Below are 56,456 nucleotides of genomic sequence, written 5' to 3' on the forward strand. Positions count from 1 at the left end.
CGGCGGCCAGGCTGACGTGCAGTTCCATGAGGAAGTGCGGGCTCACCGCGACGTTGAACGCCTCGGCGGCGTGGGCGACCTTCAGCCATGGGGTGATCCCGCCGATGCGGGCCACGTCGACCTGCACGATGCCGACCGCGCCCGCGGCCAGGTAGTCGCCGAACCGCTGGACGGAGTAGAGGGATTCGCCGACCGCCACCGGCACCGAGGTGGAGGCCGCCAGTCTCCGGTGTCCGTGCAGGTCGTCGGCCGGCAGCGGCTCCTCGAACCAGGCGATGCCGAGCGGCTCGTAGGTCCGGGCGCGCCGGATCGCCTCCGCGGAGGTGAACGCCTGGTTGGCGTCGACCATGACCTCGAAGCCCGGTCCCACCGCCTCGCGGACGGCCGCGAGGCGATCGGCGTCTTCGGCGAGCGACGGCCTGCCCACCTTGACCTTCACCCCGCGCAGCCCGGCTGTGGCCGCCCGCTTCGCGCCGTCCACCAGTTCCTCGACGGGCAGGTGCAGCCAGCCGCCCTCGGTGTCGTAGACGGGCAGCCGCTCGTGCGCGCCTCCTGCCATCCGCCACAGCGACTCACCGGTACGGCGGCCGCGCAGGTCCCAGAGCGCGGTGTCGACGGCGGCGAACGCCAGTGAGGTGATGGCTCCGACGGTGGTCGCGCGGGTCTGGTCGAGCATGTGCCGCCACAGCGCCTCGACCGGCCGGGCGTCCCGGCCCAGAAGCGCCGGGACCAGGTGCTCGGTGATGAGTGACATCACGGCCCGCCCGCCGGTCCCGATCGTGTAGGAGTACCCGGTGCCGGACAGCCCGTCGGAGGTGTGCACGGTGACCAGCACCGTCTCCTGCTTGACGAAGGACTGCATCGCGTCGACGCGGACGGCCGCCGGTTGCAGGTCGACCAGCTGGACGTCGATTCGTTCGATTCGGGGCATGTCATGTGCTTTCTTCACTTGAGCGCACCCAGGGTGATGCCGCTCGTGACGTAGCGCTGGAAGATCAGGAAGAGGATGACGATCGGGAAGGTCGCGATGACGAGGCCGGCGAAGAAGGCCCCCTGGTCGCTGACGAACTGGCCTTGGAAGGAGAGCAGGCCGACCGACAGCGTGCGGTCCTGCGGGCGGGTCAGCAGGACGACGCCGAACTGGACCTCGCTCCACACGAAGATGAGCCCGAGCAGCGTGACGGAGACGAAACCGCCCTTGCTGATGGGCAGGACCACGCGGAGCAGCGCGGCCAGCTCTCCGTAACCGTCGATCTTGGCCGCTTCGAGCAGTTCCCGCGGCACGGCGGCGAACACCGACCGCATGATGAGGGCGATGGTGGGCGTCATGAACGCCGCGTAGACCAGCGAGATGCCCGCCACGCTGTTGAGCAGCCGATACCTGCCCAGCAGCTCGAACGTCGGGATCAGCGCGACGACCAGCGGGACGCTCAGGGCGAGGACCATGACGCGGCTGACCGCGTTCGACAGGCCCCTGGTCGCGCGGGCCAGGCCGTAGCCGGCGAGGCTGCCGCAGGTCACGCCGATGGCCAGGCTGCACAGTGCCACCAGCACGCTGTTGATGATGTACGTCGACAGCGGCGCGCCACCGACCACGCCCCGCCAGGCGTCGGCGTAGTTCGACAGCACCCACTGGCCGCCCAGCCCCAGCGGGTGGGCGTAGATGTCGCTGGTCGGGTGCAGCGACAGCAGCAGCATCGACACGAACGGCACGACCGTGATCGCCGTCCAGACCAGCAGGAGCGTGTAGCCGACGTACCAGAGCGGGCCGTGTCGCCACACCGATCGACGCCGTACGGCCGGCCGCGTCCGGCTCGGGGTCCGCGGCGCGGTCATCGCGCGTCCAGGGTCTGCTGGCGGAAGATCCGCATGACCATGATCCCGATGGCGGCGACGATGAGCGTCGTGATGACCGCGGTGGCCGAGCCGTAGCCGTAGTCCTGGTCGACGAAGGACTGCTTGTAGACCAGCACCGGCAGGATGCTCGTGGAGTTACCCGGGCCGCCTCGGGTCATCGCGTAGATGATGCCGAAGGCGTTGAACGAGAACACCGAGGTCAGCGTCGTGATCGTGCCCAGCATCGGCACGATGTTCGGCAGGGTGATCCGGAACAGCCGGCCGGCCGCTCCGACGCCGTCGAGCGTGGCCGCCTCGTGCACCTCCTCGGGGATGGCCTCCATCGCGCCCAGCAGGATCAGCATCGCGTACCCGGTCTGCGTCCACACCGCGACGAAGATCGCCGCGTACAGTGCCGTCGAGGACGACGCCAGCCAGGCGTGCTCGTCTCCGAGCCCGATCAGGCCGAGCAGTGAGTTCACCACGCCGGTCGTGGGCTGGAAGGCGTTCGACCAGAAGATGCCCGCGATGCTGACCGGGATGATCACCGGCAGGAACCAGACGACCTTGAAGATCCGGGCGCCGGGGACCTTCCGGCTGATCGCGTTGGCCAGGAGGCAGCCGAGGGTCACCGTGAACACCACGGTCCCGACGAAGAACTGCAGGCTGGTCCCGATGGACTCCCGGACCAGCGAATCGCGCAGCAGCCGCCGGTAGTTGTCCAGGCCGTGGTAGGCGACCGCGCCGATGCCGTCCCAGGAACCGAGGCTGATGCGCACGGATCCGGTGATCGGGTAGGCGACGAGCACGAGCAGCAGTACCAAGGCCGGGATCATCATCGCGATCGGGAAGATCCGTGCCCTCCGGCGAGGCGGCCGCGCCGTGGCGGTCGTCGCCAGGACGACTTTGTCGGCGATCATCAGTCCGACGCTCCCGACACCTTGCCGGACTGCAGGTCCTCCAGCGCCGACTGATACTGCTGGGCCGCCTGTTGCGGGGTCAGTTTGCCGGCCACGAGCTTCTGCAGCACCGGCACGGAGAACGCCTGCCCGAGGGTGGACGGAACGGTGGAATCCCAGATGTTGACCAATCCGACGGACCGCGACAGCTCGAACTGCTGCTGCACCAGGTCGCCGAGGTTCGACAGGCTCGACGCGGGAATCGAGGTGAACACCGGGAGCGAACCGGTGGCCGCGATGACGCTGACCTGGTACTTGTCGGTCATGAAGAACTGAAGGAACTTCTTGGCCAGATCCGGGTTCGCCGCCTTGGCCGGGACCACCAGGGTGTCACCGTTGAAGGCGTCGAAGGGCGTCTTGCGGCCCGGGGTGAGCGGGGGCAGCAGGAACCAGCCCATCTCGAACGACGGCTTGGCCTCCTTCAGACTCGAGTAGGTGTAGTTGCCGCCCTGCAGCATCGCGAGTTTTCCGCTGGTGAACAGCCCTTGCGCCTGGTCGGTGTCCATGCCGAGCATCCCGTTCTGGTAGATGCCCTTCTTCTGCCAGTCCTGGATCGTCTGGAGCACCTTCACGAAGCCGGGGTCGGTGTACTTGATGTCCGTGGGTGATCCGGGCTTGAAGTTGGTGAGCATGGCGTCGTAGTCCTCGGCCGGCACCGCGGTGGGCAGCAGCGCGTCCAGCGTGTGCCCCAGGTCGTACGGGCTCGAACCGCCCACCCCGAACCCCTCGTAGCCGGCGGCCTTGACCTTGCCCACCATGGACTCGAAGTCGGCGACGGAGGCGACCTGATGGTCGGGCGGGTCGGATAGGCCGGCCTTCGCGAAGGCCGCCTTGTTGTAGTAAACGGGGTTGATCAGCAGTTGCTCGTAGAGGACGCCGTAGTGGTGCCCGTCGGTCGTGTAGTAGTCGGCCTGGCTCTTGGAGTACTTGTCCGCCAGGCCCGCGGCCTTCCAGACGTCGTCCAGCGGGGTCAGCTGCTTGTTCTTCAACAGCGCCGACCAGACGCCTGTGCTGCGCTGGAGGTAGCCGATGTCCGGGGTGCCGGTCGAGCTGAGCAGTGCCACGTTGGGGCCGCGGGAGCTGCCGGAGTCGACGCCCTCGAAGGTGACCACCGTGCCCGGGTTGGCCTTCTCGAAGTCCTTGCCGACCTGCTGCATGGCGCTGGCCAGCGGTCCGGTGGGGATCTGGATCCGGAGCGACTTGCCGTCGCCGCCGCCTGGTCCGGTGCCGGTGCCGCACGCGACGACGGCGGCCGCGAGCAGGACGCCCGCGAGGACGGGCCTGGCTACCTTGCGAGTTCTAGACAGTGGCATGGGAGCCGTCCTTCCAGGGAGCCGACAGCTCTATGGCGATGACGTCGATGAGCGCGCCGGTGGGTGGTGGCACGGTGATGAACAGTTCGCCGAGCGGCTCGTCGTCCGCGCCGTTCGCCTTGTGCACTTCCTCGTTGAGGCCGTACTCGAGCGGTTGCTCGGTGCCGAGCAGGCGAACGCCGACGACCGAGCCGATGGGAACGTTCCTGACGACGAGCACGTCCTGTGGCCGCAGCAGCAGGTGGAGGTAGATGGTGTTGCCGCGTTGCGTGGCCGGGCCGTGGAAGTCGAGGCGTTGCGGCGCGGGCGCGGCCCCGACGATGCTCTCGCCGTGGCCGGCGAGCCAGCCGCCGAGCTGCTTGAGCGTGGCGACCTCGGTCGGCACCAGCGACCCGTCACCCCGCGGCCCGATGTTGAGCAGGAGGTTGCCGCCCCGGGAGACGACCTCGCTCAGGTAGGAGGCGAGCAGCCGCGGGCTCTTGTAGTCGAGGTCGTCGGGCCGGTAGGCCCAGCTCTCGCTCATGGTGAGGCACAGCTCCCACGGTCCGCCCGGTGGCCGGCGCGGCATGCCCTGCTCGGGTGTCGCGTAGTCGCCCTGGCCCGGCAGCCGGTCATTGATGATCACGTCCGGCTGCAGGGATTTGATCAGCTCGCGGAGCTCGGCGGCGTGCCACTCCTCCGCGGTGCGTTCCCACTCCCCGTCGAACCACAGCAGGTCGATCGGCCCGTACTCGGTGAGCAGTTCGGTGAGCTGTCCCTTGACGTAGCCGAGGTATCGCGCCCACTGCTCCGGTGCGGGCCGCCGGTAACGGTCGTGCGGGTAGGGACGATCGGCGTCGGTGAACGCCGGGTAGTCGGGATGGTTCCAGTCGAGCAGCGAGTAGTAGACGCCGACCCGCAGGCCCTCGGCGCGCAACGCGTCGAAGAACTCCCGGGTGATGTCACGCCCGTACGGCGAGGCCGCGATGGAGAACTCCGACTGCCTCGTGTGGTACATCGAGTACCCGGCGTGATGGCGGACGGTGAAGACCACGTAGCGGGCACCCGCGTCGCGGGCCAGCCGCGCGACGCCGCGCGGATCCCAGCGCCGCGGGTCGAACGTGGCCGCGCTCGACTGGTACTGCGCGATGGTCATGTCGGTTTCGGGTTCTGTCCGGCCCGGCAGGATCGAGTGGCCGACCAGGGGCCAGCCGATCTCCACGCCTTGCTGACTCGCATGGTCCCAGTGCACGAACAGGCCGAAACCCGCCTCGCCGAACCAGTCGGGAATGGTCACGAGCTCATCCTTCTGCGTTGGGCAGGCTTGCCCAGATCGGATACGATACGATTTGCATGAGGATGCAGGGCGTTTCGGGCATGTGTCAACCACGAATAGGGAAGTTCATTTGGAGGGGAGATGAGCGACTCGACGCCGGTGACGGGCGCGTCCGGCGGCTCGGGTTCCGACGAGCCGGCCAAGGTCAGCGTCCGTGAATCGGTCTTCCAGGCGCTGAAGGCCCGGCTCATGGATCACGATCTGGAGCCTGGGGCGAAGCTGTCGATCGACGGGCTCGCCCGCGAACTCGACGTGTCGCAGACGCCGGTCCGCGAAGCGCTCGCGCGTTGCGAGTCGGAGGGGCTCGTCGTCCGCCGGCCGAACACGGGCTATCTGGTGGCTCCCCTGCTCGACCGGGCCGCCCTTGACGACTTGTACGACGTTCGCCTGCTCCTCGAACCGTCCGCCGCCGCGCGTGCCGCACGGTACGCCACGGCCGCCGAGGTGAGCGCCATGCGGGGGTCGCTGGAGCAGATGATGTCACCGCTGGTCGGCGACACCTACGAGGCGTATCGCGGCTTCGCGGAACTGGACGCCCTGTTTCACAACGCGATCGCCGAGGCCAGTCGCAGCCCGCTCATCGCCGACACGCTGCGCAGGTTCCGCGCGCACACCCATGGTTACCGCCTCTACTTCCGCCACGGGATCGCCACTCACGCCGCCGATGAGCACCGTGCGGTGTTCGACGCCATCTGCCGCAACGATCCGGAGGCGGCGGCGAGCGCCATGACCGCCCACCTGGAGGCGTCGCGGTCACGCCTGACGAGCGCCTATGAAACCTGACCCGGCCAAGTCCGCGATCCCCTACCGTTTCCCGTTATGCGGGCTCCTGCGCTCACCACCGATCCGCTCGTTGGCCGGCACGGCTTAAAGCAACGCGTCGACGAGCTGACCGGCGCCGCGCGCACGGGACAGGGCGGCGCGCTGGTGCTGGAAGGCGAGGCGGGCATCGGCAAGAGTGCTCTGCTGGAGTACGCCCGCAACGCGGCGCCCGGGTTCCGGGTGGTCCGGACGTCCGGGTCGGAGTTCGAGCAGGAACTGCCGTACTCCGCGCTGCACCAGCTGTGCGTGCCGATGCTGAAGCACCTCGACGAGCTGCCGGACCGGCATCGCGACGCTCTGCGGGTGGCCTTCGGGCTGGCCGAGGGCACACCCGACCCGTTCCTCATCGGTCTGGCGGCCCTCGGACTGGTGACAGCGGCGGCCCGGGAGCGGCCCCTGATGTGCCTGATCGATGACGCGCAGTGGGTCGACAACGCGTCCGCGAGGGCGATGGTCTTCCTCACCCGCCGGATCGCCACGCGCTCGACGCGTAGACATCGCGGTACTCCAGCGACGGCATGACGCCCATCAGCTGCAGCCCGGCCAGCTGGTAGAGCCGCAGAGTCACGGCGGCGAACGTGAACGCGTAGTTGCGGACCATCCAGATGCGGTGCAACTGCACCTCGCGGCGGCGGATCGTCCGATACGCCTTGGCTGCCGTGTACAACCACGCCACGATCAGCCCGAAGAACGCGACCTGCAAGGTGGGGCCGCTCGGCGTCACCGCGAAGGAGTAGGCCGCCGCCATCGCGGCGGCCACGACCGAGATCAGGTACACCCGCCCCGTGATCCGATGCGCACGGGGGAAACGGGCCCGCAACCGCGGCACGAACTGCCACGGCCCGACGAGAAGTGCCGTGCCGGCGGGCACCGCGTGGAACACGAGACTCACGTAGTACCCCGGGATGCTCATGTCGAGACCCGGAACGGTCGTGCCGCCGACCAGATACGGCGGCACGAAGTAGGCCGTGATGCCGGTCGCCGGCACGGCGAGAAGACGGAGCAGATTGAGCAGGCCCTGGAGAGCATGCGCAACCAGGGCCGGGTCATCTCGGCGGTGAAGTCGTTCGTCGTCGGCCGGGACTACGGAGGCGATTTCGACTGGGGTGGAGTGTTCGTCATCGAGGACATCGACGGCTACTGGGAGTACCTGACGCATCCGGCGCACGCGCGCACCGACCAGCTCGGTATGCCGCTGGTCGAGAAGTATGACTCGTACGACATCACCGACGACGACCCGCAGATGGGAGCGAAGATCGCCGACCTGCACCGGCAGCGGTACGAAGGCGACCCCGAGCTGGCCGCGCTGGTGGGCATGCTGCCGTAGCCCGCGCGGTCGCCGCGATCAGGTGGCCTCGGCCGTGTCACGGTCGCGCCTACGGTCGCCGCCGTCGAGAAACGGTGACATGCGGCGGACAACTCGCGCACATTCGGCACCGATCGTGGTTCGTCATGGACGACGGATCTGGATTGCTGGGATGGCACCTGCGAGCGGCGCGTGAGAGGGCGTTCGCAGGGCGGGAGGAAGAGCTCGCGGTTTTCCAGGCGGCGTTGTACGGCGGCGGCTGCAGCGTGCTGTTCGTGCACGGTCCCGGCGGGATCGGGAAGTCGGCCTTGCTGCGGCGGTTCGCTCACCAGGCCGCAATGACGGGGCGGCCGGTGTCCATGGTGGACGGGCGCATGTCGGAGCCGTCGGCGGGGGCGTTCGAGGCTGAGGCGGAACCGGTCTTCCGTGATGCGGGGGCGGTGTTGCTGGTCGACTCCTTCGAATGCGTTCAGGGCTTGGAGGGATGGCTGCGTGAGCGGTTCCTGCCGCGGATGCCCGTGGGGGCGCTGGTGGTGATCGCGGGGCGCTACCCGCCGGATCTGCGCTGGCAGGCGGACCCGGGATGGGCGGGCGCGCTGGAGGTGCTGCCGCTGCGCGACCTGCGGGCCGGAGACGCGCAGGCCCTGATGGACTCCTGCGGGGTGCCGGCCGAGTCGCGTGCGCCGCTGTCGGCCTTCGCCGGTGGTCATCCGCTGGCGCTGCTGCTGGGGGCGGCTGTGGCGGTGAAGGACGGCGGGGCCGGCCGGCGGTGGACGCCGAGTCAGGACGTGGTGGCCACGTTGCTGGATCAGCTGGTGGGCGAGGTGCCTTCGGCGGCCCATCGGCATGCTCTGGAGATCTGCGCGCATGCGTACACGACCACGGAGGACCTGCTGCGGGCGGCCCTGCCGCAAGACGCCGGGACGTTGTTCCGGTGGTTGCGGCGGTTGCCGTTCGTGGAGTCGAGCGGTCTCGGGTTGTTTCCGCATGACGTGGTGCGGGAGGTGGTGGAGGCGGACCTGCGATGGCGGGATCCGGAGGGGTACGCGGTGATGCGCGAGCGCGTTCATGCGCATCTGGCGGACAAGGTGCGTACGGCGAGCGACGCGGACGTGCCCGGCGCGGTGGCGGCACTGCTCTACCCGCATCGCGGCAACGGGGCGCCGGCCGATTTCCATGGCCGCCACGACGAGGGCGAGTTCCAGGAAGAGGTGCTGCGCCAGGAGGACGTCGGCACGTTGCTCCGGGTGGCGACGGCGGCGGAGGGCGCGGCGTCCGCGCGCTGCGCCGCCTTCTGGGCGGAACGTCAGCCGGAGGCGTTCCGGCTGTATCGGCGGACCGAAACCGGCGAGCCCGTGGCCTTCTCCGCGTGGTTGCGGCTGGCGCAATTCGATGAGGAGGAGCTGACGGCCGATCCCATCGTGGCCATGGCGTGGGCGCACGCTCGTGCCACCACGCCGTTGCGCGCCGGTGAACATGTGGCGGTCGGCCGGCTGTGGACGCTGCCGACGTATCGCGGAAACTCGTCCCTGATGGAGGTGATCCGGTGGCGAGTGATCGGCGATTGTCTGCGGGCCGAGCGGATGGCCTGGTCGTACATCGCGGCACGGCATCCGGACCAAGCGTGGGCGGAGCGGTTGCGGCATTTCGGGATGCGTGACATCGCCGAGCGGCCGCGGCTGGGGGATGGCGCGTACACCCTGTTCGTCCATGACTGGCGCGCGGTGCCGGCGCGGGCGTGGCTGGAGCGGATGAACCGGCTGCTCGTCGCGGGGCCCGCCGACGGCCCGGATGCCGCGACGGCGGAGCTGGCGGTGCTGTCGCGGGCGGAGTTCGCCGAGGCGGTCCGCGAGGCGTTACGTCAGTTGTCGCGGCCGGACGCGCTGGCCGCTTCCCCACTGACGCGCACCAGGCTGATCGCCGAGCGGGCCGGGCGGGATCCGGCCGCGGCGCTGGGTGACCTGCTGCGCCAGGCGATCGACGACCTGCGTGCGGATCCGCGCTCGGTCAAGTTCCATCAGGCGCTGTCGGTCACGTTCCTGCGCGGCACGCCCACCCGGGAGCTGGCCGCGGAACGGCTCGGTCTGCCGTTCAGCACCTACCGCCGCCATCTGGCGGCCGGCATCGAACGCCTCCGCGCCGACCTGTGGCACCGGGAGCTGTATGGGGCACCGGCGTACCGATCCGCCTAAGAGTCGGCAAGAGCGAAGCCCGCCGCCGCCTCCGCGTGCAGCCGAGCGCTCGGCAGCACCGGGATGGCGCTGTCCTTCTCGCTGATCAGCAACTCGATCTCCGTGCAGCCGAGGACGACGCCTTCAGCGCCGTCGGCCGCGAGATCATCGATGATCCGGGCGTAGGCGTCCCTGGACGATTCCCGGAGCACCCCGCGCACCAGTTCGTCGAATATCACGTGATGGACCAGTTCCCGCTGCTCACGCCGCGGGACGACCACGTCGAAGCCATGGGCGGCCAGCCGATCCCGGTAGAAGGGCTCCTCCATGGTGAATCGCGTGCCCAGCAGGCCGACCTTGCGCATCCCCCTGGCGCGGATCTCGGTGCCCACGGTGTCGGCGATGTGCAGCACCGGAACGCTCACTGCCCGCTCCACGTCGTCGCTCACCCGGCTGAAGGTGTTGCTGCAGATGAGCAGGACCTCGGCGCCCAGATCCGCCAGTTTCCCGCCCGCCCCGGTCAGCAGCGTACTCACCTCGTCCCAGCGGTCGGCGAAGATGAGGTCCTCGACCCGCGTGTAGTCGACCGACCAGATGAGGCTGTCGGCGGAATGGCTGCCGCCGAGTCGCTCGCGTACCCGCTGGTTGATGATCTGGTAGTAGATCACCGTCGATTCCCAGCTCAACCCGCCGATAAGCCCGATAGTGCGCATGGAACTCCGTTTCATCTGAACAGTCACTGGGCCAGCGCACGGGCGCAGGCGCTGAGGCCGATCTCGCTGGAGGCCTTGACGAGCACCACGTCTCCCGGTTCGAGGAGCGAGGTGGCCAGCTTGATGGCCTCGGCCACGTCCTCGACGGTGTGGACGGCCACGCCCTGGTTCGAGGTCTCCGCCGCCCACGCCATCGCGAGCGGATCCCCGGCTCCGACCGTGATCAGCACGTCGAAGCGGAGGTCGGCGACGAGCCGGCCCATCTCCGCGTGGCGGGCGCGGGAGGCGTCGGCCTGCTGGCCCATCGCGCCGAGTATGGCGACGGTACGACGGGTGCCGGCCAGGGCCTTGACCGCCCGTAGCCCGGCCCGCATGGACTCGGGGTTGGCGTTGTAGGCGTCGTTGACGATGGTGATGCCGTCAGGTCGTTCGACGATCTCCAGCCGGCCCCCGGAGCGCCGCCGTGCGGCGGTCAGCCCATCGGCGATCTCGGCGACGCCCAGGCCGAGTGCGGTGGCGACGGCGGCGGCGCCCAGGGCGTTGCTCACCTGGTGCTCGCCTATGAGGTCGAGCTCGACCGGGGCACGGCCGGCGGGCGTCACCAACTCGAACGCGGTTCGCGCCCGGTCGGCCATCCGTACGCCTTCGGCTCGCACCCGCGCCCGCGCCGACCTGCCGTACAACAGGATCTGCGCCTTGGTGCGGCCGGCCATGCCCATGACGTACGGGTCGTCGGCGTTGAGCAGCGCGAACCCGTCCGCCGGAAGCGCCTCGACCAGCTCGCCCTTGGCCTCGGCCACGTCGGCCAGCCCGGCTCCCATACGCTCCAGATGCGCGGTGCCGACATTGAGCACCAGCCCGACCTGCGGAGGCGCGAGCCCGGTCAGGTACGTCAGGTCGCCCTTCCGGCCCGCGCCCATCTCCAGCACCAGGTATCGGGTGGTGGCGTCGGCACGCAGCACGGTGAGCGGCAGCCCGAGCTCGTTGTTGAACGACCTGTCGGTGGCGACCGTCGCGGCGCGCCGTTCGAGCACCTGGGCCAGCAGGTCCTTGGTCGTGGTCTTGCCCACCGAGCCGGTCAGGCCGATCACGATCGGGCTGACGCGTTCGAGCAGGTGCCTGGCCAGCAGGCCGATCGCGAGCTGGACGTCCTCGACCACCAGGGCGGGCACGCCGACGGGCCGTGCGGCCAGCACGGCGACGGCGCCGGCCGCGATGGCACCGGCCGCGTAGTCGTGACCGTCGACGCGGGCGCCGGCCGTCGCGGCGAACAGGCCGCCGGGCACCACCTCGCGGGAGTCGACCGCCGCGGGCGCCGTGACCAGCGCCCGCGGGTCGGGCACGTCATGCGGGCTCGCGCCGACGACCTGCGCGATCTCGTTCAGCGTCATGGCGATCATGAGCCGCTCCTGGCGAACGCGAGGTCGATCAGGCGGCGCAGCAGGTCAGGGTACGGGACACCGCTCGCGGCCCAGGACCTTGCGTAGACGGAACGGGAGGTGAAGCCGGGCATGGTGTTGATCTCCAGTACGTACAGGCGTCCCGTGTCCTCCTCATAGAGGAAGTCGACCCGGGACAGGCCGTAGCCACCGATCGCCCGGAAGGCGCGCAGGGACAGCTCGCGCGCCTCCTCGGCCACCCGTTCCGGCAGCACGGCGGGGATGGTGGCGATCTCGGCCTGGCTGAGGTATTTGGCCTCATAGTCGAGCCAGTCGCCGGGCACGATGAGCTCACCGCACACCGAAGCATCCGGCGTGTCATAGCCGCCGAGCACGCCGCAGATGACCTCGCGCGCGGTCACGCCCTGCTCGACGATGACCACCCGGTCGTAGGTCAGCGCCAGCTCCACGCCCGCGCGCAGCTCCTCCATGGAGGTGACACGTGAGATGCCGATGGAGGAGCCCAAGCTGGCCGGTTTGACGTACATCGGCCAGTCGAGCGACTTCACCAGACCCCAGTAGTCGGTGGCGGTGCGCCATTCGTGCTCGGTGAACCACACATGCGGGGTGATGGGAATGTCCTCCGCCAGGAACACGCGCCGCATCGCGACCTTGTTCATGGCCACGGCGGAGGCCATGACGCCGCAGCCCACGTACGGGATGCCCAGGGTCTCCAGGTGCCCCTGGACGACGCCGTCCTCGCCGAACGGCCCGTGCAGCACGGGGAAGACCACGTCCGCCAGATCGCGTCGCAGCTCCACCGGCCACCTGCCCTGCCGGTCGATGATGACGGCGACGGGCTCGTACAGATCCCTCGGCAGAGCATCGAGCACAGCCTGCGCCGACTGCAGCGACACCTCGTGCTCGGCGGACGGCCCACCCGCCAGCACGGCCACGCGTACGCGTTCGGTCAAGATCACTCAGCCTTTCCTCAGCGGCACGGCGACAGCACGGTGTCCGCCGTCGTAGAACCAGCCCGCCGAGTCTCGGCTCTTCGCCTGATCACTTCCCAGGCCATTCGCTGCCCAGTTCCTGACCAAAGCGCGCCCGCGGTGTGCCGCTACGCCCTCACCGCCTCCGCACCCGCCCAAAGCCATCGGCCGCTCGGCGCAGTCCCCGACCTGCCCGTTACCGCCGGTTGAGCCGAAGGTGCGTGGTTCATCCTCGTTTGTAGGTTGGGCTTAGGATCGGCGGCATGGCGTTGCGACTTGTTCAGGTGAATTTCAAGGCTCGGGATGACTCGGCGCTCGGCCGGTTCTGGGCGGACGCGCTCGGCTGGGGTCTTTCCAGCGAGGGACCCGGCGTGACCAACCTCGAACCCGAGGGCTTCTCCTGGCCGGACCCCGACGCCTTCTACATCGATCTCGTCACCGTCCCGGACCCCGAAACGGTGAAGTACCGCGTACACCTCGACCTCGCCACCACCTCCGCCGCCCATCAGGCGGAGCTGGTCGCGCGCCTGAAGGAGCTCGGCGCGACACCCGCCGACGTGGGCCAGGGCGACGTCCCGTGGACGGTTCTGGCCGACCCGGAAGGCAACGTGTTCTGCGTGCTGGAGCCTCGGGAGATCTACCGGGACACCGGGCCGATCGCCGCGATGGTGGTCGAGTGCGCCGATCCGCGGGCCATGGCCCGGTTCTGGGGCGAGGCGACGGACTGGACCGTGCACGAGGTCACCGACGATCATGCGCGGCTGCGCTCCGCCAAGGGTGTCGGCCCCTATCTTGAGTTCCTCCGCAGGCCCGGCGTGCCGACCGTGTGGAGCCGCATCCATATCGACCTGCTGCCCGACCCCATTGACGAGCAAGCGGCGGAAGTGGCCCGGCTGCGGACCCTCGGCGCGACGCCCGCCGATGTCGGCCAGGGCGACGTCCCATGGAAGGTCCTGGCCGACCCGGAAGGCAACGAGTTCTGCGTCCTCGGCCGGGCCTGACCCTGGCGGTCGCGCCCGCCTGGGTCAGCGAGGTTGGAGGTCCACTCGCGAGGCCAGGCCGGGATAGGGAGGTCATGCCGGTCACGGCCATCTGGGCGCAGCCCAGCCCGATGGGGGTTACCTCGAGTTCAGTTCTGCCGAGCCTGCGTTTGTCGACCATGTCCTTCTCCGAGCCGGCCTCAGTCGGTGATCACGGGGCAGCGGTGGATCCACTCGCCGGTGTGCGCGGCCTGGTGCATGAAAGCGGCCACGTCGGCCCGGCTGATCGTCACGAGCAGCCGGTCATCGCCCTGCGCGACGCCGGCCTGCTGCGCGAGAAGATCCTCTGCGTTCACGGCACGCGCGGGCGAAGCACTGGCCAAGGTCGCCCTGGGCGCCGTCACACCACCGCTAGGGCGTCATGAAGCGCTCGCTTTCCGGCCGCTGGGGGCCTGGAAGCCGGTCAGGCCGGGTGTGTCGTCCGTGGTCAAGACGATCTGGTTGAGCACCAGCCCGGCCTCACGAGGCGCCAGCGAGATCGTGTGCTCACCCGGCCCGAGCGCCAGCGCGGCCGCGGCGACGCTCGTGCTGCCGTACCACGTCTCGAACCCGGTCTCCGGCCCGGACTTGTTCGACTGGTATCTCCATTGCCCGTCGACGAGCACGTGGTAGGAGTCGGCGTCGGCGTTCGGGTTGCTCGTGTTGACGAACAGGTAGTACGTGCCACCGGTCTGGATATCGACGGTGAAGTCGAGCCGCGGTGGTGCTCCCGCCGCGGAGCTCCCGTTGACCTTCTGTGTCGGGCCGGCCTTGAACAACGCTTCGGCCTGGGCCGCCGAGGTCGCCAGCCACTGCGCCTTCGCACTGGCGTCGGCCGGCGGGACGACCTGGAGACCGTTACGGGCCAGCGCCCAGCCGTGCGTGCCGTTGTTGCTGTCGCCCGCATTGGCGGCAGCGCTCTTCTCCAGGGCGTCGGCCGCGTCGAAGACGACCGAACCGTTCCGCTCCAGATAGGCGCCGACCGGCCCGCCCGCGGCTCTGCTCACCGTGACAGGCGCCACCCAGGCCTCACCACCGGCGGCGGTGATGGACAGCTCGGCCTTCCCGGCTCGGTGCCCGGTGACCCGTACCTGACCGTCCTTCACCGCGACCGACGCAGCGGTCTCGTTGTCGGACTCCGCGGCCGCCACATCCCGTACACCCGTGATCGTGCTCGTCTCGCCCACCGACGTCTGGATCGCGGGCAGCCGCCGGAGCTTCGGCATCGCGTCAGGAAGAGGCGCCACGGTGGCCTTCTGGGGTGCGGCGATGTTGTTCGGGCTCTCGGGCGGGCCGACCAGGCCGTCACCGGCGGCGCCGGCGCGGGTCTCGATGATGATCCGGTCGAAGAGGATCGCCGCGTCCGAGCGGTAGACCACGAGGTCGTGCCAGCCCGGTGTGGTCACGTCGATGGTGAAGTTCAGGGGTTCGATTTGACGCATGATGTTGAAGCCCCAGGGGCTGGTGCTCGTACCGGCGACAGAGTTGCCGCGCAGCAGGCCGGGCGCCTGGTCGTCGAGCCCGATCGCCGTACGCGCGGTTCGCGGCGTGCCGTCGTCCTCTGTGCCTTCGTTCAGGGTGGGAATGCGGTAGAAGGTCCCGGCGAACTTCCCGGTGGAGGTGAAGTAGACCCGGTATCTCAGGCGGGCGGTCGTCTCGAAGCCGGAGTCGACCCGGGGCGCGATCTCCGGGAAGCCGCCCATCGACGCCCCGCGCTGACCCACGCCCTCAAGGGGGGCCCACCGGCTCCCGTCGGCGCCGGGCGCGTTCTCGGCGAAGTGCTCGGCCTCGAGGGCCACGTATCCGTTGGCCTCCAGGTGCCCGCGCTCGGCATGGCGCAGGTCCACGGCCGCCCGCGCCGCGTCGACCGTGAACGTCGCGACCGGGTCGCCGACCTTGGCTCTGTTGACGGCGTTGAAGACCCGGATCGTCCCCGTCGCGGCCGGGTGGTTCTTGGTGACCGTCACCGTGACCCGTTGCTCTGTCGCGGTCGTGCCCGAGCGCTGCGAAAGGATGATCCACCGAGCGTCCGCCTCGGCGACCCACTCCTGCGGTCTGGCCACGTCGTCGCGGGAGAACACGTCGAAGAACCGCTTGTCGTCGGGCGCGGCCGAGTTGAACGTCAGCGTGCCACGGCCAGGGTCCTTGCTCCCCTCGGCGGCGGCGCCCACCGCGTCGGCCGGTGTGGCCACCCGGGCATACCGGTCGTTGGTCAGCATGACCGTGCCCTCGTTCGGGAAGCCTTCGGGATGGCTGTGGCCGATGGCGTGGTCCCACTTGCCGCCGCTGATCGTGTTCCAGTAGTCCTCGTCGGTGAAGATGCGCTCACGGGCCTGCTTCGAGAGCAGCTCATAGCTTCCCGCGCTGGCGTAGCGGCCCTGGGCGGCGGCGAGCTGGTTCTTCCAGTAGTAGCCGATCTGCTCGGCCATGTTCCGGTAGGACCGGACCCGGTGGAGCACCTGCTGATAGAACGCCGAGCGATAGCGCGGGTCGAGCTTCGCGGAAACACCTTCGAGAATCGCCACCAGTTTGTTGGACTCGTTGATGTAGCGCTGGAGCTCATCCCCGTCCGAGGTGGCGCTGAACGGGAAGACCTGACCGTTGTGGATCCTTCCCGAGCTCGCGTTGGAGGAGTTGATCTCCCCCCAGAACTCGGCGCGCTTGGTGCTCTCGAGCGCGTCGAACCTTTCCAGCGCGCCGGCGACCGCGGCGGCGTCGTCGCCCTTCAGCCGGAAGTCTTCCCGCCCCTGCTCGGTGAGGAACTTGCTCCCGATGTTCGTGTCGTCATAGCCCTTGACGTCCCACGCGAGCTTGGCGAACAGGTCGAGCTTGATCTCGCCGGGCTTGATGTCCCCGACGTTGAGGATCCAGTAGCGCCCCGCGCCGGAGTTCCACGCCCGGTGCAGCTGCTGCACCATCAAGGACATCGGCGTGGAGTTCAGCCACAGATAGCTCTTCGGCTCGCCCCAGTAGGAGATGTGGTAGTAGACGCCGTTCCCGCCGGACCGGGCGGCTTCGGTACGGGTGGGCACCTGGCGCAGGTAGCCCTGGTTGTCCTCGGCCCACATCAGGGTCACGTCGCCGGGGATGTAGTTCTTCAGCCCGGCGTTGTAGAGATCGTTCATCTCCTTGTAGGGGATGAACACCTGCGGCACGGCGTCGGCGCTGCCGTAGACCGCCGCGATCAGCTTGCGCTGCTCGCTGATGACGTCGGCCAGCATCTCGATCTTGTCCTTGAACCCGTACGGGTTGCCGGGCGTGAACACCGGATCGCTGTCGTGCACACCGCGGATGCCCAGGGCGAGGATGTTCTCGAAGCCGGAGTTGGCGACCACCCGCTGGCGCCAGTACTCCAGGATCGCGGGCTTGTTGATCGAATAGTCGTAGGCCGCCACGGCGTCCGCGCCCTTGATGTCGAGCGCGTCCTTGTTGCGGTCGTACCACTGCCGCCACTCCCCCTCGTTGTTGCGCAGCATCAGCTCCGCGTGAGAGGAGGAGGCGACCACGCCGAACGCCGACGCCTCGCGAGCGTTGATGGGTGTCCCGTTGTCGTACGTCCCGGTGTCGGTGACCGCGTTGAACGCCCTCGATGCCAGGTGCATCGCCGGCCATAACGTGTTCAGCTTGAGCCGCAGCATCAGCTCATAGACGTGCCGGTAGTAGTTGACATCAGGTGTGCCGTTGCCGGTGGGGAACTTCTTCTTCGCCCACGCGACGGTGCGTTCTTCGTCGTTGATGAAGATTCCGCGGTACTTGACGTCCGGCCCGTCGTCGACCCGGACCTTGCCTTTGACCTCGATGTCGTCGCGCCGCTTGACCGGCATGTCGCTGTACCAGTACCAGGGCGAGACGCCGATCTCCTCGGAGATCGAGTAGATCCCGTAGATCGTCCCGCGGGCGTCGCTGCCCGCGATCACCAGTGCGTTGCCGACCCCGGGGAGCGGGTTCTTGATGGTCTTGGTCGCGTACGCCTCCCACTTGCCCTTGATCCCGGCGGCCTCGTCGAACTTGCCGGCTGCGACGATCGCGTCGATCAGCCGGCTCTGACCGAGCTGGCCGACGATGATCGCGGTCTTCTGGCCCGCGGCCTTGGTCTGCAGGGCCGGGAGCTTGCGCTGGTCGGCCTTCGCCAGCCGCGCTTCCCTGGCGGGCGTGTCGTCGACGAACAGGCTCTGCACCTCAACGGGATCGATCGCCCCGCTCACCATGGCGACATCCTGGCGCAGGTCTTGGACCGCGCGGCGCACCTGCGTGTAGTCCCGATCGGCGTGCTCGCCGCCATAGGACGGGTCGATCAGGATCGGAGCGGTCGTACGCCCATCGAAGATGGTGAAATCGGTCGATGACGCCTGCGCCGGCGTCACCCCCACCCACGTCAGCGACGCGGCCAGCAGAGCGCCGATCGTCACAGCCACGGACCATCGCCTGGCCCGACCCGCGATGTGCTGCAGTCTCTGTCCGGGCTGCGACATCCCTCGCTCCTCTCGCCCGACACGGCACGATGTGGCCGGCATGATCGGAACGTAGGTACCCCACGACAATTTCTGCAAGGTGTTGCCAGAATTTCATTCTCGTGACTAGATGCGTCCGTGGAGCCCACGATCTTTGACGTCGCGCGAGCCGCCGGCGTGGCCGCGTCGACGGTGTCCCGGGCGTTCAACAAGCCCGGCCGGGTCAACGAGGCGACGCGACAGCGGATCATCGCCACCGCCGCGCAGCTCGGCTACCAGCACAGACCGCAGAACCGCGCTCTCGCGGGGGTCCGCCACCGCACCGTCGCCATGGTGCTCTCCGACATCACCAATCCCCACTTCTTCGAGCTCATCCGCGGCGCGGAGCAGCGCGCGAAGGCGTCCGACGTCACGCTGGTGATCGTCAACGCCGAGGAATCCCGGCGCATCGAGGAGAACCAGATTCGCGGCCTGGCGGCCAGCGTGGACGGGTTCGTGCTGGCCTCCAGCCGACTCGACGACGAGGTCCTGCGCGACCTCGCCAAACTGCACCGGATCGTGCTGTTCAACCGGGAGCTGCCCGGGTTGACCAGCGTGACGTTCGACACCGGCGCCGGCTGTCAGCAGATCCTGGAACACCTGGCCTCGCTCGGGCATCAGGGCATCACCTACTGCGCCGGGCCGCCCAGCTCCTGGATAGGTGCGGCGCGCTGGGCCGCGCTGAGCGCCGGGGCCGAAGCGCACGGTCTGACGGCACACCGGATCGGTCCGTACGCCCCCAACGTCGCCAACGGCGGAGCCGCCGCCGACGGAGCACTGCGCACCGGTGTGACGGCGGTCGTGGCTCACAACGACCTCCTGGCGATCGGAATCATCCGACGTCTCGCCCAGCGCGGGGTCCGAGTCCCGGCCGACATCAGCGTGATCGGGTTCGACGACATCTTCGCCGCCGACTTCGTCCATCCCTCGTTGACCACCCTGGCCGGGCCCGGCTCGCATGCCGGTCGGCTCGCGGTAGAGCTCCTGATCGAGCGGCTCGCCGCACGATCACAACGCGAGGGCGAGGCGATCCGCCTGCCTACCGAGCTGGTACTCCGCGAGTCGTCCGGCCCAGCGAAGTGCCTTCCCAGCAAATGAGGTGTGCATGAAGCGAGCGGACGCGGCGCGGAGAACGCTCCTCGCGATGACGGCGGCCGTCGTCCTCTTTGGAGGCACCGCGGCGGTCCCCGCCCAGGCCGCGGAGCTCGCGCCCGGCGCCCTGGCCGAGGTCGGCGAGGCGGATGCTCAGGTGGTGTCGTCGCCGGACGGCGATCTGCGGGTCGCGGTCACCACCGTGGACGGGCGGCTCATGTACAGCGTGAACAGCCACGGCAAGACTCTCGTCGGCGCGTCAGGGCTCGGCCTGGATCTCGCCGGACGCCCCAGCCTCACGCGGGGCATGAGCATCGCGTCCGTCGAACGGCGCACGCTCAACGAGACGTGGAAGCCGCTCTGGGGGACATCGAGCAAGGTCAGGAACCACGCGAGCGAGCTCACTGTCCACGCGGTCCAGGCCGGCACGGGGTTCAGGCTCGATCTGGTGTTCCGGGTCTTCGACGACGGGGTCGGCTTCCGCTACCACTTCCCCGGCCAGAGCGGTCTGGACGCCTACACCGTCACCGCCGAGCAGACCGAGTTCGCCCTCGACCCCGCCGCGCGGAGCTGGTCGATCGCCGCGGGCAAGACCTGGTCCGCCGACGAGCAGCACTACCGCGACCTCCCCCTGTCCGGCGTCGCCACCGCCCAGACCCCCATCACCGCCGCGCCCGCCGCCGACTCGTACGTGGTGGTGCACGAGGCCGACCTGACCGACTACCCCAGCATGACGCTGAAGGCGGTGCCCGGCCGGCCCGGCGTGTTCTCCAGCGACCTGATCGCCCTGCCCGACGGCACAAAGGCCAGGCTGAACGGCGAGTTCGCCACGCCCTGGCGCACCCTGACCGTGGGTGAGCGGCCCGGCGACCTGGGCGAGTCCCATCTGATCGAGAACCTCAACGACGCGTGCGCGTTCTGCGGCGACACCTCCTGGATCAAGCCCGCGACGTACGTGGGCGTCTGGTGGGAGCTCCAGCGCAGGGACACCACCTGGACCGCCGGGCCCAAGCACGGCGCGACCACCGCACGGGTCAAGCAGTACATCGACCTGGCCAGGCAGGCGGGCGCGAAGTTCGTGCTGGCCGAGGGCTGGAACGCCAACTCCGGCGGCTCCTGGTCGGGCCAGGACTTCCTGAGCCCGCAGGCCGACTTCGACCTGCCCGAGGTGCTCCGGTACGCCGCCGACAACGGCATCGGGTACATCGCCCACAACGAGACCCGCGGCGATATCGACTACTACGACCAGAATCTGGAGAAGATCTTCTCCCGGTACGAGGAACTCGGCATCCACGCGGTCAAGACGGGCTACGCCACGAAATTCCTGCTCGGCGGCGTCAACCGCAGCCACTACGACCAGGAGGCCGTCCGCCACTACCAGCGGGTGATCGACGCGGCGGCCCGGCACCGCATCACGATCGACGCGCATGAGGCGATCAAACCCACCGGCCTGGCGCGCACCTACCCGAACATGATGACGGGCGAGGGCGTCGCGGGCCTGGAGCAGCAGAACTACATGGGCGTCAACGGCAACCCGCCGGCACAGGCCACGATCCTCCCCTTCACCCGATTCATCGGAGGACCCGCCGACTACACGCCCGGCGTCCTGAACGTCACCTGGGACCCGGCCCGGCTCGGCACCCGCGTCCAGACCACCTCGGCCGCGCAGCTCGCGCTGTACCCGACGTTCTTCAGCCCGATGCAGATGCTCGCCGACACCCCCGAGAACTACGCCGCCCACCCCGAATTCGCCTTCCTCAAGAACATGCCTGCCACGTGGGACGAGACCCGTGTCCTGGACAGCGTCATCGGGGACTACACCGTGACGGCCCGTCGCGACGGCGGCACCTGGTACCTCGGCGCGATCACCGACGAGAACGACCGGACCCTCCAGGTCCCGCTGTCGTTCCTCCCCCAAGGCACCTTCGTGGCGGAGACCTACGCCGACGCCCAGGAGACCACCTGGAAGGGCGACCCGCTGCCCGTCGAGATCCGCAAGACGCTGGTCCGATGGTGACCTGGCTGCGCACCAACAAGGTCCTGCTGCCCGGCGTGACCACGCCGGGCCGGCTGGTCGCCCGGGTACGCGATGAGGCCACCGACCGGCTCTACAACACCCTGTACGGGATTCCGTCGCCGCGCCAGCGGGTGATCCCGCAGATGCTGCTGGAGGTGCCCGTCGGCAGGCGCGCCTCAGACCTGGAGCGCTGGCGCAAGAGTCCGGCTGCGACATCGGGCAAGAACCTGGAGAAGGCGCTGGAGCGCGCGGCGGAGATCCTCGGGGTGGGACTGGGGGCCATGCCGCTGCCACCTGAGGTGCCGCACCGGAGGATGGTGGATCTGGCCCGCTACGGCATGCAGGCCACGGCGAGCACCCTGCGCCGCCACGGGCCCTCCCGTCAGCTCGCCGAGGCGGTTGCGGCGGTGACCGAGATGGTGCCGCCACCCGACGTCGACCCCGCGCTGGTGACAGGGTTCGAGCGCCTCGACGCCGCCTACGCCGCGGCCGCCGAGCAAGAACACGTCGATTGTCGGTGACCGCCCTGACCTTCTCGGGCTCCGGTAGGTTTCGCACTGCTGCGGTATGATTTGGACGGTTTGCTAGTTGGCAATCTCTCGACTCACCCGGGAGCCGAGGTGGCTCTGCCCGTTCATCCCGTCCGGCCAGGCGTCGACGATCAGCCGGCCGGCGGCGCTCTCTTACGCCTTCAGGTCCTGGGCCCGTTGCGGGTGTGGCGCGATGGTGTCGAACTGGATGCCGGCCCCCGGCAACAGGCTTATCTGCTGGCCCTGCTTCTGGCCCGGGTAGGCAGGCCGGTCAGCACGAGCGAGCTGATCGACCTGGTCTGGGACCACGAGGTCCCCAGCAGCGCGCTCAACATCATCCACAAACACGTCGGCGCATTGCGGCGGCTGCTCGAACCCGCGACCCCCGCCCGTAAATCCGGCTCATACCTGCACCACCGCGGCGGCTCCTACCAGTTCACCGCCGCCCCCGGCACCCTGGACCTCCACACCTTCCGGGAACTCGTCGAGACCGCCAAGGCGGCCCTGGCACGGCAACGCCTGGAAACGGCGCTCGATCGCTATGTCGAAGCGCTTGGCCTCTGGCGGGGCCGTGCGGGCGACGGGTTCACGCACCGATCGACCGCGCTGCCGACCTTCGCCGCCCTCGACGACGAGTTTCACGCCGCGTGCACCGAAGCGGCCGAACTGGCGGTGTCGCTGGGCCGACCGGCGGGGGTGCTGCCGGCGTTGCAGCTGGCCGCATCGATGGCGCCGTTCCACGAACCCGTACAGGCCGGCCTCATCTCCATCCTCGGGGCGGCGGGACGCCAGGCGGAGGCACTGTCGGTGTTCCGCGAGGTCCGCGCCCGCCTTGCCGACGAGCTCGGTATCGATCCTGGCCCGGAGCTGCGAGCCGCACACCTGCGAGTGCTGTCGCAGCCCTCGGCGTCGCCGCTCGTGGCGCGTACGGACGGCGGGGATGACGGCGCGTCGGCGCGAACGACAGCCGGGCTGGTCGGCCGGGCCGAGGAACTCGCCCTACTGCGGCAATCCGTCGAGATGGCGTTCACCGGCCGCCCAGCGCTCCGTATCGTCGAAGGCGAGCCGGGCGTAGGCAAGACCCGCCTGGTACGAGAGATCGCCACCGAAGCGAGCCGGCGTGGCGCGCTGGTCGTCTGGGGTTCATGCCTGGAAGGCGACGGAACACCGTCGATGTGGCCTTGGGAACAGACGCTCCGCCCGATTCTCGACAGCCTGCCCGCGCCGCTGCGGGAGAAGTGGCTCGCCAGTGAGCTCGGCAGTCTCCTGGAATCGCGAGACGACTACGCCGCCGCGCCGGCCATTCCCAACAGCGGTGCCCAGTTTCGCCTGTTCGAGCAGGTTGTCACCGCCGTTGGGCAGGCCTCGGCGCAACAGCCCACGCTGCTGATCGTCGATGACCTCCAATGGGCCGACGCCGCCTCGCTCCAGCTGTTCGGCCACCTGACGGCCCGGCTACCCGCCGGCACGGTGATCATCGGTGCGCTACGCGATCGCGCACCCACACCCGGCTCTGATCTGTCGCGGGTCCTGGCCGCGGCCAGCCGGCTGCCCGGCCACCGCAGGATCCGGCTCGGCCCGCTCGGCTTGACCGACGTGACCGAGCTCATCCGCCGCGAGACCGGCCACGATCCCGGTGCCGAAGTCGCCCGCGGCATCCATGCCCGCACCGCCGGCAATCCGTTCTTCGTCCAGGAGCTGTCCCGGCTGCTCAGCGACGGCGGCTCGCTCGGCGACGGCGGCGCGTCAGTACGGGCCGGGGTGCCGGCCACCGTGCGAGACGTCGTCCGCGATCGGATGTCCGGTCTCGACGACAGCGCTCACGGCCTGCTGCGCATCGCCGCGGTCATCGGCCGCGACGTGGACCTCGACCTGCTCGCCCGCGCGATCGGCGTCGATGTCGCGGACTGCCTCGAACGCCTCGAACCGCTGCAAGCACTCGGTCTCCTGGAGACCAAGCCGGAAGACCCGTTCTCGTGGCGCTTCGCGCACGACCTGGTCCGCGAGTCGGTCACCGAGACCATTGCGCGGCGGCAGGCCGTCCAGCTGCATCTGCGCGTCGCCGACGCCCTCGAACACATCCATGCGGACGACGAGTCCGTCGCCGAACGCCTCGCCTACCACCTGCGGGGTGCCGGCCCCCTGGCCGACCCGGTTCGCACCGCGGAGGCACTGGCGCGCGCCGGTCGCCGCGCGGCGACCAAGCTCGCGTTCGCGGCCGCCTATCGGAACCTGGAATCGGCCGTCCAGATCGCCCGGACGGCAGGGCTGCTGGAGCTGGAACTGTCCGTCCTGTCGCTGCTCAACCTCCTGGCCGTCGAGCCCCCGGGAATGGGCGGCTCGACGTTCGATCTGCTGGAACGGGGCGCATATCTTGCCCGCAGACTCGGCCGCGAGACGGCCGAGGCCGAGTTTCTCTTCGTTCGGATGACCGGGGCCTACGTCTCCACCGAGAAAGACCGTGGGGTGTGGGCTCGCCGGCTGCATGAGCAAGGCCAGGCGTCCGCGGACCCGATCATCCAGGCGTACGGCCGGCAGGCCTGGGGCCTGTACCAATGGGACATCGGCGACATCGGCGCGGCGTATCAGTGTTTCAGCTGGGTAGGCCGTACCACTGCGGACGGCATTGCCTCGCTGCTCGCGAACTCGGCCGACCCGCACCCGGGGCCGGCTCAGGAAAGCATGTACCACCTTGCCAGCCGGGTCGGGGGCGTCCCGGCTCGACGCCGCGACGACCTCGGACGTTGGCGGATCCAGGATGAGTGGGTCGGTTATCTGGCCGTGATCACCACGTTGCATGGGGATGTCGAGACGGGGCGGTCCCTGCTCGGCACGGTGTACCAGGCCGAGGGAGACCCCTTTGAGATGTCGGGCTGGACCCGCTACCAAACCATGGCCGCCACGATGGCCGGTGACACGACCTGGACGATGCACGCGACCGAGCGATGGGTCGCGGCCAGCGCCGACCGTCCCGGCGTCGCGCAGGAAGCCTACATATGGCTGGACTGGTACTGGGCCCGTGCCCTCACCGGCGACGACCCTGCCGGCACCGCGGCCAAGGCCGAACATCTCCTGGCCGCGACCCTGCTCGACCCGCCGAGATGGGGCCTCGCCTACTGGTACGGACTGATCGCCGAGATGTGGCTGGCAGCCGAGATGCCCGACAAGGCCGCGACCGCCCTCGACCGGGCCGACCAGGCCGTCCAGGCCCACGGCCAACGCTATGCCGAAGGACTTCTCCTGTTGCTGCGCGCCCGCCTGCTGCACGCCCGCGGCGAACCCGTCGACGTCGTGCGAGCCGCCGCCGACGAAGCCCGCGCCCGATCCGGCGAACGCGGGGCCCACCTCTTCGCCCGCCGCGCCGAGAGGTTCCTGGCCGATCTCGACCAGAATCCGGCAGGACGTTGATCGCGATGCGGCGAGATGGGGTCGGCTAAGCGTCGGCCATTCGCGTTGTGTTGCGGACAGGCCCAGGCCGGCCAAGCCGGCCGCGGTGTCCAGGATCGTCTCCTCGATCGGCCGGGGCCGCCAGCCCAGAACCTCAGCGGAAAGAGCCCGCCATTCCGGAGCTATAGAAAGCACCTTCCTCGCGGCGAACCCCACCGCAGCGTGACCGGCGCGTTCAGTTACAGCCACGCCTACAGTCCGGCACCTGCGGAAACGCTCTTGCGAGACGCCTTCGAAGGAAAATCACGGTAAGCCGATCGGCTCAGATCTGCTGACGGGACTTTTCGTTCCGATGTTCGTCACGCCCCGCTACGACATGGGCGGACTCAGATATGGAGGGTGGGCCGGTAGATGAGCTCTTGGGTACGGCCGTCGAGCGTCCGGCTCTCGATCAGCTCGAGGTCGAAGTCGGCCGCATTCTGGAAGATCGGGTCCGCTCCGGTCTGGCCGGTGATCACCGGGAAGAGCGTCACCTGGACGCGGTCGACCAGACCGGCGGCCATCAGCGCCCGGTTCATCGACAGGCTGCCGTGTGAGCGCAACGGCACCTCGGACTCCTCCTTGAGCCGGGCGACGACGTCCACGGCGTCGCCGCTCACGACGGTCGCGTCCGGCCAGTCGAGGGGTCCTCTCAGTGTGGTCGACACCACGGTTGCGGGCAGGTTCCTCATCCGGGTGACCCATGGGTCACGTACGTCGGAGTCCTCGGTGCTCGAGGCCAGCATCCGCGCGAACGCCCGATACGTGTTGGCCCCGAAGACCATCCGCTGTTCCTCGCTGTGCAGGGCGAGGCGGTGCTCCAGCAACTCGGGGCCTTGCTTGCCCCAGTAGCCGCCCCAGTTGCCGCCGGCGGCACCGAAGCCGTCGAGGCTCATAAAGACGTCGAAGGTGTAGGTAGCGGTCATGGTGCTCTCCTCGAATGCGGGATCGGGTGTGTGGAGCAGGTCACGAGGTCCGGTCAGGTGACGTCGGTGCGGCGAGCTCGGCCAGGTGGCGCAGCGAGTTGATGAGATGCTCGGGGCCGAAGGGCGGGAACTGGATGTACTCCCGCCTGAACTGCGGCACCGCCGACCAGTCGTAGGTGAGCGTGACCTCGGTCTCGGACGGACCGAGCGGCGTAAGGTCGTAACGCCAGATCCAGCCGCCGAGCTCCAGGCGACCGTCCTCCCCCTCCGTCCCCGTCAGCCAGCCGATGGCGCGCGGCGGGTCGAGCACCGCGACCTTGTTGGCCACCCGGTAGTCACCGTCTGGGTGCTTCGCGTGATACATGGCCATCCGGAGAACCTGCCCCACCTCGGTCAGCGGCGCCCGGTCGGCAGGCTCCTGAACCCAGCCGGTGCCATCGATCGCGGCATGGGCCGCCGGGTCCGCCAGCACCGCGAACACCCTCGCGGCGGGCGCGGCGACGGTCAGTGTGGCGCTCACGTTCTCCTGGTCCATGGTGTGCACGCTCCTTGCCTTCTCATCTCGGCGAGTACCGGCCCGTCGCCGGTCTCTCATCTTGGCTACGAACGGGCTCGACGCCATCCGACACCCACCGCGGAAAAAATCAGAAGACGTACTCGGGGCATGACGGGCATCCGACGGAAAACCCATGCCACCCCCTGCCGTGTTGACCTGACCTCAGCTCCGAGTGTGTCGCGCGGGCCAGGGGCGACGGTGGAAAGCCAAGGCGGCGGCCAGGCAGGCGACGGGTATGACGGGCAGCACGTACCGGTGATCGAAGTCCAGGACCGCGACCGGGCCGATCAGCAGGCCCATCGCCACGGCCCACGGCAGCAGCGCCACGCGGGGCCGCCGCACCGCGGCGACCGCGCCGAGCAGGAGGATCAGGCCCAGGAACGGGCCGCGCAGGTAGGCGGCGTACTGGTAGGCGATGAGGAAGTCCGCGTACGGAGACACCGACGACAGACCGCGGATGGCCGGGTCGTACTCCCGTTTGACCTTGTCGATCAGTGGCTGGTCGGGCAGTTCCCAGTGCCCGCTGCTGAAGCCGAACGCCGGGGTGGTGCGGTCGGGGTGCGGGATCGGGGTCCAGGAGAAGGCGATGGCGGTGTCGCGTACGACGTCGACCAGGTAGTCCAGCGGCTGGGCGAGGATCGCGTCGATCGCGAACGAGCGGGCGAGGTCGTTGTGCGTGAACCGGTCGCCGGGCAGCAAGTTGAGCGAGGCCCCGGGGGCCCACACGTACTCGGAGGCCGCGTCCACCTTCGTCCCGTTGGGGCACAGGCGGGCCACATCGGATGGCGGCTGGATGCGGACGCAGTCGGCGAAGGTCATCGTGCGGGCCCACAGGGCGACGCCGTCGGCGCCGCTGATGGCGAAACGGCTGTGGTGCTGGGCGTACCAGGCGGCGTAGCCGGCCAGAGGCAGGGAACCGGCCAGGACCAGCGCGGCCAAAGGCCGCCATCCCACGCGCCGTACGGCCAGCACGAGCACGACGAGCAGCAGCAGCGGCAGCGCGATCGTCCTGGTCAGCGCGGCCGTGGCGAACAGCAGGCCCGCTCCGGCGGCGGCACGCACGGACAACCGCGGCGACCACATCAGCACCGCCAGCCCGGCCACGACAAGGAAGATGAACTGTGTGTCGGACAGGACGGCATGCTCCAGCCGCAGGAAGGAGGCGTCGAACAGGAGCGGTACCGTCGCCGACGCCGCCACCCAGCCGGGCGCCGACCTGCGGCGCAGCACCGCGTACAGCAGTATCCCGGTGCTCAGGCCGATGGCGTGCTGGACGGCCGCGACCAGCTCCACGCTGTGGAACGGCAGCAGCGCCCGCAGCAGCAGCGGATAGCCGATCGGATGAAACGTCGCCGACGGAGCCGGGTGCACGGCGGTGTCGAGGTAGGTGAAGGAGTCGTACCAGTAGAGCGTGACGGGGCGATAGCCGAGCATCGTCACCACCCGCAGCGCGGCGGCCAGGAGCAGCAACGCGGCGAAGAATCGGTGGTCGGCGAGGCGGCGCTGCGAGGGCAGCGCCGCGCGGGTGTCGGTGAGCACGCGAAATCCGATCGTGGCGGCATGACAGGGGTCCGCGCATGCCGAGGACAACGCATGGCGGTGATGAGGGCGCGCGCTCAGCCGCGCGCGCCCCGGGTGGAAGCTCTCAGTACCGGGCCGGGATCAGCAGCGGGACGGCGGCATCGGGCTCGGCTGGGTGCTGCGGTCGGCGCCGACCAGCAGGAGGGCCTGGCCGTCGGCGCTCATGACGCCGTCGTGCACGTACCAGCCGCCGGGGGCGGCGGCGGCCGCGCGCTTGCCGTACTGGATGTACGACGGCGTGACGCCCCGCTCGCGCAGCAGGGCCGAGATCTCGGCGACGCTCTTGTTGACATAGTCCACGCAGTGCAGCGGCTCGCCGGGCAGAGCGATGCCGGGCGGCATCTTGTACCTCTCGCCGGGCAGGGCCCGCCTGCCGAGACTGATCTCGGCCTTCTTGTCGAAGTCGACAGGCACCTTCAGGCCGACAGGGCAGCCGGAGAACCGCTCGCACGGCCCCAGGGCGTCGATCGTGGTGATCGGGCCGTCGCCGCGCAGCGGTTCGCCGGATCTCAACCGGTCCACGTCGTTGATCACGATCATCTGGCCGGTCAGGCTCGCGGAGGTCGGCACCAGGTCGAGCGTGATGTCCAGGCCCCTGGCCCTGAGCTCGCGCTGGTACACCTCGGGCTCGGCCAGCAGGTCCTTCACCGTGATCACGTAGTGGTCGTCCACCAGTTCGATGTCGAGCGCCGCGGAGGCGGGCGCCTGAACGACGCCGAAGGACAGCAGAGCCGCCAGCGCGGCCAGGACCGGCCCGGCCGCCCACCTGCGCGGCCGTGGAAGGACAAGCCAATTGCGGCGGCGGCGCTGCTCGGGGACGGAGACGGAGGTGATCTCCTCCAGTAGCTCCCTGGCGATCGGCGTCGTGCCGGGACCGGGATCGGGCGCGATGCCGGCCACCAGGCGGTCGATCTCGTGCATCACATAACCCCCTTCGTCATCGCGACGGCGCGCAAGCCGATGCGGGCCATGTCGACGCCGGCCGTGTCCAGGTGCTTGGCCAGGCGTTTGCGGGCCCGGTGCAGCCGCAGCCGGGAGTTGGCGCGCGAGCAGCCCAGGACGGTGGCGATCTCGTCGGAGCCCAGGCCCTCCCAGCCGGCCAGCGCGAGGATCTCCCGGTCGTCGGGGCTCAACCGCGCGAACGCCTCCTGGACGCCCGCCAGGCTCTCACCGTCCTCGGTGTGCTCCGCCCACACGGCGAGCTGGTGACCGAGCCGCTCCACCAGCTCGCTGCGGCGCGACTCGGCGCGACGGCCGTTGGCCAGCATGCGGCGGGCCACGCCGAACAGCCACAGGCGCGCGTCCCGCCCCTCGGGGATGTCGTCCAGGCGGCGCCAGGCCGTGGCGAACGTCTCGGCGAGTGCATCGGCGGCGTCCTCGTGGGAGTCCGTACGCCGCCGAACATAGGCAAGGATGTCGGGATAGTTGGCAACGTAGATCACCTCGAAGCGCTGCTTGCGGTCTTGGTGGGTCACGCTGCCTTCTCTCATCCGATAGGTCCGACACCCCGTACCTGTCCGGACCCGCCAGATAGTTTCACCCCGATTTCGGGGAATTTGGATGTCCCGCACGTCCGACCTCCCGCCCCACGTCCCGAACGGCGATGGCGTGCTTTACGCTACTTATAATGAATATGGATGGCGTCAAACCCTCGGCACCATCCACGTAAAGCGCATGAGAGGCGCCACGTACGTGAAGCTCGTGATCTTCGGGGCCAACGGCCCGACAGGACGGCTCACCACCGCCCAAGCCCTCGCCGAGGGCCACACCGTCACCGCTGTCACCCGGCATCCGGAAACCTTCCCCTTCGGCGCCCCCGCGCTGAAGGTCGCGAAGGCGGACGCCCTGGACCCCGAGGCGGTGTGTCGGGTGGTGGCCGGGCATGACGCGGTGCTCTCGACGCTAGGCGTCCCCTACGGCTCCGAGGCCACCACCACGTTCTCCGAGTCCGCCAGGCACATCATCGCGGCCATGACCGCGCACGGCATCCGGCGCCTGGTCTGCGTGACCTCTACCGGCGTGCCGATGAAACCCCCGCCCGGCGAGACCCTCATCTACCGCAAGGTGATCGTGCCGACGCTCATCAAGATGGGGCGCCCGTTGTACGAGGACGCCGCCCGCATGGAACAGATCGTGGCCCAGACCGATCTCGACTGGACCGTCATCCGCCCGTCGGGACTGTTCGACGGCAGCGCGATCACCGGATACACCGTCGGCCCACCGCAGATGGTCGGCCGGTTCACCTCACGTCGTGACCTCGCGGACGCGCTCATCCGCGCGGCCGTCGACGACCGCGACGTCCGCTCCATCGTCGAGGTCATCACCACCGAGGGGACGCCCAGCGTCTACCGCGTGTTCCTGAAAGAAGCGCTCCGCATCGGCAGCGCGTGAGAGACGCGGTCAGTATCGGGTCCCGCCGAGCCGCTTCAGAATCCCAAGCCGAACAGCACCGTGTGGGCGTTCTCCGGGCCGTGGACGTGTTTTCCCAGCTTCGCCATGGAGGCCACTTTCTCCGAGCACGAAGCGACTTCCGCCGAACACGGTGACCCCCACCTTCCTGCCGATCGCGTACGTCTCGGCGGGCAGTGTCCGGAAGAACGCCGCCAGTAGGGGCGGCAGCGCGGCCCACCGGGGCGCCCGCCGGCTGCCCGGCGTGCTGAGCCCGGCCGGTTCGCCTGCCAAGGAGACGGGGTACGCGTGATCTTAGGGAGACGCCCCGACAGCCGGTCGCTCCTGAGAGTGAACGGCGCTATCCGTCGTGGGAGGGATGCGCCGGGCGGCCTGGATCCCGATACTGGGCGAGATGCCCGGACTTACTGAGCGGCTGCGCAGCCGGTTGACGGACGTGCCGCCACGAGTGGTCGACGTCGCGATCACGGTCGCCGTGTCGGCGGCCACCGTCGGTCCCGCGCTCGTCCCCTCCGCACAGCCGTGGTGGGTGGTGGCGCTGGCCGTGCTGGCCTCGGTGCCCGTGCTGTGGCGGCGCGGGGCACCGCTCGTGGTGACCTGCGTGGTCGGGCTGGCGATGACGGCGCTGGTGATGTGGGAGAAGCCGATGCTGCCGTACGGGCCGCTGGTGGGCACCTACACCATCGCCGCGCTTAGCCCGCCGCTGCTGCGGCTGGCGGCCGTTCCGGTCATCGGCGCGGGGGTGTACGTCTCGCTCGCCCTGCCGCAGGAAGGACTGGACTCCTATCGCGTGGTCGGTACGGCGTTCGTCGCCGCGTACGCGCTGGGCACCAGCGCCCGCGCCCGCCGCGCCCGGGCCGCCGAGCTGGCCGAACGGGCTCTGCGGCTGGAGCGGGAGCGAGCCATCGCCGCGGCTCACGAGCGGGCGCGCATCGCCCGGGACATGCATGACATCCTCACTCACTCGGTCGGCCTCATCGTCGTCCAGGCCGAGGCCGGGCCGCTGATGCTCCAGGCCGATCCGGCCCGCGCGCAGGCCGCCTTCGACACGATCGCCGACACCGGCCGGGGCGCGATCGCCCAGCTGCGGACCCTGCTCGGCACGATGCGTTCGGGCCAGACCGATCACCGGGAGCCGCAACCGGGGCTCGCGGCCCTGCCGGAACTCATCGAGCGGACCGGCCGGTCCGGGCTGCGGGTGACCTTGGCCAGCGACGGCGTGCCGCGGCCGATCCCCGTCGAGGTCGACGTCGCGGCGTACCGGATCGTGCAGGAGGCGCTGACGAACGTGCTGCGCCACGCGGACGCGCGCACCGCGCAGGTGCGACTGTGCTGGACGCCGGGCGTTCTGGCGGTCGACGTGGCCGACGACGGCAAGGGCGCGGCCGGCGGCGCCGAGGGGCATGGCCTGATCGGGATGCGCGAACGGGCCGCCGCCTGTGGCGGGACGCTGCGCGCCGGCCGGGGAGAGAAAGGCTTCGTCGTGGCGGCCTCGCTCCCGGTTGGATAGGCCCATGCTCCGCGTACTCGTGGCCGACGATCAGGATCTGTTCCGCGGCGGCTTCGCCATGATCCTCGACGCCCAGGCCGACATCACCGTCATCGGCGAGGCGGCCGACGGCGCGCAGGCCGTTCGGGCGGCCACCGAGCTGCGCCCGGACGTCGTGCTGATGGACGCCCGGATGCCCGGCATGGGCGGGATCGAGGCGACAGAGCGGATCTGCGCGACGACGTCCGCCAAGGTGCTGGTGCTGACCATGTTCGATCTGGACGAGTACGTCTACGACGCGCTACGCGCGGGGGCCAGCGGTTTCCTGCTGAAGGACATCCGTCGCGACGAACTGGCCGCGGCGGTGCGCGTGGTGGCGGCGGGAGAGTCACTGCTGGCGCCCACGGTGACCAAACGCCTGATCGAGGATCTGATCCTCCGGCCGGGCCATGGGGTGGCTCCCCGGATGGCCGCCCGCCTCGCCGAGCTGACCGGCCGTGAGGCCGAGACGCTGCGGCTGGTGGCCCGGGGGCTGTCCAACGCGGAGATCGCCGGCGAGATGGTCGTCAGCGAGCACACCGTGAAGAGCCATGTCAGCAGGATCCTGACGAAGCTGGGGCTGCGCGATCGGGTGCAGGCGGTCGTGTTCGCCTACGAGTCGGGACTCGTCGTCGCCGGCGACGCCTGAGCGGTCCCTGAGAGGGAGTGCGGAGTTCACTCTCGCCGCCGATGTGGGCGCGGGGCGCCAATGCGGAGTATCGAGGCAGTTTCCCTGGCGGAGGAGTCTGCTCGATGAGATCGCAACGATGGTGGTTGATCGGCGCGGCGGTGCTGTCGGCCACGCTGTTCCTGTTCGGTACCGGCTTGCGGCCGGTGCCCTGGTGTACGTGGATCGCGCCGATCCCGGTCCTTGTCCTGGCGCCGCGCTGCTCGGCACGTACGGCGTTGGCCACCGCGTCCCTCGCCTGGCTCGGCGGCCAGACCCCCATGTGGGGATATTTCCTGAACACGGTGCAGATCCCGCCGACGATGGCCGTGCTCCTGCTCGTCGGCTCGGCGCTGCTGTTCGGTCTGGTGGTGATCGCCTACCGGCGCCTGACGCTGCGCGGGCACCCGCTGATGGCCGTCGGCGTCGTCCCGGCCGCGTGGGTCGTCATCGAGTACGCGCTGTCGCTGATCACACCGAACGGCGCCTGGTGGAGCCTGGCCTATACCCAGGCCGACGTCCTTCCCGTCATCCAGATCGCCTCGGCCACCGGAGCATGGGGCGTGACGTTCGTGCTGATGGGCGTCGCGGCCACGGCCGCTGCCCTGCTGAGGCCCGGTGCGGCCGGCCGGGTGCGGGTCGCCGTGACCGCCGCGACGGTCGCGGGCCTGGTGGCGGGCTACGGGTGGTGGCAGCTGCAACCGGCCGAGGCCGGGGCGGCGGTCAAGGTGGCGCTGCTGGCCACCGACCGGTCGATCGACCCGGTGGCGGTGACCGATCCCGAGGGACGCGACCTGCTGGCCGGCTATGTGAGCCGCATCCCGGCCCTGGCCGAGCGCGGGGCCGACGTCGTCGTCCTGCCCGAGAAGACGTTCCGGGTGGATGAGGCGGACCTGCCGTCGCTGGCCGGACCGCTGTCCCGGCTCGCCGCCGGCCACCACATCGACATTGTCGCGGGGCTGATCCTCACGAGGGACGGGCGCGAGTACAACGCCGCCATCGACTTCCCCGCGGATGGCGGACGACCCGTCGAGTACGTCAAACGCCACCTCGTCCCTGGGCTGGAGAGCGATTTCACGGCCGGTCAGGCGAAGGCGTTCGTGCCCGGCTCCGGCCGGCGATGGGCGATCGCGATCTGCTTCGATCTCGACTTCCCCGACCTGGTCCGCGACTATCGGCGCGACGGGGCGAGCGCGCTGTTCGTACCCGCCTGGGACTTCGGCGACGACGCGTGGCTGCACAGCCGGATGGCGATCACGCGCGGCATCGAGAACGGCCTCGCGGTGGCACGGGCGGCCCGGCAGGGCGCCTTGACCGTGAGCGACCCGCACGGCCGCCTCCTGGCCGAGGCGCGCACCACCGGCACGTCCTTCGTGTCGGTGACCGCGGACCTGCCGGATCATGCGGTGCCGACCCTGTACACCTGGCTCGGCGACTGGTTCGCCGGGATCTGCGCCCTCCTGCTGGTCGCGATATTCGCGTCCGGGGCATTCCTGCGCCCCTCCCCCGCTTCACCACGGCGAGCGGATCCGTTGCCGTCGGCCCCTCCTGTATCCTCGGTGCATGCCCACCGTCCTGCCGGCGCGGATGGGCGATGATCTGTCGCGGTCCACCGAGGCCTCCTGACCGAGCGCATCGCGCGCCAGCTCGAGCACGACATCCGCTCCGGGGAGATCCAGGCGGGGGCCAAACTCCCTTCCGAGCGTGAGCTCGCCGCTGCGCGAGCAGGCGGCCCGCAAGGACCCCCCTGGCCACGCTGTCGGAGCAGGAACGGCACATCCTCGACCTGATCGGTGAGGGGCTGACCAACCGGCAGATCGGCGAGCGGATGTTCCTGGCCGAGAAGACGGTCAAGAACTACGTGTCCGACCTGCTGTCCAAGCTCGGCATGCAACGCCGTACCCAGGCCGCCGCACTGGCCGCCCGGCTGCGTGCGGATCAGCGCGATTCCCGGGACTTTCGCCCCTGACCGTGACCAGCCTCGCCCGCAAGGCCGGTCACCTTCTGCCTCGATGGTGAGCGGATCGTCATCCGCACCGGGCTCGGCTCGAAGCCGGCCGCGAATCGCCCCGGCGCATCAGCTCCCAGGCCATCAGCGACGACTCCTCCGGCCTGATCGCCACCAGGATCCGGCTCAGCACCTGCTTCGCCGTCAGAGACTCGACGTTCAGCACTGCTCCTCTCGCGGGCGTACGACCGCGACGGGGCAGGTCACGTGGTGCAGCACGCCGTGGCTGACCGACCCGAGCACCGCGGAGGCGAACGCGTCCAGCCCGCGCGAGCCGACCACCACCAGGTCCGCCGTCTGTGAGGCCTGAATCAACCGTGCGCGGCTACTTCAGCCAGGCGGTACGCCGGACGATGGGCAGGGTGCCCAGCCCGAGTGTGGCGCCGGCGTTGGCCAAGGCCAGGCCGACCAAGACGATGGAGTAGATGAGGTGCTCGTCCAGGAACGGGTTGTTGGCCAGCGGCAGTTCGGCGGCCCACATCAGGACCAGCATGAGCGTGCCGGTGACCGCGGCGATCCGGGTGCCCACGCCCAGGATGAGCGCGGCGCCGATGCCGAGCAGGCCGAGCATGAACAGCCAGTCCACCCATGGCTGGCCGGCCAGCGAGCTGAAGAACCCGCCGAGCGCGTTCTCTCCGGTGCCTTTGAGGAAGCCGGTCGTCGGGCTGCCACCGGAGATCCAGGCCTTGCCGGCCGGAGTGGCGAAGCCCCAGCCGAAGGTCTTGTCCAGGAACGCCCACAGGAAGATCCACCCGATCGAGATTCGGGTGATCGCCCAAACGTAGTCGACGGGGCGGTGTGCGGTGGGAGGGCCGGTCTCTAAGACGGGTCTGTTGACGGTGGTGGCCATGATGATCCCCTTTCAGCGCGTTCTCGTCACCTCCAAAGCACACCGCGTGCCCTCTTTCCGGGGCAGTGCCGTACGACCCACAGCTTGAGGACCTTGGTCCCCTCGAACCCCCTACGCGCGTACCACCGCCACCGGGCAACGGGTGTGGTGCAGGACACCGCGGCTGACCGAGCCGAGCAGCATCGCGCCCACCGTGCTGTGACCGTGCGAGCCCACCACCAGCAGGTCGGCTCCGGCGGAGGCGTCGGTGAGCGCTTCCACCGGCTGCGCCGGCTGGACGTCCTCAACGACCGTCACCCGCGGGTAGCCCTTCGTGAAGGTTCCCACCCGGTCGCGGACGATCTGGTGCTGCGCGGTGCGGATTTCGTCCATTTCGTACGGCACTCCGGGCGCGTACGCATGCACCGGCAACTGCCAGGCGTGCACCACCCTCAGTGCGGCCCCCCGCAGCTCGGCCTGCCGGAAGGCGTAGGCCAGCGCGGGCTCGCACGCGGGCGAGTCGTCCACGCCGACCACGATCTCCCCATGAACCGGCTGGTGATCACCGCGTACGACCACGACGGGGCAGTCCACGTGACCCGCCACATGCGTGTTGACCGAACCCAGCAAGGCGCCGGCGAACCCGCCGAGCCCGCGGCTGCCGAGCACGATCTCGGTCGCCTCCTTGGCCTGTTCGCGCAGCACCTCAGCGGGCGCGCCCTCGATGTCCCGCGTCGTGACCTCGACGTCGGGCTGGCGCTCGCGGGCCAGGGCCAGGGCTTCGCGCAGGATCCGATGCCCCTCGCGCAGCAGCGTGTCGGGCAGCGCGGCGTTGGGGAACCTGCCGATCTGATACGGCGAGCGGTCCACGGCGTGCACGATCCGCAGCGGCTCTCTCATCCGCAGAGCGTCGTTGACCGCCCATTCCACTGCGGCCCGCGCGGTCATCGAGCCATCCACACCTACGATGATCATGATCTGTCCTCCTTCGTCACCTCTCCATCCGACCCATTCGCGGAGCGTTGTCATAGGGCCGGAAGTCCGCCGGACAGGACCGAAGGACCCTGTTTGCCCAGGTGACGGGTGCGTAGCGTCGATGGCATGGCCACCATCGACCTGACCGGGCTCCGTGCCGTCGTCTTCGACACCGACGGTGTGGTCACCGACACCGCCCGCGTGCACGCGGCCGCGTGGAAGCACGTGTTCGATGCCTTCTTGCACGGCCGTTCCACCCCGTTCGACATCCGGGCCGACTACCCGCGCTACGTCGACGGCCGTCGGCGGCGGAGGCGGCCGTGCGTCTGGAGCGGGATGGGGCCAACCTGCTCCCGCAGAAGCCGCCCGTTCCGTTGTGGCGGCGGGTGCTCGCCCAGCTTCGCGATCCGCTACTCGCCGTCGCCGGCGCGTTCGCCCTGCAGCTCGCCGGACTGTACATGCCGCCGCTACGCGAACTGCTCGGCACCGAACCACTGCCCCTGGGCGACCTGCTGATCGTCACCGCGCTGTCCACCCTCGGCTACGCCGCCGTCCGGCTTGATCGGATCCTCCACCCCTCCCGTCGGCGGCGTCTGGGGTCGCGCCCCGAATTCAAGGTCACCGCCGTGCGACCGACCGCCTCGTCCAAGGCGAGCGAGACAGGGCCAAGAGTTTCATCGTCTATGGGTCTCATCTCATCGGCGGCGGGGAAGCTCATGCGGCATGGACGGACTTCCAGGAGGCGGCGATGAGCGATCGATACGCTGGTCGGCCCATTCTGGTCGGCTACGACGATTCGCCTGGGAGCCATGAGGCGCTGCGCTGGGCGGTCGAAGAGGCGCGGCTGCGTGGGCTACCCGTACTGGTCTGTCATGCTTTGCACTGGCCCTATGTGCTCAGGCCTGTCGCACAGGAGGTCCTGACGCAGATCGAGCAAGTCGCCCTCGCCGTCGTGGACGAGGGCGTCCACCGTGCCCGAGCCCTGGCTCCGGAGGTGGAGGCCCAGCCGCTGCTGGGGAGAGGTACCCCCTCGGCCGTGCTCCTGGAGGCCACGCGCGAGGCGGAGATGACCGTGCTCGGGGCTCGCGGGCGGGGCGGGTTCGACGGCCTTCAGGTGGGGTCGGCCGCCGTGCAGGTGCCCGCGCACAGTGTCAGGCCGGTCGTCGTCGTACGGCCCCTCCCGCGACCGAGCGGCCAGGACGTCCGGATCGTTGTCGGCATCGACGGCTCACCCGCGAGCCTGGCGGCCTTCGATCTCGCTCTGGACGAGGCCGCGCTGCGCGGCGGCTCCCTGACGGCCCTGTGCTGCTGGAGAGAATGCCGATCATCGTCGTGGCAGGAGCCGCTTCCCTTCGTGGATTCGCACGCGCTGCGCCAGGGAGCGGAAGCCCGCTTTTATGAGGTCACGTCCCAGCTGGCGCGCAGGCACCCCGATGTACCGGTCACGGCGGACTTCGTGACCGAGCGGCCCCAGCGCGCGCTGATCGACGCGGCCAAGGACGCCACGCTCCTCGTGCTCGGCAACCGGGGAAACGAGTCACCCGCCTGCCTTCTGCTGGGACCGGTCACCCAGACCGCGCTGCTCGAAGCCTGGTGCCCGGTCGCGGTGACCCCCACCGCCAATCTGAGACCGCTGTTCCCACCGGGATGAACCCCGGTCCTCATGCCGGCATGTCGGCCCGCCGCGCAGCCCGCACTGACCAACGACCATCGCCGTCGGGACTTACGGCCCTACCAGGCGCACCACAGTCGGAGCTGTGATGAAAGTACAAGAACAGCCGACGAGAAGGGCTGAGCCGTGAAGCGCAGGACCGTCGCCGACGTGATGACCGACAAGGTCGTCACGGTCACCGCGAGAACCCCGTTCAAGGACATCGCCGAGACCCTGATCGCCGGCGGCATCAGCGCCGTCCCGGTCATCGACGACGACGGCCACGTCATCGGCATGGTGTCGGAGGCCGACCTGCTGCGCAAGGAGGAGTTCCGTGAGCAGTTCTACCGGGAGGGCTACCAGCCGCCGCTGCGCGCCCGGCTGCGCCACCCCAAAGGCAGGAAGAAGGCCGCCGGTGACACCGCGGCCGAGCTGATGACCAGCCCGCCGATCACCATCTCGCCCCAGGCCCCGGCCGTCTCCGCCGCCCGGCTGATGGACGCCCACGACGTCAAGCGGCTCGCCGTCGTCGACCAGGACGGCCGGCCGGTCGGCATCGTCTCCCGCCGCGACCTGATCAAGCTGTTCCTGCGCTCCGACGACGACATCGCCGCCGAGGTGCGCGAGGACATCCTCGACCGAGGGCTGTGGGTGGACACCTCCGCCGTCGTCGTCCAGGTACGCCATGGCGTGGTGACGCTGAGCGGCCAGATGGACCGTAAGACCGAGACCGCGATCGCCGTACGAATGACCGGCCGGGTCAACGGCGTGGTCGACGTCATCGACGAGCTCACCTGGAAGCACGACGACTCCACGTGGGAGGCCAGATAGCCATGCTCGTACGCGAGGTCATGAGCAGCCCGGCCATCACCGTCCGCCGCACCGACCCGGTACGGCAGGCCATCCGGTCGCTGCACGACCATGACATCACCGCGGCCCCTGTCACCGACGACACCGACCACCTGGTCGGCGTCGTCAGCGAGCTCGACCTGCTGCGCGGCGAGTTCGAGCCCGACCCCCGCGCCTCGCTACGGCCCGTCGGCCCGTCCGCCGAACCGCCGCCCCGCCGGGTCATGGAGGTCATGACCCGCGAGATCGTCACGGTGACCGAGACCACCGACGTCACCAAGGCCATCGCCCTGATGGTCGGCGAGCGGATCAAGAGCCTGCCCGTCGTACGGGGAGATCGGATCGTCGGCATGCTCAGCCGCCGCGACCTGATGGCGATGCTCGCCCGTTCGGACGAGCGGCTGCGCACGGACGTGATCGCCGCGCTGCGCGAGCACTACCCCTTCGGCCCCAGCTGGGACGTCGCCGTCCGCGACGGCGTGGCGCAGCTGAGCGGGCCGCCCCACGAGCACGCCGACCATATCGCCGACGTGCTGGCCCGCACCGTGCCGGGCATCATCCGGGTCAGGCACCTGAGGTGATCGTCATGAGAATGACCGTCCAGGACGTGATGACCACCGACGTGGCCGCCGTCAACCAGCAGGCCTGCTTCCGCACCTTCGCCGACCTGCTCATCGGCAAAGCCGTCAGCGGCATGCCCGTCCACGGCGAGCTCACCTGGAAGCACGGCGACGTCCTCGAAGTCCCGATGTGGGGCGGTGCCCCCGCGAGCCCGCCATGAACCCATGGGTCCTGTCCTACGAGGGTTTCGATCCGGCTTCCGAGGGATTGCGCGAGGCGCTGTGCACGCTGGGCAACGGCCGGTTCGCCACACGCGGCGCGACCCCTGACGGTGAGCTGCGGACGCCGGGCACCTACGTCGCGGGTTGCTACCTGGACTCCACCGTCGCGGGGCGGACGGTGACCAACGAGGATCTGGTCAACCTGCCCGACTGGCTGCCTGTCACCTTCGCCACCCCCGGTTCGGCGTGGTTCCGCCCTGAGCGGGCCGAGCTGCTGGACTACCGGCAGGAGCTCGACATGCGCCAGGGGATCCTGCACCGGGCGCTGCGCTGGCGCGATGAGTCGGGCCGCGTCACCGCGGTACGGCAACGCCGGCTGGTCTCCATGGCCGACCCGCGTCTGGCCGCCCTGGAGACCACCTTCACCGCCGAGAACTGGTCCGGCCCGCTTCGCATTCGCGCCACCCTGGACGGCCGGGTGACCAACAGCGGCGTGGCGCGCTACCGCGAGCTGCGGGGCGACCATCTCACCGGCCATGACACCGGCGACCGGAACGGTCTGATCTGGCTGACCGCCACCACGCGCTCCTCCCGGATCATCGTGGCGCTCGCCTGCCGTACCGACACCGTCTCCCCCGCCCGCGAGGTGATCCGCGAAGGGGACCGGATCGCCACCCATCACGTGCTCGACCTCGCGCGGGGCGAATCGGCCACACTGACCAAGACCGTGGCCTTGGTGACCTCGCGCGACAGCGCCGTCCACGACGCCCGCTCCGCGGCGATCCGTGCCGTACGCCGGGCTCCGCGGTTCGATGAACTTCTCGCCCGGCATGTAGCGGCCTGGGAGCGCCTGTGGCGGGACGCCCGGCTGGAGGTGGCCGAGCCGGAGCTCTCGCAGCTCGTTCACCTCCACGTCTTCCACCTGCTGCAGACTCTCTCCCCGCACACCGCGGACCTGGACGTGGGCGTGCCCGCCCGCGGGTTGCACGGCGAGGCCTATCGCGGGCATGTGTTCTGGGACGAGCTGTTCGTGCTGCCCTGGCTGAACCTGCGCTTCCCTGAGATCTCGCTCGGCCTGCTGCGCTACCGGTGGCGGCGGCTGCCCGAGGCCCGGGCGGCGGCGCGGGACGCCGGGTATGACGGGGCGATGTTCCCCTGGCAGAGCGGCAGCGACGGACGCGAGGAGACCCAGACGCTGCACCTCAACCCCGCCTCGGGACGCTGGCTGCCCGACGGCTCCCATCTGCAGCGGCACATCGGGCCGGCCATCGCCTACAACGTGTGGCAGTACTACCTGGCGACCGGCTTCATGCCGCCGTGGTGCGCGGAGCTGCTGATCGAGATCGCCAGGTTCTTCGCCTCACTGACCGTGCTCGACCCCGCGTCGGGACGGTACGAGATCCGCGGCGTCATGGGACCCGACGAGTATCACGAGCGCTACCCGGGTGCTTCCTCGCCCGGCCTGGCCAACAACGCCTACACCAACATCATGACCGTGTGGCTCCTGTCGCGCGCCCGAGACACCCTTGACCTGCTGCCCGAACCCACGGCCTCCGAGCAGGAACGGGCCCGCTGGGACGACATCACCCGCCGCATGCGGGTCGACTTCCACGACGGCGTGATCAGCCAGTTCACCGGCTACCCCGACCTGCTGGAGCTGGACTGGGCCCGCTACCGGGGCGTGCGCCGCCTCGACCGCACCAGCCACGGCTCCACCCTCAGCGCCGTCGTACACGCCTGGGTGCTCTCCCGCTCCGACCGGGCCCGCTCCTGGCAGTTCTTCGCCGAGGCGCTGTTCGGCGACATCAACGACATCCAAGGCGGCACCACCGCGGAGGGCATCCACCTCGGCGCCATGGCCGGCACGCTCGACCTGCTGCAGCGCTGCTACCTGGGCCTGGAACCGCGGCCCGACGGCCTGCACCTCAACCCGCTCCTGCCCGACCGGCTCGGCGTCCTGTCGCTGTCGATCCGCTTCCGCGGGCATCAGCTCCTCATCGACGCCGATCATCGGCAGGCCCATATCAACGGCGTGGAAAGCCTGACCTTTCCAGCGAACCTTTCGCCAGACGGCAAGGAGAAACCATCATGACAAGCACCGGCGACCTCGGACGTCGCATCACCTATCACCGCGTGCGACTCGGCCTGACCGTCGACCAGGTCGCCGAACGCGCGGAGATGTCCCCCGGCTACCTCCAGTACCTGGAGGAACGCCCCGGCACACCCACCGCCGAAACCATGTACCGCCTGGCCGGAGCCTTGGAGACCACCGTCGACGACCTCCTCGGCGGCGGCGTCGATCGGCCTCCCGGCCGTGGCCGCGCCGCGGGGGCTCCGACGCTGGAGAGCCTGGACCCCGAAGAATGCCTCAAGCTGATCGAGCCCGGCGGCATCGGCCGGGTGGCCTTCAGCGGCTCCCACGGCCCGACCGTGCTGCCCGTCAACTACAGACTCCACCACGGCTTCATCGTCTTCCGCACCGCGCCAGGCGGCCCCATGGACCAGGACCTGCGCACGGGTGTGGAAGGCGTGGAGATCAAGGTCGGGTTCGAAGTGGACCGGATCGACGACGCCCAGCGCGAGGGATGGAGCGTCCTGATCCAGGGCCCGGCCCACCACATATCCCCCGACGAACTGTCGGAGGTCACCGATTCCGACGTCACCCCGTGGGCGGGCGGCGAGCGGCCCCTGTACATCCGCATCGTCCCGCACCAGATCACGGGCCGCCGCATCCACCACCTTTGACGGTCACGCTCCAGGAAGGTTCATAGTGACGCGCCGCCGCACATCACGAGGTGCTGGCCGGTGATCGCCCCTCCTTCCGGGCCGAGCAGGAAAGCCGTCAGCCCCGCCACCTCCTCGGGCCGGATGAACCGGCCCAGCGGCGGAACCCGTGGCGGGGTGGCGGCGCGTCCGGGGTCTCGCAGCATGGGGGTGTCGGTCGGCCCGGGGGCGACCACGTTGACGGTGATGCCACGCGGAGCCAGCTCCATGGCCCACGAACGGGACAAGCCCGCGAGCGCGGCCTTGGTCGCCGCGTACTGGCTCTTGCCCGCCGCGCCCGCCATCGTGCGGCTTCCGATGAGCACGACGCGGCCACCGGGGCGGATCGCGCCGACGAGGGCGTTCACCAGAACGGTCGCCGCCTCGACGTGGACCCGCCACATGAGGGCGCCGTCCTGTGCCGACAGACCGCCGAGCGGCGCGGAGCGCTGCAGGCCGGCCGCGTGGACGACGGCGTCGACGGCGCCCACCGAGGCCGACGTGTCGGCCAGCTGGTCGAGGTCGGTCAGGTCGGTCTGGATCCACGAGTAGGCCGGCGTGTCCCGCTCGTACTCCGGAGGGCGGGTGCGGCTCATCCCGGTGACTCTCCAGCCCTCGGAGAGCAGGCGCGCGGCGATGGCCTGGCCGATGCCGGAGCTGGCCCCGGTCACCACCGCGTGCTGTGGCTCGTCCGCGTGCGTCGACACCTCAGAGCCCTTCGGTACGGGCGGCCCATTCGGGTCGTACCCGGACGTACTTGATGACGCGGCGGTGGTAGGTGAAGACGATGTGCAGGTCACCGTCGGCGGTTTCCTGGATGGAGGGGTAGGAGAACTCCCGGTTGAGTCCGTCCCGAGAGTTGTTGGTCAGGCAGTAGCCGTCGCCGACTTCGAGATCGCGGCGGATCGGCCACGTGCGACCTCCGTCCGCGGACAGTGCGAGGGTCATGGGCGCACGCGGGGCGCCCCAGAACGCGGTCCGCTCATCGCCCCCGACGACTGCCGGCTCTTCGCGCCCGGCAGGCGCCGGTTCTTCGCCGGTCGGACCCGCCGGGGTGGCGGCGAGCCCGTCGTCGTCGATCTCGTCGTACAGCGACACCCGGCGCTCGACGGCGTCGGCCGCGCTGCTGGCGTTGAACACCAGTGCCAGCCGGTCGTCGCTCAGTGTGACGTACTGGATGGAGGAATTGTTGTTGGGCAGTTCGGTGGCGGCGGGAGCGCTCCAGGTCTCGCCCGCGTCCGCCGACCGGCTCGCGTAGATCGCATCCGCCCAGCGGCTGCGGAACAGCGCGAGCAGCGTGCCGTCGGCCAGCAGGTGGATGTTCATGTGGACGCAGCCGGTGCTCTCGGGGACCGGCTGTTCGCGCCAGGTCCGCCCCTCGTCGTCGGAGATCATGAGAGAGCTGGTGTCACGGTCGCCGACCCAGCGCTTGCCCGGTGTGGTGACGCAGTTGAAGACGGGCAGCAGCCATCGGCCGGACGGCAGCACGAGCACGGGCTGCCGGACGAAGACGCCACCGCGGCTCGTGGCGGGGAAAAGGGTACGTACGGGACCCCAGGTGTGACCGTCGTCCCGCGAGATGCGGCAGCGGACCTCGGCGGTGTCCTGGTTGCCGGCGCGCTGGGCCGTGTACAGCAGCCACAGCTCGTCGGCGGGAGTGGGGAACAGGACGGGGTTCTGCTCGGAACGCGTCAGATCGTCGGACAGCCGCGTCGGCGCGGACCAGGCCTCCGCCCCCTTCTCCAGCCGGGAGAACCAGATGGAGATGTCAGCGACGCCTTCCTGCGTGCCGCCGAACCACACGCAACCGAGATCGCCGTTGCCCAGCGCCATGATGTTGGCCGCGTGGTTCTGCACGGCGGGCGCGATCAGGTACGCCTCGTGGCGGTCCGGATCGGCGTCGTGTACGCGGATCACGCCGTCCATGGGCAGGTCGGCGACGGCGGGCTGGGGCTCGCTCACGATTCTCCTTGGAAAGACTGGTCTCCGCGAGAAGACTGGGCTCGGGCGTCGGTCAGGTGGGATTTGGCCACCAGTTCGAGGTGGACGAGGTCCGACGCGATGGACGCGAAGGTGTATCCCTCGGCCAGGCGCTTGGCGGCGCTCCCGCCGTCGGGTGTGTGGATACCGGCCGCGATACCGGCGGACTTGGCGGCTTCGCGCACCGTGACCAGCGCGTCCTCGAACCGGGCGGCGATCGCGGGGTCACCGGGGAAGGCGGCGCCCAGGGCCAGGGCCAGATCGGACGGGCCGACGTAGACGCCGTCCAGGCCGGGGGTGGCGCAGATCGCGTCGATGTTCGCCAGACCCTGTGCCGTCTCGATCATGGCGAGGACCAGCACGGTGGCGTCGCTGTCGGCGGGGCGCGGTCCGATGCGCAGCGCCGAGCGCATCGGCCCGTACGAGCGGCGCCCCTTCGGCGGATAGCGGGTCGCGGAGACGGCCGCGGCGGCGTCGTCGGCGGTGTCGATGAGCGGCACGATGACGCCCGCGGCGCCCGCGTCGAGGGCTCGGCCGATGCGGGCGGCATCGTTCGCCTCAACCCTGACCATGCCTGCGGACACGCCGCCCGCGTCGATCGCCGTCAGGCTGTTCAGCAGACCCGAGTAGCCCAGCAGTCCGTGCTGGGCGTCCAGGCACACGTAGTCGTAGCCGAGGCGCGCGATGCGCTCAGTGGACACCGGCGAATCGAGGACGGACCAGTAGCCCAGTGCGGGTTGCCTGGCCCGGATCCTGGCGGTGAAGTCGGTGATGCTCACTGCTGGCGCTCTCCTCGGTAGTCGGCTCTCATCGGTTGTAGGCGGGCATGGGGCCGCGCAGTGCCGCGCCCACGCGGTCACAGGCTGCCACGACGTCCTCGGGAAGCGGTCCGGCCGCAGCGGTCGCGATGTTCGCGCGCAGGTGTTCGGCCTTGGAACCGCCGAGCAGGACGGCCCCCACGCCGTCGCGATGCAGCAGCCACCGCAGGGACAACTCGATGAGGGACAGGCCCGACTGCGCGGCGATCTCGCCGAGGGTGGTGACGGCCTCGAACAGCGCCCCGTTCCAGTAGCGCTGCCGGTACATGGGCGCCAGCTTGGAGTCGCCGAAGCGGCCGGCGGCGGGGTCCTGCTCGAAGGTGTGACGCCCGGTGAGCAGGCCCCCGCCGAGCGGGTTGTAGACCATGGTCGTCAGGCCGGTGCTCCGCGCGAACTCCAGGTATTCCTCCTCTACCCTGCGGGCCAGGAGGTTGTACAGCTGCTGGGCGACGACCGGCCGCGGCGCGCCGACGGCGTCGGCGGTGTGGTTGATCTCCGCGATCTGCCAGGCCGCGTAGTTGGAGACGCCGAGCGCGCCGATCTTGCCCTCGGCGACGAACTCGGCGATGACGCCGAGCGTCTCGGCCAGCGGCGTACGGCGGTCGGGCTGATGCAGGTAGAACAGGTCGACATGGTCGACGTTCAGGCGGCGCAGGCTGCCTTCGAGGCTCGCGCGCAACCCTCGGGCGGACAACGGAGCGTGATCGCCCGCGTCCGGATGGGGCATGCCGGCCTTGGTGGCGAGGACGATCCGGTCGCGCCGGGTGGCGAGCAGTGGCCCGAGGATGGATTCGGTCGCGCCGCCCGCGTAGGCGTTCGCGGTGTCCACACCGGTGATGCCGGACTCGAGCGCCAGGTCCAGCATGCGCTCGGCCTCTTTCGCGTCGGCCGTGTCACCGAACGTCATGGTCCCCAAGACCAACTGGGACAGCCGGACGGGTGATGTCATTGATCGGTTCCTCGCTGAACGGGTGGTGCGGGCAGCTGCGTGGTGGACGAGGCCCGCACCAGCTCGCGCGGCTTACGTCCCTGGATCGCGGTCGGATCCAGCGCGGCCCTGCGCAGGGCGCGGGTGTAGGGGTCGGCCGGTGCGGCCAGCACCTTGCGGGTCGGGCCGGACTCGACCAGCCGCCCCTTGCTCATGACGATGATCTCCTCGCTGATCTCCCTGACCACACCGAGGTTGTGGGAGATCACGACATAGGTGAGGCCGGTCTCGGCCTGGATCTTCATCAGCAGGGCGAGGACCTGCGCCTGCACGGACACGTCCAGCGCGCTCGTCGCCTCGTCGCAGACCAGCAGGTCGGGCTTGGAGGCGAGGGCTCTGGCGATGCCGATGCGCTGGCGCTGGCCACCGGAGAACTCCGGCGGGCGGCGCTCCAGGGCCGTGGCCGGCAGGCCGACCTGGTCGATGAGCGTGGCCGCCTCCTTGGCCCGCGCGCGTTTGTCGCGCATTCCGCGCACGCGCAGCGGTTCGGCGACGATCTCCTGCGCGGACAGGTGCGGGTCGAGCGATCCGTACGGGTCCTGGAAGATCATCTGCACCCGGTTACGCATGGGGCGCAGCCGCTTCTCGCTCAGCCGGGCGATATCGGTGCCACCCACCACGATGCGCCCCGCGGTGGGCTTGACCAGCCGGACGATCGACCGGGCGATCGTGGACTTGCCGCAGCCCGACTCCCCCACGATGGCCAGAGTGCCGCCCCGCCGGACGCTGAAGCTGACGTCGTCGACCGCGCGGAACACGCCGTGGGCGACGGGATAATCCACGACCAGGCCGTCGACCTCGAGCAACGTGTCATCGGTCATCGGGACTCTCCCAGCGCTATGGGCGCGTCCGGAGACTCGCCGTCCTCGTCCCACGGGCCGAGCCGTGGGACCGCCGCCAGCAACTTCCTGGTGTACGGGTCGCGGGGCGCGTTGACGATCTGTTCGGCCTCACCGGACTCGACGAATCGGCCGTCCTTCATGACATGGATGCGGTCCGAGACGAGCCGGGCCACGCCGATGTCGTGAGTGATCATGAGGATGCCGATACCGGTGTTCTCCTGCACTTCGAGCAGCAGGCCGAGGATGCCGGCCTGAACGGTGACGTCCAGGGCGGAGGTGGGTTCGTCGGCGACGAGCAGGACGGGCGATCCGGCGAGCGCGATCGCGATGAGCACGCGCTGCAGCATGCCGCCCGACAGCTGATGCGGATACTTGCCCAGCTGGGACGCAGGGTCCGGGATGTGCATCCGGGCCAGCAGCTCGACGGACCGCGAGACGGTCTCCGTCCTGGACAGGCCGCGGTGCCGCAGCCGTACGGCCTCACGCAGCTGCTGCCCGATGGTGTGGACGGGGCTGAGCGCCGTCATCGGATCCTGCGGGATGAGGGAGACGGTACGCCCGCGTACCTCGCGTACCGCGCGCGGGTCGGCGATGACGTCGACTCCCTGGAAGCGGGCCGTGCCGGACAGGACCGCCAGCTCCGGGGGGAGCAGCCGCAGGATGCCCATGGCCGTGGTGGACTTGCCGGATCCCGACTCGCCGATGATCGTCACGGTTTCGCCCTGGCGGATGAGGAAGCTGACGCCGTCGACGGCGCGGACGATGCCGGCCTCGGTCATCAGCTCGATCTGCAGGTCCTCGACCTCCAGCAGGGGGCGGTCGGCCTCGTCGAACTCGGCTGTCATGCCCGGCTCACCTTCCCTTCCGTCTGCGGGCCCTTGCGCCGGCGAGCGCGGTCCCGCAGGCCGTCTCCGAGCAGGTTGACACCGACGACGAGCAGCACGATGACCAGTCCGGGCAGCGTGACCAGCCACCACGACGTCGTGATGTAGTCCTGGCCGTCGGCGATGATGCGGCCCCACGTGGCGAACGGGCGCTGCGGACCGGCGCCCAGATAGCTCAGCGCGCTCTCCAGCAGCACGGCCTGGGCCAGCAGCAGCAGGATCACGAGCGAGGCCTGCTTGACCACGTTGGGCAGCACGTGCCGGAGCAGGGTGGTGATGCGATGCAGGCCGAGCACCCGGGCCGCGGCCACGTACGGTTTCTCCCGCTCGACGAGCACCAGGGAACGCGTCAGGCGGGCCACCTCCGGCCACTGCGCGAAGGCGATCACGAAGGTGATGACCGGAATGGACGGGCCGAAGAGCGCGACGACGAGCAGCAGCATCAACAGCAGAGGCAGCGACAGCTGCGCTTCCAGCAGGCGGGAGACCACGGTGTCGACCCAGCCGCCGAAGAAGCCGGCCGCCGCGCCGGCGATGAGGCCGATGACGCCGGACACGAGGATGGCCAGCACGCCGACGGTGAGCGAGACCTGGCCGCCGTGCAGGACCCGGGAGAGCAGGTCCCTGCCGAGCTGGTCGGTTCCGAACAGGTGCCCGTCGGTCAGGGGCGGCAGGCGACGCAGGCTGAGGCTCTGCGCGTCCGGTCCGGGAATCGGCAGGAGGCCGGCCAAGGCGACGGGCAGGACGACAAGGGCCACGGCCACCGAGCCGACCCATATCTTCAGCCGCGCGCTCTTGCGGCGGCGGGCCGCCGCGGATCGGGCGAGATCCTTGGCGGTCACCGCGCTGGGCCGCGTGGCGGGCGCCGCGGTGTCCCGGCTGCCGGAGCCGTCGGCGGGGCCGACTGTCGTGGCGGTCATGAGGCCACCGCCTTCCCGAGTCGTACCCGCGGGTCGAGCAGCGGGTAGGTGAGGTCGATGAGGAGCTGGACGAGCACCGTCAGGACGGCCGTGACCAGGACGGTCGCCTGGATCAGCGGGTAGTCCCTGGTCTCCAGCGCGCGTACGACGAGCGATCCGACACCTGGCCAGGCGAAGACGACCTCGACCACCACCACGCCGTTGAGCATGGCGGCGAAGCGGGTGCCGAGCGCGGTCACCACCGGGACGGCCGAGTTGCCCATGGCGTAGCGCCAGGTCAGGCCGCGTTCGGAGATGCCGCGGGCGCGGGCGATCGTCAAATAGGGCGCCGCGAAGCCCGCTCCCATCTCCCGGCGCACCAGGCGGGAGATCAGCGCGATCTGCAGGATGCCGACGGTCACGGTGGGCAGGACGAGGCCGGCCCAGCTGGTGAAACCGGATGCCGGGAGCACGGGGACGAGCACGGCGAAGATGGTCAGCAGCATGATGCCGCTCCAGAACTCCGGCATGGACTGCCCGGCGATCATGGCCACGTTGGCCCCCAGCTCGCGGGCGGTGTCGGCGTGCCTGGCCATCCAGACACCGGCCGGGATGGCCACGACCGCGGCGAACAGGATGGCGGACACGGCGAGCATGATCGTGTACGGCATGCGGCTGAGGACGACGTCCAGAGCGGGGGCCTGGAAGGAGAAGGACGTGCCCAGGTTGCCGTGGAACAGGTCCTGGACGAAGATCCCGTACTGCTGTATGAGCGGTTTGTCCAGGCCGAACTGGGCGCGGATGCGGTCGAGCTCAGCCGTGGTGGCCAGCGGGCTGGCGTAGGCGGCCGCCGGATCCCCTGGTGCCAGCCGTACGAGGACGAACACCGTGGAGACGGTCAGGAAAATCGCCAGGATGCTCTGCCCGACACGCTGCGCAACATAGCGAACCACGATTCATCCATTCAGTCGCACGGAAGCGAGTTCGTAGGAGTTGGTGGGGCTGAGCAGCACGTTCTCCACGCGCTTGCGCCGGGCGATGACGGTCTTGGGGACGAAGGCCCACATGCAGGGCCAGGTGTTCCAGATCTCCTTCTGGGCGGTGGCGAGGATGCTCTCCCGGGCGGCCTTGTCGGTTTCCTGCGAGGCCTTCTCCAGCAAGGCGGCGATCTTGGGGAACACGTAGCCCTGGTAGGTGTCGCGGGTGGCCTCCTTTTCCTTCGTGCCGGCGAACATGCCCTGCAGCGGCGTCAGCGCCAGCCCGGTCGGGCCGGGGTAGCCGTTGCCGAGGACGTCCCAGTCGCCGCCCCGTCCCTGCCGCCACTTGGAGATGTCGCCGCCCGGCTGGAACTGCTGGAGTTCGGCCTGCACGCCGACGGCCTTGAGCATCTCCACCACCGCCTCCATGACGCTCGTGTCGTTGGCGAACTCTCCGGTCTCCCAAATGATCTTGATCTTGAGATCCTTCACTCCGGCGGCGTCGAGCATCTGCTTGGCCTTCTGCGGGTTGTAGACGTATTCGCCCGTCTGGACCGCGCCGGTCAGGGTGTCGGCCACCACGCCCCGAGCGGGGGAGACCGAATCGGCGAAGACGTCCTTGATCAGGGACGGGCCGTTGATGGCGTAGCTCAGCGCCTCACGTACGCGCGGGTCGGCGAGCGGGTGCCCGGCGGGCTTGCGGAAGTTGTAGAAGAGCTGCGTGATCCGCGTGCTCGGCACCTGCTGCACCTCCACGTCACCCAGCCCCGACAGCTGGCTGATCGCATCGGGGGAGATCGCGTCGATCACGTCGACCTCGCCGCTGCGCAGCGCGACGACGCGGTTCGCCTCCTCCGGCAGGAACCTGACCTGTACGGTCTTGATCGCGGGCGCCGGGCCCCAGTACTTCTCGTTCACCTGCAGCGTGTACTCGCCGGTGCCCCGGTTCGCGGCGGTGACGACGTAAGGGCCCGATCCCACACCGCCCTGGAGTTCCTCCGGTTTGTTGGCGGCGGCGGGGGTGATGAGGATGTTCGCCATCAGGTAGTCGAGTGTCGGCACCGGATGCTTGGTGACGAGCTTGAAGGTGGCGGCGTCGACGGGAGTGACCGTCGGCCACTCAGGGAAGAGGCCGGCCAGGAACGATCCGGGCACCTTCTGGTACATCTCGAGCGCGGTTGCGACGTCTTGGACCGTGACCGGGCTGCCGTCGGAGTAGCGGACGCCGTCGCGCAGCTTGACCGTCCACTCGGTGGGGGCCGTCAGCTCGAACCGCTCGGCCAGGACGTGCTGCACGGTGAGCTTCGGGTCGATGAAGGTCAGCGCCTGACGGACGCCGCGCTGGACGGTGACGGCGGCATCGAACTGGTTGAGCTTGTTGTCCAGCGACACGAGCGAGCGGTTGAGCGCCAAGGTGATGCCGGAGCCGCCGGCGGGCCCACCGCTGGAGCCCACGCCGGGCGCACTCCCCGGTCCCGCGCAGGCGGCGAGGGGACTCAGGGTCATGGCCGCACCCGTGAGAGCGCCGAGACGGAGAAGACTGCGACGGGAGAACTGGGGGCCGCTTCCGGGATGAGTCACTGGGCTTCTCGCTTTCTGAACCGTCCGCAGTGGTACGCCGCTCAGCAGCGGCCGTCTGCCAGGACCGGATGTTTCCCACGTCACAACGACGTTGCTGCACCATTACACGACTGCGCATTTCGCGCAAGGGGCCTAGCGCATTTTGTGCAAGCTGTGACATCATCCAGTCAAGACGAAGGATACGGCGACGCGTCCGCCTCGCTCAGAAGCGGATCGCGCATATGGGTTCGCGAACGCCGCGAGAGTCCTTCTGACCTGCAAAGATCAATCACATCGGGGGTTCCTTGAGGCCCAATCCCAGCACGGCCGCGCACGGTGTCCTCATCGTGGCCGACGACCTGTCGGGGGCAGCCGAGTCCGCAGCACGAGTCATGATGCGCGGAACACGCACGAGGATTCTTCTCACCCATGACGCCGTGCGCGGCGAGCGCGAACTCGCCGACATCCTTGTCGTCGACACCGACTCCCGGCATCGGCAGCCCGCCGACGCCGCCGCGGCGGTGCGTTCCACGGTCGCCGCGGCCTCCGCCGGGCGGCCGCGGCTGATCTTCAAGAAGATCGACTCTCTGCTGCGCGGCAACGTAGCGGCGGAGGTGGCCGCGCTCACGACGCCCGGCGCCGCCGTCGTCGTCGCTCCCGCGCTGCCCGGCCTGGATCGGGTGGTACGCGGCGGCGTGCTGTACGTGGCCGATGCCCCCCTCCACCAGGCGAACGCCTGGGCGGTGGACGGTGTCCCGGCTCCGACATCGGTCGAGGCGGCTCTGGCGCCGCTCCCGGCCCGCGTGCTGGACCTCGCGACCGTGCGATCGGATCGTCTTTCCGAGGCGATCGCCTCCTGCGCGCGGGATGCGCATATCGCGCTGTGCGACGCGGAGACGGATCAGGATCTGGACGCCGTCCTGCGTGCCGCGCTGGCCGTGCCGTCAGTACGGCTGGTCGGCTCCGGCGGGCTCGCCGACGCGCTCGGGCGCCATCTGCGGAGTCTCGGCCCGGCTGCCGGGGAGCATCCGCTTGTTCCAGGGCACGGTGGCGTGGGCTGCCCGGCGCCGCTCGTCGTGGTGGGCAGTGCCGAGCCGGTCGCGGCCGAACAGGTGCGCCGGCTGATCGAGGCCGGAGCCGTGCCCGTGGCCCTGCCTCTGACGGCCCTCCTCGGCACACCCGACGGCCGCGAACCCCTCCCCCGTATTCCCCTCGGCGACCGAGCGGTCGTGGCGCACCTCGACTCCGCCGGCGTCGTCCTCCCTGCGGCCTCCCGTGACATCGCGAGCCGGCTGGCCGAGGCCGTCGCGGACGCGGTGCGCGCGTACGAGAGTCCGGTGGACCTCGTCCTGACCGGCGGCGAGACCGCCCGGCGCGTCCTGGACGCCCTCCAGGTGCGGGAACTGACCCCGGTCGGGCAGGTGCACCCGGGTGCCGTCCACTCCCGGACGGTCGACGGCCGTTCCGTGGTCACCCGCCCGGGCAGCTTCGGGGAGGCCGACTCGCTCGTCGAGATCGTCAGGACCCTGGCCCCGTACTCCCTCGATTCCCTTAACCCCACTCTCTCCCAACGCGAAAGCTCCCAGAACCAAGCGAAAGGTCCCGAAGTGAGCATCAGCACTGCCGGCGTCAGCCGACAGCCTCGCACCGCGGCCACTCCGATCATCGCCGTCACCATGGGTGACGGTGCCGGTGTGGGTCCGGAAGTCATCGTCGGCGCCCTCCAAGACGCCGGCACCGCCGCACTCTGCCGTCCCGTCGTCATCGGCGACGCCGTACGGCTGCGCCAGGCGGCCGGCATCCTCGGGATCGACACCGAGATCGTCGCGATCGACACAGTGGCCGACGCCGTGTTCCAGCCGGGCCGCCTCAACGTCATCGACCTGGGGCTCCTGCCGGAGGACCTGCCCTGGGGGAAGATCTCCCCCGTGGCGGGGGCGGCCGCGTACCACTATGTCCGGGTGGCCAGCGAGCTGGCGATGGCCGGGGAGGTGCAGGCGATCTGCACGGCGCCGCTGAACAAGGAGGCCCTGCACGCGGGCGGCTACATCTTCCCCGGCCACACCGAACTCCTCGCGCACCTGACCGAGACCGGCGAGGTGTCCATGATGCTGTCCTCGCCGAAGATCCGGGTCATCCACGTCACCACGCACATCGGGCTGATCGACGCCATCGCGAAGATCGAACCCGGCCTGGTGGAGCGGACCGTCCGCCGAGGTCATGAGGCGCTCCAGCGGGCCGGGATCGAGAACCCGCGCATCGGAGTGTGCGGCATCAATCCGCACGCCGGCGAGAACGGCCTGTTCGGCTACGGCGAGGAGGCCGAGAAGATCGTTCCCGCCATCGAAGTCCTGAAGGCCGACGGGATCGACGTGCAGGGGCCGTTGCCCGCCGACACGGCGTTCTTCGTCGCGGGACGCGGTGACTACGACCTGATCGTGGCGATGTACCACGACCAGGGACACGGCCCGGTGAAGATCCTGGGTATCGAGGCCGGGGTGAACATCACCGTGGGCCTGCCCGTGATCCGCACGTCCGTGGATCACGGAACCGCCTTCGACATCGCGGGGAAGGGCATCGCTGAGGTCGGTAGCATGATCGAGGCGCTGCGGCAAGCCGCCCAGATGTCTCCCAGTCCGGCGAGCTGACCAGGGACCGTTGAACGCAAGCCGAGAAGGAGGAGCGTTGTCCAGGAACTCTGACCGTCGGCGCGCCGAGATCGTGCGCCTGGCCACGACCAGTGGTCTGGCCAGTGTCGAAGAACTGTCCTCGACGTTCGCTGTGACGCCCTCCACCATTCGCCGTGACCTGGCCCGGCTGACCACGCAAGGCCTGCTGACCCGGACGTTCGGCGGCGCGATGGCCGTCGTCGCCCACCCCGAGGACTCGGTGCGCCAGCGCGTCGGCGAGGCCTTCGAGGCCAAACACGGGATCGCCCGATGGGCGGCTCAGCAGATCGGAGCCGGCGAGTCCGTGCTGCTCGACGCCGGCTCGACCGTCGCGGCGCTCGCCCACGAACTGCGCTCCAACACCCAGCTCTTCATCGCCACCACGAGCTTGACCGTGCTCAAGGAGCTCGGTGACGTCGAGAGCCTCCATGTGGAGTGCCTCGGCGGCCGGCTGCGCCATCTCAGCCAGGGTTTCGTGGGCCCCACCACCGAGGCGTCTCTGGAACGGATGTCGTTCGACCGCGTCTTTCTCGGGGCTGACGGAGTCACCGCCGACCGAGGGATCTGCGAGGCCGACCTCCAGCAGACCCGGCTCAAGGAGCTCATGGCGCGCAACTCCCGTAAGACCTACGTTTTGGCGCACGCGGCCAAGCTCGGGCGCGGTCCGTTCCATGCCTGGGTGCGGCTCCCCCGGCCCTGGACGCTGGTGACCGACGACACGGCCTCGGAAGACGCGCTGGCCCCGTTCTCGAGAGAGGGAGTCGAGGTGGTCGTGGTCGACGTCGAGGGCCGGATCAGCAAGCCGAAGCCGGCCGCGGATCAGCCGAGCGCCCCGTAACGACAGGGCTGGTTCACGGCGTGGTCAGTGTGATCGCCAGAGCCGGGCCCCCGCGCTGGAAGAAGGCGCGAGCGTCCGCGTACCGGGTGACCAGCCACGGGGTGCTGCCGTCCCACAGTCTCACGCGCGAGATCGGCGCTTGTTCGATCCGGCGGCCCAGCTCCGGTGCCGGATCGAACGGACTCCGCGCCGCGCGGGCCATCGGGAACATCTGTGGCTCTGGCAGGGCGCCGGTCATGGGATCTCCTTCGGTTCCCTCTGGCTGGTGCGGTTGGCGGCGTGGGCGGTGAGGGCGCCGGTCGCGCAGATGATCGCGATGCCGAACAGCGCGAACCGTGCCGAGTCGAGTATCGAGGCGCCGCCCAGATTGACCAGGACGCCGCCCACCGCCGTACCGAACGCGATCGACAGGCTCGTCACGGTGGCGATCGCCGCCGCCGCCCGGCCATCTTCCTCCGGATCGCGGGTGCTGGACATCGCGGCCACCGACAGATGCGGGTAGGCCAGGCCGATGCCCGCACCGGCGACGAACAGCACCGGCACCCAGACGAGCACCAGCCAGCTCGGCGTGTCCGCACGCTGCAGCAGTCCCTGAAGGAGGAGGCCGGCGGCGAGCAGCACCGGGCCGAGCACACGCAGCCGGCGTACCGCCCGGTGTCCTGTCACCGACGAGCTGCCGACCTGGGTGAGCGACCAGCCGAGCGAGATCGCCGCGGCGAAGAAGCCCGCGATGAGAGGTGGCAGCCCGGCCAGCCGCTGGCCGAACAGAGGAAGGAACGACTCGACGGCGACGCCGAAGGCCAGCAGCCCCAGCGTCAGGTAGACCCATTTCAACGACGAACCTCTCTGGTACGTCGTACGCGGGAAGACCCGCGGCTCGCCGCGCCGCTCATGGACGTCGAACCCGGCCATCAGCAGCAGCGCCAGCGCGATACCGGCGGCCTTCGCGAGCGTGCCGGCCACGACCCCCGCCACGCTCACCACCCCGGCCGCGGCCGTCACCAGCAGCAGCGACCCGGCCGGGATCGGCACCCGCCCGTCGCCGCGTTCGCTGGGCGGTAGCACGCGGGGCACGATCGCGCCGCACCCGGCCCCGA

General features: G+C 69.8%; 53 protein-coding genes and 3 pseudogenes (2 of these 56 running past the window's edge). 25 read left to right on the forward strand and 31 right to left on the reverse strand.

Annotated features, from left to right (window positions below):
- The 5 genes in view from AB0B64_RS37615 to AB0B64_RS37635 are tightly spaced (at most 14 nt apart) and all read right to left on the reverse strand, a layout consistent with a single transcriptional unit that may run on beyond the window.
- A protein-coding gene (locus tag AB0B64_RS37615) for a mandelate racemase/muconate lactonizing enzyme family protein (protein WP_357956439.1) crosses the window boundary here: on the reverse strand, positions 1–931 show its 5' portion. Its footprint begins 158 nt before the window's first position; 931 of the gene's 1,089 nt are visible here — the first part of the coding sequence; it begins with the start codon at positions 929–931; its stop codon lies beyond the left edge, outside the window.
- A 14-nt stretch (positions 932–945) separates the two neighbouring features.
- A complete protein-coding gene (locus tag AB0B64_RS37620) occupies positions 946–1,836 on the reverse strand; it encodes a carbohydrate ABC transporter permease (protein WP_358183645.1) in 891 nt (296 codons plus the stop codon).
- Entirely contained in the window at positions 1,833–2,756 is a 924-nt protein-coding gene (locus AB0B64_RS37625) for a sugar ABC transporter permease (protein WP_358183648.1), read from the reverse strand. The genes AB0B64_RS37620 and AB0B64_RS37625 overlap by 4 nt, the downstream gene beginning before the upstream one ends.
- Complete coding sequence (locus AB0B64_RS37630; RefSeq protein WP_358183652.1) at positions 2,756–4,108, reverse strand: extracellular solute-binding protein; 1,353 nt, start codon at positions 4,106–4,108, stop codon at positions 2,756–2,758. Before AB0B64_RS37630 ends, AB0B64_RS37625 begins: the two co-directional genes overlap by 1 nt.
- Positions 4,095–5,384, reverse strand: a complete 1,290-nt coding sequence (locus AB0B64_RS37635) for an alpha-L-fucosidase (RefSeq protein ID WP_358183655.1) — start codon at positions 5,382–5,384, stop codon at positions 4,095–4,097. The genes AB0B64_RS37630 and AB0B64_RS37635 overlap by 14 nt, the downstream gene beginning before the upstream one ends.
- A 120-nt stretch (positions 5,385–5,504) precedes the next feature.
- On the opposite strand from AB0B64_RS37635, the gene AB0B64_RS37640 reads away from it, so the two are divergent.
- Both AB0B64_RS37640 and AB0B64_RS37645 read left to right on the forward strand, forming a co-directional pair.
- Positions 5,505–6,206 (forward strand): GntR family transcriptional regulator, encoded by a 702-nt coding sequence (locus AB0B64_RS37640; protein ID WP_358183658.1) that lies wholly within the window; start codon positions 5,505–5,507, stop codon positions 6,204–6,206.
- A gap of 36 nt (positions 6,207–6,242) precedes the next feature.
- The gene (locus AB0B64_RS37645) at positions 6,243–6,767 is read left to right on the forward strand and encodes an ATP-binding protein (RefSeq protein WP_358183661.1); all 525 of its coding nucleotides are present in this window, start codon (positions 6,243–6,245) and stop codon (positions 6,765–6,767) included.
- On the opposite strand, the gene AB0B64_RS37650 is transcribed toward AB0B64_RS37645, so the two are convergent.
- On the reverse strand, positions 6,706–7,233 hold the full coding sequence (locus AB0B64_RS37650; RefSeq protein ID WP_358183663.1) for a DUF2306 domain-containing protein: 528 nt from the start codon (positions 7,231–7,233) through the stop codon (positions 6,706–6,708). The genes AB0B64_RS37645 and AB0B64_RS37650 overlap by 62 nt on opposite strands.
- On the opposite strand from AB0B64_RS37650, the gene AB0B64_RS37655 reads away from it, so the two are divergent.
- Together AB0B64_RS37655 and AB0B64_RS37660 are read left to right on the forward strand one after the other, a co-directional pair.
- Positions 7,120–7,572: a Dabb family protein gene (locus AB0B64_RS37655; RefSeq protein WP_358183666.1), complete on the forward strand. Its 453-nt coding sequence runs from the start codon at positions 7,120–7,122 to the stop codon at positions 7,570–7,572. The genes AB0B64_RS37650 and AB0B64_RS37655 overlap by 114 nt on opposite strands.
- A 125-nt stretch (positions 7,573–7,697) precedes the next feature.
- The gene (locus AB0B64_RS37660) at positions 7,698–9,743 is read left to right on the forward strand and encodes an ATP-binding protein (protein ID WP_358183669.1); all 2,046 of its coding nucleotides are present in this window, start codon (positions 7,698–7,700) and stop codon (positions 9,741–9,743) included.
- Here the strand turns inward: AB0B64_RS37660 and AB0B64_RS37665 are convergent.
- From AB0B64_RS37665 to AB0B64_RS37675, 3 genes are read right to left on the reverse strand one after another with little or no spacing between them, the layout of a single operon-like run.
- Entirely contained in the window at positions 9,740–10,435 is a 696-nt protein-coding gene (locus AB0B64_RS37665; protein WP_358183672.1) for an aspartate/glutamate racemase family protein, read from the reverse strand. The two genes, AB0B64_RS37660 and AB0B64_RS37665, sit on opposite strands and share 4 nt — an antisense overlap.
- 23 nt (positions 10,436–10,458) lie before the next feature.
- On the reverse strand, positions 10,459–11,835 hold the full coding sequence (gene murF, locus AB0B64_RS37670) for a UDP-N-acetylmuramoyl-tripeptide--D-alanyl-D-alanine ligase (protein ID WP_358183675.1): 1,377 nt from the start codon (positions 11,833–11,835) through the stop codon (positions 10,459–10,461).
- Complete coding sequence (locus AB0B64_RS37675; RefSeq protein ID WP_358183678.1) at positions 11,832–12,794, reverse strand: D-alanine--D-alanine ligase family protein; 963 nt, start codon at positions 12,792–12,794, stop codon at positions 11,832–11,834. The genes murF and AB0B64_RS37675 overlap by 4 nt, the downstream gene beginning before the upstream one ends.
- 275 nt (positions 12,795–13,069) lie before the next feature.
- Here AB0B64_RS37675 and AB0B64_RS37680 point away from each other — a divergent pair, with 275 nt between their 5' ends.
- Positions 13,070–13,807 (forward strand): VOC family protein, encoded by a 738-nt coding sequence (locus AB0B64_RS37680; RefSeq protein ID WP_357956463.1) that lies wholly within the window; start codon positions 13,070–13,072, stop codon positions 13,805–13,807.
- Positions 13,808–13,986: 179 nt separating this feature from the next.
- Here AB0B64_RS37680 and AB0B64_RS37685 read toward each other — a convergent pair whose 3' ends face one another.
- Both AB0B64_RS37685 and AB0B64_RS37690 read right to left on the reverse strand, forming a co-directional pair.
- Positions 13,987–14,142, reverse strand: coding sequence for a hypothetical protein (locus AB0B64_RS37685; protein ID WP_358183683.1), 156 nt, complete (start codon positions 14,140–14,142; stop codon positions 13,987–13,989).
- A 63-nt stretch (positions 14,143–14,205) separates the two neighbouring features.
- A complete protein-coding gene (locus tag AB0B64_RS37690; RefSeq protein WP_358183686.1) occupies positions 14,206–18,234 on the reverse strand; it encodes a glycosyl hydrolase 115 family protein in 4,029 nt (1,342 codons plus the stop codon).
- Positions 18,235–18,414: 180 nt separating this feature from the next.
- Here AB0B64_RS37690 and AB0B64_RS37695 point away from each other — a divergent pair, with 180 nt between their 5' ends.
- From AB0B64_RS37695 to AB0B64_RS37710, 4 genes are all read left to right on the forward strand, one after another.
- Positions 18,415–19,413: a LacI family DNA-binding transcriptional regulator gene (locus AB0B64_RS37695; protein ID WP_357956470.1), complete on the forward strand. Its 999-nt coding sequence runs from the start codon at positions 18,415–18,417 to the stop codon at positions 19,411–19,413.
- Between the two features lie 7 nt (positions 19,414–19,420).
- Positions 19,421–21,424, forward strand: coding sequence for a glycoside hydrolase family 97 protein (locus AB0B64_RS37700; protein ID WP_358183689.1), 2,004 nt, complete (start codon positions 19,421–19,423; stop codon positions 21,422–21,424).
- Positions 21,418–21,945 carry a hypothetical protein gene (locus AB0B64_RS37705; protein ID WP_357956474.1) on the forward strand — a complete coding sequence of 176 codons (528 nt, stop codon included), beginning with the start codon at positions 21,418–21,420 and terminating at the stop codon, positions 21,943–21,945. The genes AB0B64_RS37700 and AB0B64_RS37705 overlap by 7 nt, the downstream gene beginning before the upstream one ends.
- 99 nt (positions 21,946–22,044) lie before the next feature.
- On the forward strand, positions 22,045–25,362 hold the full coding sequence (locus AB0B64_RS37710) for a BTAD domain-containing putative transcriptional regulator (RefSeq protein WP_358183693.1): 3,318 nt from the start codon (positions 22,045–22,047) through the stop codon (positions 25,360–25,362).
- Between the two features lie 365 nt (positions 25,363–25,727).
- Here the strand turns inward: AB0B64_RS37710 and AB0B64_RS37715 are convergent, their stop codons facing one another.
- The 5 genes from AB0B64_RS37715 to AB0B64_RS37735 form a co-directional block, all read right to left on the reverse strand.
- Positions 25,728–26,306, reverse strand: coding sequence for a dihydrofolate reductase family protein (locus AB0B64_RS37715; RefSeq protein ID WP_357956478.1), 579 nt, complete (start codon positions 26,304–26,306; stop codon positions 25,728–25,730).
- 40 nt (positions 26,307–26,346) lie between these two features.
- On the reverse strand, positions 26,347–26,841 hold the full coding sequence (locus AB0B64_RS37720) for an SRPBCC family protein (RefSeq protein WP_358183696.1): 495 nt from the start codon (positions 26,839–26,841) through the stop codon (positions 26,347–26,349).
- Between the two features lie 183 nt (positions 26,842–27,024).
- Entirely contained in the window at positions 27,025–28,401 is a 1,377-nt protein-coding gene (locus tag AB0B64_RS37725; protein ID WP_358183699.1) for a hypothetical protein, read from the reverse strand.
- A gap of 123 nt (positions 28,402–28,524) precedes the next feature.
- Positions 28,525–29,364, reverse strand: a complete 840-nt coding sequence (locus AB0B64_RS37730) for a hypothetical protein (RefSeq protein ID WP_358183701.1) — start codon at positions 29,362–29,364, stop codon at positions 28,525–28,527.
- Positions 29,364–29,918, reverse strand: a complete 555-nt coding sequence (locus tag AB0B64_RS37735) for a sigma-70 family RNA polymerase sigma factor (RefSeq protein ID WP_357956484.1) — start codon at positions 29,916–29,918, stop codon at positions 29,364–29,366. Before AB0B64_RS37735 ends, AB0B64_RS37730 begins: the two co-directional genes overlap by 1 nt.
- Positions 29,919–30,117: 199 nt before the next feature.
- Between AB0B64_RS37735 and AB0B64_RS37740 the strand changes: the two genes are divergently transcribed.
- The 6 genes and pseudogenes from AB0B64_RS37740 to AB0B64_RS37765 all read left to right on the forward strand — a co-directional run.
- The gene (locus AB0B64_RS37740; RefSeq protein WP_358183704.1) at positions 30,118–30,834 is read left to right on the forward strand and encodes an SDR family oxidoreductase; all 717 of its coding nucleotides are present in this window, start codon (positions 30,118–30,120) and stop codon (positions 30,832–30,834) included.
- Between the two features lie 151 nt (positions 30,835–30,985).
- Positions 30,986–31,144, forward strand: a complete 159-nt coding sequence (locus AB0B64_RS37745; RefSeq protein ID WP_358183707.1) for a hypothetical protein — start codon at positions 30,986–30,988, stop codon at positions 31,142–31,144.
- Between the two features lie 102 nt (positions 31,145–31,246).
- A complete protein-coding gene (locus AB0B64_RS37750; protein WP_358183710.1) occupies positions 31,247–32,362 on the forward strand; it encodes a histidine kinase in 1,116 nt (371 codons plus the stop codon).
- Positions 32,363–32,366: 4 nt separating this feature from the next.
- Positions 32,367–33,029: a response regulator transcription factor gene (locus AB0B64_RS37755; protein WP_358183713.1), complete on the forward strand. Its 663-nt coding sequence runs from the start codon at positions 32,367–32,369 to the stop codon at positions 33,027–33,029.
- A 104-nt stretch (positions 33,030–33,133) separates the two neighbouring features.
- Positions 33,134–34,645, forward strand: a complete 1,512-nt coding sequence (locus AB0B64_RS37760) for a nitrilase-related carbon-nitrogen hydrolase (RefSeq protein WP_358183716.1) — start codon at positions 33,134–33,136, stop codon at positions 34,643–34,645.
- A gap of 118 nt (positions 34,646–34,763) precedes the next feature.
- Positions 34,764–35,016: pseudogene (locus AB0B64_RS37765) on the forward strand (LuxR C-terminal-related transcriptional regulator); the annotation flags it as partial.
- Positions 35,017–35,074: 58 nt separating this feature from the next.
- On the opposite strand, the gene AB0B64_RS37770 reads toward AB0B64_RS37765, so the two are convergent.
- The 4 genes and pseudogenes from AB0B64_RS37770 to AB0B64_RS37785 all read right to left on the reverse strand — a co-directional run bounded on the left by AB0B64_RS37770 (position 35,075) and on the right by AB0B64_RS37785 (position 36,859).
- Positions 35,075–35,221, reverse strand: a complete 147-nt coding sequence (locus AB0B64_RS37770; RefSeq protein WP_358183719.1) for a hypothetical protein — start codon at positions 35,219–35,221, stop codon at positions 35,075–35,077.
- Positions 35,215–35,370, reverse strand: a pseudogene (locus AB0B64_RS37775) (universal stress protein); the annotation flags it as partial. The pseudogene AB0B64_RS37775 and the gene AB0B64_RS37770, both read right to left, overlap by 7 nt.
- Positions 35,371–35,380: 10 nt before the next feature.
- Positions 35,381–35,905 (reverse strand): hypothetical protein, encoded by a 525-nt coding sequence (locus tag AB0B64_RS37780; RefSeq protein ID WP_357956502.1) that lies wholly within the window; start codon positions 35,903–35,905, stop codon positions 35,381–35,383.
- Between the two features lie 111 nt (positions 35,906–36,016).
- On the reverse strand, positions 36,017–36,859 hold the full coding sequence (locus AB0B64_RS37785) for a universal stress protein (protein ID WP_358183722.1): 843 nt from the start codon (positions 36,857–36,859) through the stop codon (positions 36,017–36,019).
- 126 nt (positions 36,860–36,985) lie between these two features.
- Here AB0B64_RS37785 and AB0B64_RS37790 point away from each other — a divergent pair.
- The 8 genes and pseudogenes from AB0B64_RS37790 to AB0B64_RS37825 form a co-directional block, all read left to right on the forward strand.
- Positions 36,986–37,168: pseudogene (locus AB0B64_RS37790) on the forward strand (hydrolase); the annotation flags it as partial.
- An 11-nt stretch (positions 37,169–37,179) separates the two neighbouring features.
- Positions 37,180–37,611 (forward strand): cation-transporting P-type ATPase, encoded by a 432-nt coding sequence (locus AB0B64_RS37795; protein WP_358183725.1) that lies wholly within the window; start codon positions 37,180–37,182, stop codon positions 37,609–37,611.
- A complete protein-coding gene (locus tag AB0B64_RS37800; protein WP_357956508.1) occupies positions 37,608–38,510 on the forward strand; it encodes a universal stress protein in 903 nt (300 codons plus the stop codon). The genes AB0B64_RS37795 and AB0B64_RS37800 overlap by 4 nt, the downstream gene beginning before the upstream one ends.
- A gap of 147 nt (positions 38,511–38,657) precedes the next feature.
- Positions 38,658–39,341 (forward strand): CBS domain-containing protein, encoded by a 684-nt coding sequence (locus AB0B64_RS37805; protein ID WP_357956510.1) that lies wholly within the window; start codon positions 38,658–38,660, stop codon positions 39,339–39,341.
- A gap of 2 nt (positions 39,342–39,343) precedes the next feature.
- Positions 39,344–39,940 (forward strand): CBS domain-containing protein, encoded by a 597-nt coding sequence (locus tag AB0B64_RS37810; RefSeq protein ID WP_358183729.1) that lies wholly within the window; start codon positions 39,344–39,346, stop codon positions 39,938–39,940.
- A 5-nt stretch (positions 39,941–39,945) separates the two neighbouring features.
- Entirely contained in the window at positions 39,946–40,140 is a 195-nt protein-coding gene (locus AB0B64_RS37815; protein ID WP_357956514.1) for a hypothetical protein, read from the forward strand.
- Entirely contained in the window at positions 40,137–42,233 is a 2,097-nt protein-coding gene (locus AB0B64_RS37820; protein WP_358183732.1) for a glycosyl hydrolase family 65 protein, read from the forward strand. The genes AB0B64_RS37815 and AB0B64_RS37820 overlap by 4 nt, the downstream gene beginning before the upstream one ends.
- Positions 42,230–42,886 (forward strand): pyridoxamine 5'-phosphate oxidase family protein, encoded by a 657-nt coding sequence (locus tag AB0B64_RS37825; protein WP_358183736.1) that lies wholly within the window; start codon positions 42,230–42,232, stop codon positions 42,884–42,886. Before AB0B64_RS37820 ends, AB0B64_RS37825 begins: the two co-directional genes overlap by 4 nt.
- Positions 42,887–42,906: 20 nt before the next feature.
- Here AB0B64_RS37825 and AB0B64_RS37830 read toward each other — a convergent pair whose 3' ends face one another.
- The 9 genes from AB0B64_RS37830 to AB0B64_RS37870 are packed head-to-tail and all read right to left on the reverse strand — an operon-like array spanning position 42,907 to position 51,798.
- The gene (locus AB0B64_RS37830) at positions 42,907–43,611 is read right to left on the reverse strand and encodes an SDR family oxidoreductase (protein ID WP_357956518.1); all 705 of its coding nucleotides are present in this window, start codon (positions 43,609–43,611) and stop codon (positions 42,907–42,909) included.
- 1 nt (position 43,612) lies between these two features.
- Positions 43,613–44,866: an exo-alpha-sialidase gene (locus AB0B64_RS37835; RefSeq protein ID WP_358183739.1), complete on the reverse strand. Its 1,254-nt coding sequence runs from the start codon at positions 44,864–44,866 to the stop codon at positions 43,613–43,615.
- Entirely contained in the window at positions 44,863–45,663 is an 801-nt protein-coding gene (locus AB0B64_RS37840) for an aldolase/citrate lyase family protein (RefSeq protein ID WP_357956522.1), read from the reverse strand. The genes AB0B64_RS37835 and AB0B64_RS37840 overlap by 4 nt, the downstream gene beginning before the upstream one ends.
- A gap of 28 nt (positions 45,664–45,691) precedes the next feature.
- Positions 45,692–46,651: an aldo/keto reductase gene (locus tag AB0B64_RS37845; RefSeq protein ID WP_357956524.1), complete on the reverse strand. Its 960-nt coding sequence runs from the start codon at positions 46,649–46,651 to the stop codon at positions 45,692–45,694.
- Positions 46,648–47,511, reverse strand: a complete 864-nt coding sequence (locus tag AB0B64_RS37850) for an ABC transporter ATP-binding protein (protein WP_358183742.1) — start codon at positions 47,509–47,511, stop codon at positions 46,648–46,650. Before AB0B64_RS37850 ends, AB0B64_RS37845 begins: the two co-directional genes overlap by 4 nt.
- Positions 47,508–48,377, reverse strand: a complete 870-nt coding sequence (locus AB0B64_RS37855) for an ABC transporter ATP-binding protein (RefSeq protein WP_358183745.1) — start codon at positions 48,375–48,377, stop codon at positions 47,508–47,510. Before AB0B64_RS37855 ends, AB0B64_RS37850 begins: the two co-directional genes overlap by 4 nt.
- Entirely contained in the window at positions 48,374–49,336 is a 963-nt protein-coding gene (locus tag AB0B64_RS37860; protein ID WP_357956530.1) for an ABC transporter permease, read from the reverse strand. Before AB0B64_RS37860 ends, AB0B64_RS37855 begins: the two co-directional genes overlap by 4 nt.
- Positions 49,333–50,268, reverse strand: a complete 936-nt coding sequence (locus tag AB0B64_RS37865; protein WP_357956532.1) for an ABC transporter permease — start codon at positions 50,266–50,268, stop codon at positions 49,333–49,335. Before AB0B64_RS37865 ends, AB0B64_RS37860 begins: the two co-directional genes overlap by 4 nt.
- Positions 50,269–50,271: 3 nt before the next feature.
- Positions 50,272–51,798, reverse strand: a complete 1,527-nt coding sequence (locus tag AB0B64_RS37870; protein ID WP_358183748.1) for an ABC transporter substrate-binding protein — start codon at positions 51,796–51,798, stop codon at positions 50,272–50,274.
- Positions 51,799–52,157: 359 nt separating this feature from the next.
- Here AB0B64_RS37870 and pdxA point away from each other — a divergent pair, with 359 nt between their 5' ends.
- Together pdxA and AB0B64_RS37880 are read left to right on the forward strand one after the other, a co-directional pair.
- Entirely contained in the window at positions 52,158–54,500 is a 2,343-nt protein-coding gene (pdxA, locus tag AB0B64_RS37875) for a 4-hydroxythreonine-4-phosphate dehydrogenase PdxA (protein WP_358183751.1), read from the forward strand.
- Positions 54,501–54,537: 37 nt separating this feature from the next.
- Positions 54,538–55,359: a DeoR/GlpR family DNA-binding transcription regulator gene (locus AB0B64_RS37880; protein WP_358183754.1), complete on the forward strand. Its 822-nt coding sequence runs from the start codon at positions 54,538–54,540 to the stop codon at positions 55,357–55,359.
- A gap of 13 nt (positions 55,360–55,372) precedes the next feature.
- Here the strand turns inward: AB0B64_RS37880 and AB0B64_RS37885 are convergent, their stop codons facing one another.
- Both AB0B64_RS37885 and AB0B64_RS37890 read right to left on the reverse strand, forming a co-directional pair.
- Positions 55,373–55,597 (reverse strand): hypothetical protein, encoded by a 225-nt coding sequence (locus tag AB0B64_RS37885; RefSeq protein ID WP_358183757.1) that lies wholly within the window; start codon positions 55,595–55,597, stop codon positions 55,373–55,375.
- Positions 55,594–56,456: the 3' portion of an MFS transporter gene (locus AB0B64_RS37890; protein WP_358183760.1), read on the reverse strand. Its footprint extends 550 nt past the window's final position; only the last 863 of its 1,413 coding nucleotides appear in the window; its start codon lies off the right edge, out of view; the stop codon is at positions 55,594–55,596. Before AB0B64_RS37890 ends, AB0B64_RS37885 begins: the two co-directional genes overlap by 4 nt.

This window comes from Nonomuraea sp. NPDC049129, assembly GCF_040648495.1.
In the GTDB taxonomy this organism is placed as follows: Bacteria; Actinomycetota; Actinomycetes; order Streptosporangiales; family Streptosporangiaceae; genus Nonomuraea.

What these genes read in the sequence shown, in the direction of transcription:
- AB0B64_RS37625 (WP_358183648.1), bottom strand. Translation starts at nt 2,756, where the DNA reads ATGATCGCCGACAAAGTCGTCCTGGCGACGACCGCCACGGCGCGGCCG.
- AB0B64_RS37700 (WP_358183689.1), top strand. Translation starts at nt 19,421, where the DNA reads ATGAAGCGAGCGGACGCGGCGCGGAGAACGCTCCTCGCGATGACGGCG.
- AB0B64_RS37645 (WP_358183661.1), top strand. Translation starts at nt 6,243, where the DNA reads ATGCGGGCTCCTGCGCTCACCACCGATCCGCTCGTTGGCCGGCACGGC.
- AB0B64_RS37760 (WP_358183716.1), top strand. Translation starts at nt 33,134, where the DNA reads ATGAGATCGCAACGATGGTGGTTGATCGGCGCGGCGGTGCTGTCGGCC.
- AB0B64_RS37705 (WP_357956474.1), top strand. Translation starts at nt 21,418, where the DNA reads ATGGTGACCTGGCTGCGCACCAACAAGGTCCTGCTGCCCGGCGTGACC.
- AB0B64_RS37740 (WP_358183704.1), top strand. Translation starts at nt 30,118, where the DNA reads ATGAGAGGCGCCACGTACGTGAAGCTCGTGATCTTCGGGGCCAACGGC.
- AB0B64_RS37750 (WP_358183710.1), top strand. Translation starts at nt 31,247, where the DNA reads ATGCCCGGACTTACTGAGCGGCTGCGCAGCCGGTTGACGGACGTGCCG.
- AB0B64_RS37730 (WP_358183701.1), bottom strand. Translation starts at nt 29,364, where the DNA reads ATGCACGAGATCGACCGCCTGGTGGCCGGCATCGCGCCCGATCCCGGT.
- AB0B64_RS37845 (WP_357956524.1), bottom strand. Translation starts at nt 46,651, where the DNA reads ATGACATCACCCGTCCGGCTGTCCCAGTTGGTCTTGGGGACCATGACG.
- AB0B64_RS37820 (WP_358183732.1), top strand. Translation starts at nt 40,137, where the DNA reads ATGAACCCATGGGTCCTGTCCTACGAGGGTTTCGATCCGGCTTCCGAG.
- AB0B64_RS37850 (WP_358183742.1), bottom strand. Translation starts at nt 47,511, where the DNA reads ATGACCGATGACACGTTGCTCGAGGTCGACGGCCTGGTCGTGGATTAT.
- murF (WP_358183675.1), bottom strand. Translation starts at nt 11,835, where the DNA reads ATGATCGCCATGACGCTGAACGAGATCGCGCAGGTCGTCGGCGCGAGC.
- AB0B64_RS37810 (WP_358183729.1), top strand. Translation starts at nt 39,344, where the DNA reads ATGCTCGTACGCGAGGTCATGAGCAGCCCGGCCATCACCGTCCGCCGC.
- AB0B64_RS37785 (WP_358183722.1), bottom strand. Translation starts at nt 36,859, where the DNA reads ATGATCATCGTAGGTGTGGATGGCTCGATGACCGCGCGGGCCGCAGTG.
- AB0B64_RS37860 (WP_357956530.1), bottom strand. Translation starts at nt 49,336, where the DNA reads ATGACCGCCACGACAGTCGGCCCCGCCGACGGCTCCGGCAGCCGGGAC.
- AB0B64_RS37630 (WP_358183652.1), bottom strand. Translation starts at nt 4,108, where the DNA reads ATGCCACTGTCTAGAACTCGCAAGGTAGCCAGGCCCGTCCTCGCGGGC.
- AB0B64_RS37620 (WP_358183645.1), bottom strand. Translation starts at nt 1,836, where the DNA reads ATGACCGCGCCGCGGACCCCGAGCCGGACGCGGCCGGCCGTACGGCGT.
- AB0B64_RS37665 (WP_358183672.1), bottom strand. Translation starts at nt 10,435, where the DNA reads ATGCGCACTATCGGGCTTATCGGCGGGTTGAGCTGGGAATCGACGGTG.
- AB0B64_RS37755 (WP_358183713.1), top strand. Translation starts at nt 32,367, where the DNA reads ATGCTCCGCGTACTCGTGGCCGACGATCAGGATCTGTTCCGCGGCGGC.
- AB0B64_RS37780 (WP_357956502.1), bottom strand. Translation starts at nt 35,905, where the DNA reads ATGGCCACCACCGTCAACAGACCCGTCTTAGAGACCGGCCCTCCCACC.
- AB0B64_RS37870 (WP_358183748.1), bottom strand. Translation starts at nt 51,798, where the DNA reads ATGACCCTGAGTCCCCTCGCCGCCTGCGCGGGACCGGGGAGTGCGCCC.
- AB0B64_RS37815 (WP_357956514.1), top strand. Translation starts at nt 39,946, where the DNA reads ATGAGAATGACCGTCCAGGACGTGATGACCACCGACGTGGCCGCCGTC.
- AB0B64_RS37640 (WP_358183658.1), top strand. Translation starts at nt 5,505, where the DNA reads ATGAGCGACTCGACGCCGGTGACGGGCGCGTCCGGCGGCTCGGGTTCC.
- AB0B64_RS37660 (WP_358183669.1), top strand. Translation starts at nt 7,698, where the DNA reads ATGGACGACGGATCTGGATTGCTGGGATGGCACCTGCGAGCGGCGCGT.
- AB0B64_RS37825 (WP_358183736.1), top strand. Translation starts at nt 42,230, where the DNA reads ATGACAAGCACCGGCGACCTCGGACGTCGCATCACCTATCACCGCGTG.
- AB0B64_RS37885 (WP_358183757.1), bottom strand. Translation starts at nt 55,597, where the DNA reads ATGACCGGCGCCCTGCCAGAGCCACAGATGTTCCCGATGGCCCGCGCG.
- AB0B64_RS37680 (WP_357956463.1), top strand. Translation starts at nt 13,070, where the DNA reads ATGGCGTTGCGACTTGTTCAGGTGAATTTCAAGGCTCGGGATGACTCG.
- AB0B64_RS37800 (WP_357956508.1), top strand. Translation starts at nt 37,608, where the DNA reads ATGAGCGATCGATACGCTGGTCGGCCCATTCTGGTCGGCTACGACGAT.
- AB0B64_RS37855 (WP_358183745.1), bottom strand. Translation starts at nt 48,377, where the DNA reads ATGACAGCCGAGTTCGACGAGGCCGACCGCCCCCTGCTGGAGGTCGAG.
- AB0B64_RS37720 (WP_358183696.1), bottom strand. Translation starts at nt 26,841, where the DNA reads ATGGACCAGGAGAACGTGAGCGCCACACTGACCGTCGCCGCGCCCGCC.
- AB0B64_RS37715 (WP_357956478.1), bottom strand. Translation starts at nt 26,306, where the DNA reads ATGACCGCTACCTACACCTTCGACGTCTTTATGAGCCTCGACGGCTTC.